This window comes from Helicobacter cetorum MIT 99-5656, from assembly GCF_000259275.1.
GTDB classification, from domain to species: Bacteria; Campylobacterota; Campylobacteria; order Campylobacterales; family Helicobacteraceae; genus Helicobacter; species Helicobacter cetorum.
Map to the genome: position 1 here is coordinate 461,370 of NC_017735.1, position 57,671 is coordinate 519,040.

Genomic DNA, 57,671 nt, shown 5'->3' on the forward strand with positions numbered 1-57,671 from the left:
GTTTGAAGAACAAGAAGAACAACAAGCCCAAGATACCCCCTTAGAGCAAGAGCCTAGCATAAAGGAAGTAAAAACCCCTAAAAAAAGGGGGCGTAAAAAGAGCTTGTTAGATGAAGATAAGAAAAAGAGCTTTAACATTGCTTTTAGTCCATCTGTTATAAAAGAACTTGATGAATTTTTGCTAGAATTTGGCTCATTTAAAGAGACACGAAGCACTTTTATTGAAGAAGCGCTTATTAGGCATTTAAAACACAGAAAAAACACCCAAGAGCAGAAACTCTTAAAACAAATTGAAAAACTAAAAAACAAAGGAATAGATAACAATAAACTTGAATGAATTTTTTACGCATAAGGTAGTCTATAAAGACACCCCTTTAAAGTTTAAGGATACACTAGAACAAGAAATCAGCCAAGCTAGTTTGGTAGAGAAGTTAATCTTAGCTAATGTCTTAGCTAATATGGTATTTGCTAAAACAAGCAATGAAAACGCCCCTAAAATTCTTATTTCACGCTTGATGTGTAAATTCAATCCTATTGATTATGAAAGCACTATTAGATGAAGAAGAATATGAATATAACTTAGAATGGCCAAATGAAGAAAAAGAAGACAGGCTCTTTAATTACTTTTTATTTCTAAATGGTGTTAAAGAAAGTAATGCAGAAGAAGTGTTTGATGAAAGTGTAGAAATCTATGATGAATGCTTAATAGAAATCGCTCAAAATGTCCTTAAAGATAAATTTTCTTATGACATTGACTTGTTGCAAGTTTTAGTAAAAGGTTATGCTAAAGAGATTAGAGAATTTTTAGAAAGTAAAGGTAGCGATAAACTGCCTTTGAGAAAAAATAAATGAGATAACAAGGATAGAAAAAATAATGATGGATACACTAGAAAACAATAGGCACATTTTGGAAGAAAAATTAGGCATAAGTTGTGAATTAAAAACAAATGGAACTAGCAAAAATTATTTTTATAAATACAAGGGTTTTACCATTACGCTTTATTCTACTGGAAAAATTCAAGTTCAAGGTAAAGAGTGTGCAGAAAAGGACACTTTAAAACAAGAGATTGATGGGTGACTCTTTAAGAAAGAAGTGTAAGATGTTGCAAATGTTTTGCACAAAATATTCATTATTTATGAGATTCTAGAAAAACAACTAGAGAACTTTTTAAAAATGCTTGATGTAGAAGCTGAAAAAGTAACAAATGATTCGGGAATGACTATCATAGAATCATTGGAAAGTAAGTTGCATAATATTTCAGTTGGTATTGTTCTTTTGACTCTAGATGATAGGGCAATTTCCAAAGCGGATTTTGACAAGGGGAATGAAAATTACCATTTACAAGCGAGACAAAATGTTGTTCTTGAAATGGGAATGCTTATGGCTAAATTAGGTAGAAAAAATGTTATTATCTTAGAAAAAGGCGATATTAAAGGACCATCGGATATTAGAGGTATTTTTCACTTAGATTTAAGGAATATCTTGTAAAAGAGTGGGTGTTAAATTGGCTCAAAAATTAAGAAATTGCTTATGAAAATTAAATCCGATAACTATATAAAATAAGAACCTGTAAGAATAAAAGAAAATACCTGCGATTCTATAAGTCTCACTTCTTATCAAAGCTTAGCAGAACTAGAATTGGTTGAAAGTTAAAAAATGCTCATGACAAACCGATATAAACAAAGCATCAAAAAACTAAGAAAGAAATAAATCAAGAAAAGCTTTAAAAACATTTCCCTATCCCTGCACCGACTTACATTCCCACTCTTGAAAAGAGCAGTATTATCAGCGATGAAGAGCTTGACTTCCAGGTTCGGAATGGTTAACTGGGTAGTTCCTCTTCTCTAAAGACACAAGGAAAAGGGAGTTAAAAACAAAATCGTTGTTTGTTCTTAACTCCCCTTTCTACTAGGGAAAATATTTTTAACAAAGAAGATTGTTAATCGCCTATAAGTTCTCGTAAAACCCAATCTCTCTTACACTCAGTAAGGCAGTGGTAACTTATCCATGCTTAATTGTCGTTATTTTATAAAAAAGCAAAAAACAAGCCAAACGCTCTATTAGTAGTAGTCAGCTAAACATATTACTATGCTTACACATCTACCCTATCAAGCACATAGTCTTTGTGCGAGCTTCAGGGAAAGTTAATCTTGGAGTTGGCTTCCTGCTTAGATGCTTTCAGCAGTTATCACATCCGTGTGTAGCTACCCAGCGATGCTCTTGGCAGAACAACTGGTGCACCAGTGACACGTCCATCCCGGTCCTCTCGTACTAGGGACAGCTCTCCTCAACTTTCCTACGCCCACGGCAGATAGGGACCGAACTGTCTCACGACGTTCTGAACCCAGCTCGCGTACCGCTTTAAATGGCGAACAGCCATACCCTTGGGACCTGCTCCAGCCCCAGGATGCGATGAGCCGACATCGAGGTGCCAAACCTCCCCGTCGATGTGAGCTCTTGGGGGAGATCAGCCTGTTATCCCCGGGGTACCTTTTATCCTTTGAGCGATGGCCCTTCCACACAGAACCACCGGATCACTATGACCGACTTTCGTCTCTGCTTGACTTGTATGTCTCACAGTCAGGCTGGCTTGTGCCATTACACTCAACTTGCGATTTCCAACCGCAATGAGCCAACCTTTGCAAGCCTCCGTTACTTTTTAGGAGGCGACCGCCCCAGTCAAACTACCCACCAAGCATTGTCCTGCCTGTGGATAACACAGGCCAGTTAGCTAACAGAAACATCAAGGGTGGTATCTCAAGGATGGCTCCATAAGAGCCAAAGCCCTTACTTCAAAGCCTCCCACCTATCCTGCGCATGATATTCCCATTAGCAGTGCTAAGCTGTAGTAAAGGTCCACGGGGTCTTTCCGTCTTGCCGCGGGTAGGAGGAATTTTCACCTCCACTACAATTTCACTGAATCTCTGGTTGAGACAGCTCCCATCTCGTTACGCCATTCATGCAGGTCGGTATTTAACCGACAAGGAATTTCGCTACCTTAGGACCGTTATAGTTACGGCCGCCGTTTACTCGGGCTTCAATTCAACGCTTCATCTTGCGACTGACGCATCCTCTTAACCTTCGAGCACCGGGCAGGCGTCACACCTTATACTTCCTCTTACGAGTTGGCAAAGTGCTGTGTTTTTGGTAAACAGTCGGGAGGGACTCTTTGCTGAGACCACATTGCTGTGGCACACCTTATCGCGAACTTACGGTGCTAGTTTGCAGAGTTCCTTAACCAGAGTTCTTTCACGCGCCTTAGAATACTCATCTCATCTACCTGTGTCGGTTTGCGGTACGGACGACCATGGATATGCTTAGAGGCTTTTCTTGGCACGACGGTATCAGCGATTCTCTCTTTGTTCTAAAAGAACTCAAAGAGCCTGTCAAGTTTCGAATACAGAGGTGGATTTGCCTTCCCTCCAATCTACGCCTTTCGACTAGCACTTCCATCAGCTAGCTCGCTTAACCCTATGCGTCCCCCCATCACGCTCCATAGTCGGTATGGGAATATTAACCCATTTGCCATCGCCTACCCCTTTCGGACTCGGCTTAGGACCCGACTAACCCTACGATGACGACCATCGCGTAGGAAACCTTAGATTTACGGCGGATACAATTCTCATATATCTTATCGTTACTCATTCCTGCATGCTCACTTCTATACGCTCCAGCACTCCTTACCGGTATACCTTCAACACTGTATAGAACGCTCTTCTACCACTGTGCATCAGCACAATCTACAAATTCGGTGTCTATCTTAGCCCCGTTATATTTTCAGCGCATGACCACTAGACCAGTGAGCTGTTACGCTTTCTTTAAAGGATGGCTGCTTCTAAGCCAACCTCCTGGTTGTTTGAGTAGCCACACATCTTTTTCCACTCAGAATAGAACTTAGGGACCTTATTTGGTAGTCTGGGTTGTTCCCCTTTTGACGATTGATTTTATCACCCACCGCCTGACTCCCAAGATACGATAAAAGGTATTCGAAGTTTGATAGGGTTTGGTACCGCGGCGAGCAGCCCTAGCCCAATCAGTGCTCTACCCCCTTTTATTATCACTTGAGGCTATACCTAAATATATTTCGAAGAGAACCAGCTATCACTAAGTTTGTTTGGCCTTTCACCCCTATCCACAGCTCATCCCAACCCGTTTCAATGGGTACGAGTTCAGTCCTCCACGCGCTATTACACGCGTTTCAACTTGGCCATGGATAGATCACTTAGCTTCGGGTCTGCAGCATCTGACTAAATCGCCCTATTCAGACTCGCTTTCGCTACGGCTTCGCATACGCTTAACCTTGCCAGATACCACAACTCGCAGGATCATTATGCAAAAGGCAGTCCATCACCCTGATAAATCATAGGGCTCTGAATGATTGTAAGCAGATGGTTTCAGGTTCTATTTCACTCCGCTCACTGCGGTTCTTTTCACCTTTCCCTCACGGTACTTGTTCGCTATCGCTCAAAGAGTAGTATTTAGGGTTGGAGAGTGGTCTCCCCGGCTTCAACCAAGATTTCACGTGTCTCGGCCTACTCTGGATACTGCTACCTAAGAACACCTTGTCGCATACAAGGCTATCACTTTCTATGGCTTACCTTTCCAGGTAACTCTGCTAAAGTGTTCTAGTGGATATTGCAGTCCTCAACCCCGAATGCAAGCACTCGGTTTGCCCTCTTCCCCTTTCGCTCGCCACTACTTAGGGAATCTCGTTGATTTCTTTTCCTCTAGTTACTGAGATGTTTCACTTCACTAGGTTCGCTCTCTATATTAGAGTAACTAATATCTCTATTAGTTGGGTTGCCCCATTCGGACATCTACGCATCAATGCTCCTTGACAGCTCCGCATAGCTTATCGCAGTCTAGTACGTCCTTCATCGCCTCTCTTTGGCAAGGCATCCGCCATCTGCTCTTAAAAGCTTGTTTTAAATTCTAAAATATCCTTTAAAACCCGCCTTTTTATATAATGAATAACGACAATTGCATGAATATTCTTCAACACTACCACTGCCTTACTGAATATAAGACAGAGTAATTGTAGTTTTACTTTACTTTTACATAGGCTATTAACAATATTAAATCAAATAACTTCGTTTTAGTGATAACTTGCTAAAATGTTTTGATTAAAAATACCCATAAACTCTCAAACCTTAAACCCAAATCTAAAAAGTTTGACTTTAATCAAATCTCTTTATATTTTTGCTTTTTAAAGTCTGTTAGCTCTTGGTTAAATTTAATAACTTTTAAGCTTGTCGTTAAAAACGAAATGTAATTATAGACACGCAATGCTTAAAGTTTGCTTAAACTAATAGAATTATTTAGAATAGAGTTTGATTGAGCAGCAAATAAAAAGTTTAAAAGTTTTTTGGAAATTGTTGGGGAATGGGGTCAGAGAAGATTAGAAAGCTGTAAAAAACTATAATCTGAATAAGGTAGTATCCGAAATATGAGACATATCAAATTATTAAAGAAAGTCCTAACCAAACACAAAACAACAAAGAATAAAGAGCGAGTTTTAATAACAATAGGATCTAAACCCTAAAAAGCTCTAGTAAGCAAAGACATAATTAAGATAGAAGCTATACATCTTTCTGTATTCAAGTTTTGCACCCATAAAGCTATAGTAGTTAGCGTTAATGGTGGGGATTTTCATTCCAAATTCTAAGCCATGTTGTGGGGCTTTAGAATTTTTACTTTCAGCCAGATTCACTCTAGTGCCAAAATTGAATAAAAATTGGAAATTAGACGAACTGATATTAGCTTTATAAACGCTGTTAACGTTTTCTAAAACCACTCTATTATTATTAATCCATGAAGTGCCAGCCAATGCGATTCCTGCAAAGAAACCAAAGATAGTTTGCCAGCCTTACCAAAAACAGTCATGTCTTTATCATTGATTAAGTTATATAGCCCATCTGCACCCACACCATAAGTGAGCACATTAGAGCTAGAATCAAAGAAGCTAGACTTAATATTAGTGTGGTTATAGTCAAAGAAGCCATAATACCTTGCACCATAGCGTTTCTCAGTGCCAAAGAATTGTTTATAGCCTGCCATAATGCCAATACCATTCATCACTCCGCTGTTATCTTGAGACTTAATCACCCCTACATGCCTAAAAGGGTTATTCCCCATAGTGTCTAAAGCCTTAGTAAGGTTGGAAGCTTGAGTTTGGTTGATGTGATACAAAACATTGTTATTCACAGGTGCATCGGAGCTAATCGTTGAGTAAGCAGTGGACTAAATAGATTCACCTAGGCTCTGTGTGTTGGCAAAAGAGTCTCTTAGAGCCACTTTATTGGAAGCTAGATGCACCACATTATTAGCAAGATGGACATTTTGAACGCTCTCATTCCCATAATATTTGAACTGCTTGAGTGGAATTTTCTTGCTCGCCTGAAACCTTGGATTGCGAGTTTTGTTGAACCTTATTAAGATTTGTAGAATCTGTAACGAGCTGCTGTGCTGCTTGAAACATTTTTTGCACTTGTTAGAAAAAGGAGAAAGCTTTGATACCACCAGCGTTGGGTTGACCAAATTTACTTGGAGCACTCTCAAAAATCCATGGATTATGCCATACTAAATCATTCATCAAATCCTGCACAACCCTTAAAAGTGATTGTGGGAATTGTAGATTGCTAGGCGTAGAACTTGCTACGCTAGAAACAGCTACTTGAGGAGTGTCTGTGTCAGCAGGAACAGAAACTTTTTGACCATTAGCACATTTTCCATTTAGACCACAGAGTTGGGCTGACTATCTTTAAGCTCATCGGCTAATTTTCTCATTTTTTCAAATGTATTTTTAGTTACACTCCCCAGAACTTCATCTATTTGAACATTATTGTTAATGTAGCGTAAAAACAAATCCCACACCACTAATACAGCTTTAATACTTGCATTGACCACTTGGAATGCGGATAAGTTTGCTTTGTTGGCATAATTATAATTATTGTTAGAAAAAGATTAGATATTGCTTATAGCACTACTGATAAGATAAGATTAGTATCTGAACCCTTTTTTACGGCACAATTAAGTTCAGTAAGTTAGGCCAAAGAATTTTGCAACTCTTGGTAGTAATTGGCTAATTGTTTGATTTCGCCGGTGTTTTTAGCAATTTGAGTGGCTTGACCAAGTTGATACCCCACGCTTATAAAATAGCCATTGTATTCAGTAAATACAAAATGTGGGGTTAAAAATAAGCTTAGAATTAATGCTATGGTTGTTTTTTGTATAAATTTCCTTTTAAGAAAGTAGCATTCAAATATCATCGTGGTTGTAGCCTTATTAAGTATGATTTAGTCATTTTAGTGTGTGATTTATTGGTAGGTATTATTTATTAGTGGCGTTCTTTTTGCGGAGTGTAGTTTTTAAAAATCTCATTATCTAGTCATCTATTCTTTGAACAGATTTAAGAAAGATTGTTGTAGAATAAACACCCCCCTAAGTAGGTTTATGGGGATAAATTTTAAATAAAGGAGTTTGTTATGGCTAGAAAACATGGCAAAAACTCCTAGAAGACATTATGCCTTGAAATTAAGTTTTTAGGGCTTAAAGTTGTTGTTTCTTTAGAGAGATAGCTTGTAAAGTTTTTCAAAAGTTTCCTTTAAAGCCTTTTTAGGTTTTAAAGGTTTTCTCTAAAAGATTTATCCTTAGCTTGTGAGGTTAAAAACAATCAAGCTTTTTAAAATTAAAACTCCTTTAAATTTTATCCTAATTTAATCGCTCTTTTTAGTGGCATTTGTTTTCTTGGCAATTTTAAAGTGTGTTTTAAAAAATAAAATTTAAGTTATAATTGAAGTCTAAGGAAGTTAAATACCTAAAGAAGTAGGACTTCTCTAGGCGTTGGCTCTCTAAATTTAATTTAGAAAGGAGCCGACATGAACATTGTTACTATAGCAAAAAAGCTAAAATACCACTCTCATGCCTACATTTCCGGTTACATTAATATCTTGGTATTGCAAGCCAAATCTAAGCCCAACCCCAGCATTCACATACGCCAAACGCCATAAACGCATTTCGCCCCCTGTTACTAAGCTTGCAAAAGTGTTGAACGCTCCGCCTTTGCGATACAACAAAGTGTTTTCACCCATAAAACGCACCACTTTATCGCCTTTAGAATGCACCAAAATATCCCTACCTAACTTAGCTGTTACAAAATAATAGGAATTTTTACCAAAATATTGACGGCTTTCTAAACCCACATTGAGCGTTAAAATGGATTTGTTAGTAGGGTTAGCATCAGTAGCGAATTGTTGATAGGCTAAATTATTCATTTTACCTTTTATGCCACTTAATCCCATGAAATAATAGCTCAAGCCCACTTGGGGTTTTAAGATGACGCTCTTATGTTTAAAAATAAAATCATAGCCATAATTCCCATTAAGACTGGTTGTCCAAGTGTTATAGTTGTAGTGCTGGTTTAATACAGAGAGCAAGGCATTATGAGAATCAATGGTTGTAGTATTGCTTCCATAAGTCTCATTCGCACTCAAAGTGATTTCGCTTCTTTTTACAAAGGCTCTTGCATACATTCCCACATTCACATTATTAGAAAGAGAACTCATAATACGCCCATTAAACCCACTATATCCATAAGCTACATAACCCCCAAGAATCACATTTTTAATAAACCTATCATAGCCCACATTCAAACCATAAAGCGTGCCATTACCCCCAGCTACAAAACTTGCTCCCCCCACCCCTTGAACCCAAACATTGTTTTTATGCTTGTCTCGCTCTGTGTATTTAAGAATGAAATCTAAGGCGTTAGGATTAGCATCACTAAACCGCTTGTTTTTAAGCTCTAACAAACGCTCAAACAAGTTTGGCTCCACTTCAGCCCTAAAATTAGAAAGCTTAGTCAAACGACTGGTTTGCTGGGTGTAGCTTGCAATTTCTAAGAGCCTTGTAGCGTTATTTCTAAAACTAGGGTTAGAAATTAAACTCATGGTGTTTTCAAGGTCTCTAGCTACATTCAACACTTCATTCAAAGAATGGTTTTGCAAATAAATCGGTGCAAAAAGCGGATTTTCTTTAGACTCTATCATCAATTTTGAAAGCCACCTAATAACGCCACTCCCCCCTATGGTTTCAATTTGAGTTAAAGCGTTTTTACCTTGAATCCCCACAATATAATCTTGTAGAGTAGGGGGTATAAAATCCATGATTTTATGCCCATAGGACATCTTAATTTGGTTATACAAAATAGAAAGACTTAGAATATTGTTCTTTATGGTGTTTTTTGTGGGGGTTTCTTGAGTTACGCTATCTTTGTTTAGAGCCGGCTCTAACGCTACACTTAATAATAACCCCTTATCTTGCAATTGAACTTGTTGCCCCAAATAAGTCAACACACCATTTTTTTCTTCTATATGGTGTCCGTTAATATTGATTAAAGTATAGAGTTTTAAATAAGATTGCAAGCTATTTGGGTTGATGTTGTAGTTAATGTAACGATTGCTTTTTAATAAAGTATAAGTTGTATCATTAGCCACACTATTAGTAATGTTGATAAAAGGCGCGTGAGTGGTATTGAGATTGACTACACCCCCCACTTGAATGAGTGGCATTGTAGGGTTTTGAGAATTTGCTAAATTAAAATGTATTGCCCCCAAATTGTTTAAACTCCCCCCTACTTCTATGCCATAAATACCGGTGCTTAAAGAAGCGTTTTGTGCGATAGTTAAATGGTTACGCACCCCTATTTTATGAGTGGTGTTATTATTAAATTCGCCTTGAATATTCAAATCATTCGTTGTAAAGCTTGCATTTTCGCTTAAACTTGCTTTTTGAGAAATAATTAAGTGATTGCCTTGAAAGGAAGCGTTATTATAGAGATATAAATTTTTGATACTTGAAGAACCTTTAATCTTTGAAAAATCAACCATCCCATTAGCATAAATATTGCCTGAAAAATTAAAATTATTTGCTGTAACGCTCAAACTCTCATCATTATTATTCAAGACAATTTGCGTGTTATGATTTGAAGAAGTGTCATTTTGGCTAGAATGCGTTGGACTGATAAGCTCACAAGAATTTGTAGGACTAGATGCATTTGAAGTAATAGAGTTTTTTGGAGTTTCACTCACACAGCTTGCATTCACGAAAATATTTCCTTGAGACACGGACACATTGTTATTTGTAGCGTTAATATTAAGCCCATTGCTTGCATTAAGCGTGGTAATATCAATGTTAGAAACTTGATGAGACAATAAATTAAGCGTGCCTAGGTGTTTACTAAACTCCATGCGATTGTTTCCAGCAAAGACTAGCGAACTCCCCGCATTAAAGCTTAGTGTTCCCCCATTTGCATTAGAGAAGCTAGAATTTTGCACAAAAATCACACCTTGAGCGTTAAAATTAAAATCTCCTTTTTGCCACACTTGACTTAAACCATAAGGAGCAAAAAGCCCTTTATTGCCTAAACTAGGCATTAAATCTCCCAAACCTTTTTCATAAATCAAACCCAAGCCCTTAGCACTAAGGACTTTATCTAACACACCTTTAACTTGCTGGTTTTGTAACAGGCTTTTTATAGAATTAAGAGTGTCTTGCCCTAAAAACTCGCCTATCATTTTTTCGCCCAAAGTTATTGCATCGTTTTTCAAAGCGTTGCTAGGATTGACAACATCTTGTAATACCACACTAATTACTTGCCCTATATCATTTGCTGAAATATAACCTGTAATTTGATTAAACAAATTCTTTTTGCTGAGCAACTCATTAATGGACATGCCACCTATCATTTTCTCAGGGTTTTGTAAATCTATACCCCCTATTCCAGCTAACCCCCCTACTAAGCCTGTCCAAAAACCCAATTTTTGTTTGATTAAATCCTTAATCACCTGATTTAATCCACTATGATTCATCAGATTTTCAAAGTTTTGTTTGCCTAAAAGCTGGTTAAGGCTCTCACCTTTTTCCTTTTCACTTAGAGTTTTACCGATAACACTACTACTCCCTAACATCTCAGCGATTAAATTCCCTAAGCCCCCAGCGTTTGTCATAGATTGCTTGGCCACTTCGCCTAAGATATTAGCAAGCCCAGCTTGATTAAAAACCTTATTGATTCCATCTTGACCTAGCATGCTAAAAATCCCATCGGTTTGAGAGCTTATGATATTAGCCTTATTGAGACTTAATGAAGTCGCACTATTAAAAGTTACGCTCGCACTCCCCCCAGTCCCCCACGCATTCCCACTCCCTAAAGTGCCGGTAAGATAAATCTCTTTTGCGTTGAAAGTCGTGTTGATATAACCCAAAGTGGCTGAGCTAGACTCTAAAAGCTGTCCTAAATAGGTATTTCTAAATTTTTGACAAACTATATCGGTGTGGTTACAAGGCTTTTCATAGCCTAATCCCCCAAACCAAATAGCACTATTCGTATTAGTTTGTCCTATTTTGGTTGCCCCCACAATCAAAGAGCCATTATTGAAATTTTGCACGACAGAATTATTAGCATTACTGATAAATTCGTTAATATTTTTCCAATCACTAGGAGTTATAAGATTTTCAAGCTCATTGAGCTTTTCACCTTGCGAATCACTAAGGCTTGAAAGCGAAAGCTTACCCCCTAAAATCCCTTTTATTTTAGGGTATAAGCCAAGTGCCATTTTCCCTAAGGCTTTAAGATTATTCAAATCATAGCCCTTATTAAAAATGTGTAGGGCTTCAATAGGATTGCCTTGTGCGTTGTAGGTTTGTGGAATAGTGGGTGCTGAAGCGTGGTTAGAACTAGGGTAATAATAGCCTTTAATATTGCTGGTTAGATAGAATGTGCCTTGTGCGTTATCGCTATAGGAATACACACCATTTTTATTAGTGTAAGTCTTTTGATAGTTAAAGATTTCAGGGGCGATGTTATAGAGTGTGTTGTTAATCCCTGGAATTTGAGAGAGCGTAACGCTCAATTGATTGTTTTTAAAACTCTCAGTAATTTTTAACGCATTATTGAGCGGGTTAGTAAAACTATAAGTTTGATTTGTAGCGTCATAAACCCCATCACTAATTTGCATGCCAAAGAAATTGATGTGGTTATACCAAGTGTTATTGCTTATATTTGCTTTAACGATACTATATACACGCTCTTTATTATCACTGAGATTGCTCAATAAATCAATGTTTGCAATATTCAAGTTCCCTTGATTATTGAAAGTAAGATTGCTATTTCCTAAATTTAACACGCTCTGATTATTGTTAGCGTTTAAGAGATTACCCCCTAAGCTCAGTCGTGCATGAACATTAAGGGCTTGATTAAAGGTAATGGGGCTTTGAGAGTTTGAAAACGCATTATCATAGAAATTAAACGCCGTGTTAGTGGCTATCGTGCCAGAATTTTTAAAATCTAAAGAAGAATGATTGCTAAAATTAAACTGACCCCCTAAAGAAACCGCTTTGTTAAACACGATAGAAGAGTTGTTGTTTAGATTAACGCTCAGTTCAGGCGAATTAAAAGTGGTTTCTCCATTAAAATTGATATGAGAGCTATTATTGACAATCAAGCTCGCCTTATCATTGAGCGTTGCGTTGCTGGATACATTAATGGTGCTTTGATTAAGATCTAATGAGCTGGTATCGTTCATGTTTAAACTACCCTTAATTTCAAGGGTTGAATGATTACTCGCACTAATAGAAGCGTTTTGATTGAAATTGATTTGATTAGCCGCAATGGTGCTTGTCCCTACCGAAACGCTTAAATTAGAATTATCAAATACCACTTGATTTGTAGCGTTAATTTGATATAAGCCTGAACTTAAATTCGTGCTGTCAGTAAAATTAATCGTGTTAGTGGCGTTGAATTTAAAGATAGATTGCGTAGCCCCCACATAGCCCCTAAAGGAGCTGTTAGAAAAATCCATGTTTGAAGAAGTGAAGCTAAAATTAGGCTTACCACCATTTTGTGCGGTATTATCTATAAAATGCGAATTTTGAGCTTGAATATTAGCGTTGCTAGAAAAATTCATTTGCGAAACACCTAAAAGACCTGTTCCAGCGGAGCGGTTATATAAAGTCGCATTCGTTAAGATAATACCTTGAAGCCCCTTAAAATTGAGATTTGCACCCCCGCCACTAGAGACACGATTCCCACTTTCAATACTACCGGTAATGTAAATCTTTTGTGCTTCATAATGCCCTGTGATAAAGCCTACACATTGTAAATTCCAACAATGCCCACTTGCATCATTACTCCCTGCTCCCTTATTATCCCCAAAGCGAATCACCACATCAGATTGTGGCGCATCGCTTGCATTCGTCCATAGTTGCTTAGCCCCAAAAACAATAGCACTATTTTGCCCTGTAAAGATTTGAGAAAAGGACTTCGCACTAGAAGTATAAAAATTAATGCTCTTGTCATAATAATAAATTACATCATTTTGATGATTCCCTAAGTTATTGTTATAACTCTTAGGAATATAGGTCATAAAACCTAAGATATTTTGAAAATCTACATGCTTAGGGTCTTCCATATTTTCATGGTAAAACACCATGTCCACACCCAAACGCCTGATAGAAATACTATTTTGTGAAAAAGTTTCTTGAAAATTATAGGTTTGATTATCAATTGTGTAAGTAACATCATAAACCCCTAAGCCATTACCCAAACTAGAACTAGAAACTACCTTTTCACTACTCGCTCCATGCCCTTGATAATTGATGATTTTCCATAGATTCTTAGCAAACGCATTGTTATAATCAATATTTTTAGAAGAGCTAATAATGGTAATAGGGTTGCCATTAGAAATTGCTTGATTAATGTTGATTGTAGAATTTGTGCCAAAAGTAATCGTGCCATTACCAAAAGACAAGGGGTTGTTTAAATTCTTTAGAGTGATGTTATTTAGGGTAACCTTCCCTTTCACGCCCATGTTTGTAGGGCTATCAAAGGTAACATTATTAAACGAAGCATCTCCTTGAATATTGATAGAACCGGTATTGTTAAAAATGGCTTGAGTGCCATTTTGGGTTTTAGCACTAGACTTATTACTATCTGTAGTGTTTCCAAAAACCCCACTCCCAGCCATTTGTATGTGTTGATTAGCGTTAGTAAAATTCCCTTTGAACGAGGTTGTCCCACTAGGATTACTAAAATTAAAAGAAGCATTACTGCTGAAATTAGCGTTATTAAACGAAGTGTTTTGCGTGCTAATATTAAACGAACCGCTATTAAACTGGTTGTTACTTTCAAAATTTAGACTATTACCCTTAAAGTTATAAGTCCCCCCATTGAAATTAGTGTTTTCAAATGTAGCTTGCCCTACATTGAAAGTGAATGTCCCGTTTTTAGCATGGTTAGTAAAGGTTGTGCCATAAACCGAAAGCTTGCCGTTATCATTTAAGCTCTGTTGGATATTGCCATCGCTATCCATATTATCAGTAGAAAAAGTCATAGAGCTTGAATAAGCTCCAGCATTATTTTGTGTAATCTTAGCGTTAGCAATATTGATACTATTAACCCCATTAAAGATTAGATTCGCTGCCCCACCAGTGCCTACACGATTTCCAGAGCGTAAATTCGCTGTAATATAAACATTATATGCACTATAAGTGCCAGTGGTTGTGCCAGCGCATTGATAATAAGGCCAAGGCCCACAATGCCCATTAAGGGCATCCCCTGAAGTATCCCCAAAAGACACCGTATCACTAGAATTGACATTATGCCCAGTCCATGTTGAGCTATTTCCGATAACTAAATTACTATTGCTTGCACTAAAGGTTTGCTTAAATGTATTGTTATAGCTCCCCCATACTTGAATGCTAGGCAAGTAGTAAGTGCCATTTTCTGTAAAATTTTGAGATTTAGGCATGTAAAATTTATGGTCATACCAAGGCATATTAGAGTTAATATAGGTTGAGCTTGACAAATTAAATTTTGAGCCATTAACCACAGGGGGTGGGGTGTAAGTGCCACTCTCTAGGGCTTGAATAGTAATAGAGTTATGGCTAAAAGTTTCTTGTAGCTTATAGATTTTATCCCCTATTTTGTAACTCACATTATAGACTTGTGGTGAACTTTCTGTGGGTGTTGTTGTAGAAGCGGCTGATTTTTGTTGCGGAGTATTTTCAGTCAAAAGATGCCCTGTAACCCCATTATAAGTGATTATATCCCACAAACCTTTAGTAAAACTCTGGGTGGAAATCTTTGTAGCCTGCTCGCTCACTTTTAAGGCGTTTGTCAAGCCACTGACTGCATTATTTAAAAGGTTATTGTAAGTAATGCCCCCACTAGAATTTAAAATCGTTACACTACTCCCACTCCCTAAGCTTGTAATGTTAAAGCTTGTCCCTTGATTGAGAGTAACTTGTGCGTTTCCAAAATTAAGGGTCGCACCATTTTTTAACTCATTCTTACCACTAAAAGTTACATTTCCATTAATAGTTGTGTTTTGAGAATTGATAGAAGTGTTAAACGAAGTATTGTTAAAACTCACACCATGACTTATGGTAATTTTACCGGTATTATCAAAGGTGGCATTTTCAAAGGTGGCGTTTTGAATGGCTAAATTATGGTTTTGGTTGTTAAAGGCTTGCTGAAAAATAACATGACCATTGAGAGCGATAGAATTATTGTTGCTAAATGAGCTGTTTTCAAAAGTCGCCTGTGGGTGTTGAGTATTTGTGTTATTGAAAGTAAAAGTCCCCCCATTGAATGTGCTGTTTTGAAATGTGGCTTGATGACTAAAAGTATATGTGAGATTGCTAAAAGTGGCATTATCAAAAGAACTTGTGCCTTGAAAAGTGAAACTACCGCTATTAAAAGCGGTATTATTTGCAGCGTTAAAATCTTGCTTGAAAGTGTAAGTGCCTCCATTAAATTTCGCCCCACTAAAATGAGCGTTATTCTCAAAGTTAAAACTACCGCCCCCATTATTAAAAGTCGTGTTTGTAGCGTTTGTAGCTCCTTTGAATATATAAGTGGGTCCTATGCTAGAACAATTTGCTCCCACACCAACCCTAGCTAATGAGCTGCAAGTATCTCCATCTAAAGTGGCTGAGCTTATTGCAATGTTGGAGCTTGCATCTTTGCCGAAAGTTACACCAGAAGTTTTAAAGGCTTTAATAGTGCCATTAAGAGTGATATGGCTTGCGTTCATGTTTAAGTTAGCTATACCTGTATGCGTGCCAGCTCCAGTGCCTACACGATTACCCACTTCTAGCGTGCCGCTTAAATCTAGCGTGCCAACATTAAAACTGACATCATCTTTTCCGTTACCATGTTGAGAGCCTTGATACGAAGTGAAACTATTTGAGCCACTTAATTTTAAAGTTGCACCATTGCCTAGATTGATAGTGAGATTGCCCCCAACATAATTAGTGAAACCGCTTAAATTATAAATTCCAGCTTCATTCCCATTGCCCACAGAAATAGCTTTGTAATTCTCAGAAGACAAGTAATTTGAAGCGTTTCCAGCATCATAACCCCTATGATTTGCTCCCCACACCGTGCGTAAACACCCTGCAAATTCAATCCATGAACAATACTGCCTGCCCTTAACCCAGTGGGTATACACACCCCCAACTTGTGGGTTTAACAAATCCCATAGATTATTATCCGCATACAGCCCCTTCACAAACCCACTCAACAATAAGGGTAGAGCGTATAAGGAATGCTTTAAAACCACCTTTTTATGCTGGCGTGTTAGACGAACCTTAAGGCGTTTCTTTTTAAAAATTCTCTTTTTCATTTAAGATGCTAACCCCACAAATCAATTTCTTTGGTGATATAACAAAGATAACCCCTTCAAATCAAATAGAGTTTTTGCCAAACAAACGCCAAAAGAATAGAACGCATACCAAAATAAACAATTCTTTAAAAAGCCATTCGCTTTGAGAGTGTAAGCGGGCAAATTCATCGCTTTTCACAGCCACTTCGCCTAGTTGCTGGGCGTTTAAAATATAAGGCGTGTAATAAAACACAAACAATAAAGATAGTCCCCCTATTGTCAAGCCAAGAGCCACCTGAGCTAAGGACTTTCGCCCCCATACAAAAGAGACAATTTCATACATTAGCACGATAAAACCTATGGTTTCTAAAAAGAAATTGAAACGCACAAAAATTTGTGTCATAAGCTTCCCGCTTTCAAAGATAGTCATGTTAAGCTCAGGTAAAATGCTTGGAGCTTTGAAAACTATCGGTGCGACTACCGCCCCTAAAACCACCAAAGACCCACCTAAAATGCCTAATACTAATAAATACGCCCCCAAACAGATTTTTTTCATTTCCACCCTTTTGATTCTTTTTGTAACAAATGGTTACACTCTTTAAACTGCCACACTTTGACTAAAGGCATAAAAAATTCTAAAAGAGCTTGAATATCCGTAATGCTATCTTTCAAACCCACAAACACTTCAATCTTTACGCCTTTTTCTAATAAAAACTTGATTTTATAACTATCATACTTATAGTTTAATAAGAAATCTAATTCTTCTAAAGAACTTTCTCTTTTAATATTCCCATAAACTTGTTCTAATGGCTTACAAAACCCTGCTTCTTTGTAAAAACGCTCCATATAGCCTAGTTTATCTTTTTTAAACGCCAAAAGTTGCACACGCTTAAAAGACTCTTGTTTATGGCTCAACATACAGGGCGAAAACAATAGTAAGGAATTGATACGCCGCTCTTGTAACACTTCATTAAAAGCATACTCTATAGCATTAATAGCCCCCATAGAAAAGCCTGATACATCATAAGCCCCCTTTAAAAGCCACTCTTCAAATAAAACGCTCTCACAAAAAAACCCAAAACCACTAAAAAAACGCATTTTCACCCATTAAGCAAAGCATAAAGATTCGCATGTTCTAAATATTCTTGCTCTAACAATAAAACACTCAATTGCTTACAAGTAGCCACTTGTGGCTTTAAAAACTCTACTTGCTCTTCATAAAGAGCGCTTAAAAACTCTTTTGTAGGGGCTAAAACCAGCTCGCTTACCATAAATTCGTTTAAGAATCTCGCTTTTTGCAAATCTTGCTTAGACAGGCTGTAGCGTTGCTGATAAAGCAATTCTAAGATAATTGTCCCACTCAAATAGACTTTAATGTAGTTTTTAATCTCGTTTTCGCTATGGATTTTATTTTCATTAAAAGAGATAAATTCCCCTAACAAGGGGGCTTTATCAAACTCAATTTCTAGCCAATACGCACTCAAAGCTTTCGCACTCTGATACAAAGCCACTAATTCTTTTTCATTTTCATTCAAGGTTTGTGCCTTTTTCTTACCATAAGCGATTTTATCTCTAACTTCTAAGACATCGCTAGGAGTGATTTCTGCTCGTTTGTGTTTTAGAGCGTTTAAGGCACTTTCATTAATCAAGGTCGCTAGCATAGCCCCGCTAAAACCCACGCAAATTTTAGCGATTTTGGCATAATCTAGCGTGTGTTTTTTGTTTTCTAAAAGCTTTTCTAAAATGCTTTGTCTCTCATTCAAATCGGGTAAAGAAATCAAAATGCGTCTGTCAAATCGCCCGCTTCTTAATAACGCTTCATCCATCACTTCCATTTGATTAGTCGCTCCTATAACAACCACTTCAGCGTTTTGTAAAAAACCATCCATTTCTGTTAAGAGCTGATTAAGCGTAGCTTCTCTCTCATCGTTTCTATGCCCACCCCTAGCCTTGCCTAGAGCGTCAATTTCATCAATAAAAATCATAGAAGGGGCATGCTTTTTAGCATGCATAAAAAGTTCATGCACCTTTTTAGCCCCAGCACCCACATAAATTTGTGAAAAAGCACTCCCGCTTTCATAGAAAAACGGCACTTTAGCTTCGCTCGCTAAAGCTTTTGCAATCATAGTTTTTCCCACCCCAGGCGGACCTACTAAAAGCACTCCTTTAGGCAGAAAAATCCCTAAATCTTGGTATTTTTTAGGTTCTTTTAAATAGTCTATGATTTCTAATAATTCTTCTTTAACTTCATTCACACCAGCAATATCCTTAAAGCTCACTCCTAAAGAATCATAACGCTGGAAAACATTTTCTAATTCATTTTTGGAAGCGTTTTGTAAACTCTCTTTCAAGCTAACCTGTCGCTTGGGCAAACGCCAAAAAATCCCAAAAAGCATGATAGAAATAAAAAAAAGTAGGGCAAGTTCGCTTTTAGAAGCCTTACTCAAATTTTCTTGTTTTTCTATGGGCATGTGAGTAGGAACTTTATAATCTCTTAAAAACGCCTTTTTGTTTGTCTTGTAATGGTTTGCATAAAAATAATTTTCATCTTCTAAAAGAGTTTGCTTAGGATTAGACTGGATAATGTAAAAAAAGTCCTGACTAGACAAGAGCCTAGAAGAATCACTTAGCACTAACCATAGAAGCAAGCAAAAAGTGATGGTTAAGAACCCTAGGGCTAAACTCAACGAGCGGTTTTTAATGCGTTTAAAAGGAACTATGATGTTTTCTAAAAAACTAGAGACTTGCATGATTTTCTCTCTCATTGACCACATAATCTCTGATTTCTAAAAAGCTCGCTTTCAAGGGCTTATCGCTTTTAATCTTAAGGGGGTTAAAAAACTGGTCTAGGGCTTTAAATGTGCCATCTTTTTGAGACTCAACCAGCACTTTTAAGGGGGTATTACGCTGAAGCTGTAATTCTCTAAACGCTTTATTTTTATGGTAAATTAAGTCTTTAATCGCATTCAAACGCTTTTTAGAATTTTCTAAACTAACGCTATCAGTCATCAAACTAGATGGGGTGTCTTTGCGTTTGCTATAGATAAAAGGGTGGATATGCGTTAGGGGTAAGCTCTCTAGGTTTTTAAACGCCATTTGAAAAATACTCTCACTCTCTCCTGGGTGTCCTACAATAAAATCCGTGCCGATAGCAAAATTTTTTGAAGCGATTTTTTCTAATAGCTCTCTATCGCTTTTAACACGATTTCTTCTATTCATTCTCTCTAACATAATATCATGGCTATGTTGTAAAGCAATATGCAAATGCTTTTCTAAAAAATCTTCTTCTAAAAGCTCTAAAAACTCTTCACTAATTTGATTAGGCTCTAAGCTCCCCACCCTAACTCGTTTTAACCCTTGAATTTGGCTTAGTTTTTTAATGAGTCTTGCGATATTACTTTCTCTATCTTTCCCATAACTCCCTACATTAGTGCCCGTTAAGACCACTTCTTGAACGCCTTTAGCACATAAAAGGCTGACTTGCTCTAATATTTTTCTTTCTTCAAAGCTTCTAGCCCTTCCCCTTACGCTAGGAATAATGCAATAATTACAATCAAAATCACAGCCTTCTTGAATCTTAATAAACGCTCTAGTTTTTCCCACAAATTCACTTACCATAGTAGAATCTAAATGCTTGCTTTCTAAATCATCATCTATAAAGAAACGCTTCTTTGTTTGCAATAAAGCATTGATTTTTTCCTTATTGTCATGCCCAAAAACGCCCTTTAAAAACCCCTTATCAAAGAGTTCTTTGCCTTGAGTTTTAACCCCACAGCCGGTAAATAAAACTTCCTTATTCAATCGTGCCATTTTTTTTGCATAACTTCTTACAGCACTATCAGCCCCATTAGTAACCGTGCAAGAATTGATGATGATAATATCCGCTTCTTTTTCTTCTAAGGTTGTGCTAAAATCCTTTAAATTCTCTCCCATCACTTGCGTATCAAAAAGATTAGTCCTACAGCCAAAGGTTTTAAAATACACTTTTTTCATCTTTTATCCCTTTTTGTCTCCAAATCCATCTCCATTAGTGTCTACTTTAATCAGTTTAGTGGTCGTATAAGCAATATGAATGTCTTCTTCTTTTAAAAACGCTTCTATGATTTCAGATGAAATTTTACTGCGTAAATTCATGGTCGCATACGAATTAGTCTGATACCACACCGAAATTTTCATGCCATTATTCTCTGCCATAATAAAGCATCTAGGCTTTACACTCACGCTTCTTAAAGAGTATCTATCACGCATTTTATTCAAGCGTTTGTAAGTGATTTCAGTATATTCTTTCGCACACTCTGTAGCGATAGCCAGAGCGATTTTAGAAGCTTTTTTAAAATTAGAATCAAAAGTAACACAGAAATCTAAACCATCCCAAACGGTCTTCATACCAAAATGGCTGTAATTAGAAAACATGGTCGTAAAAATATAGTTATTAGGCACAAACACAATGCGACCCGCTCTTCTATTTTCTAGGTAAGTGGTTAGAGTTACATCTTCTAAAATGGTAATATGCAACATAGAAATATCCAACACATCGCCAATAAAAGTAGTTCCATCTTTTGAGATTCTCACTCTATCACCCACATGCACATTCCCGCCTATAATAATCACAAACCACCCAAAAATACTCATAAACAAATCTTTCATCGCAATGGCTAAACCAGCACTTGCAAAACCTAGCACGGTAACCAAATAAGTAACATTCTCTAAATACGAGAGCAAGAAAATCAAAATCACCACATTAGCGTTAATGAAATTGATAGCTTTATTAACGGTATATACCCGCTCGTTATTTTCAATGTATTTATTAGAAATGACTTTCAATGTCCATGCTAAAACGACACTTAAAAGGGCGATTAAAAGCACATAAGCGAGTTTGAAAAGCTGGTCTTTGATTTGAGATTTCACTTGAAGAATAGCTTCATCGCTATCTTTTTGAAAAATCCCTATGGTTGTTTTTAAAATATTTTGTGCCCCTTGTAACTCCAAGCGTTTAGCTTGAGTTTGATACATTTCACTACTCAATAATGCATGGGGTTCTAAAGCATGCCATTGATTTAGGAGTTGGTGTTTTTGGTTTAAGAGCTTCAACACTTCTTCTAAAGAAAGTTGGTTATTTTTAAGATTTTCATTTTTTAAACGCATGCTTTTAATGAATGAAATCCCATCAATAATCGCAATAGGATTAGCGATATTAGGAATATTAGGAATACTAGGGCGTTCTATCAAGTCCTTAAAAGGATTAACCCTATAGCTCTCAAGCATTTTTTGTTGAGACTCTAAAGCTTTTAGGGTATGCTCTAAGGTGCTAATTTTTAATAAATCCTTGTTTTTTTGAGATTTCAAACGCCTTAATTCTTGCTTCACACTCTCTTTTTCGGTATAAATTTGATTGTAAATTTTGTAGTTTTCAAACTTTTTCAACCACACATTATCCTTAGAAGCGAGTTTCTTATCTATTACTGCCACTTGTTTTTGGACTTTTGATAATTCGCTCTTATTACTAGCTTGTAAGAACATGCATAAAAAGAGTAGTAAAAAGATTCTTAATGCCATTTTTCTAGCACCTTATCAATTGTTTCTTTAGGAATATCAGAGATTATTTCAAACGCCCCAAGCCCTTTAAGCAAAACAAATCTAAGCGTTTCATTCACACTTTTTTTATCCATAAAAAAACGCTCATAAAATTTTTCTGTATCAAGAATTTTATAACTCAAATCTAAATGAAACTTTTTTAGCAATCTCTCTATGCGTTCATGCTCTTTGAGAGTGAGCATACCTAAATGAAGAGCTAAATCATTTGCCATACGCATACCAATGGCTACAGCTTCACCATGCAAAAAACGCTCATAGTGAGTTTCATTCTCTATAGCATGCCCAAAAGTATGCCCATAATTAAGCCCCGCTCTTAAACCCTGCTCTTTTTCATCTTCTTTAACCACTTGAGCTTTAATCTGAACGCTTCTTAAAATAACTTCTTTTAAACACTTCTCTAAATCCTGTGTCTCTAAAACTTCCATTAAGCTTTCATCAAAACACAGAGCCATTTTAATGATTTCAGCCACGCCAGCTTGCAATTCTCTAGCAGGAAGCGTGCTTAAAAAATGCGAGTCAATATAAACAGCCTTAGGCTGGTAAAACGAACCGATTAAATTCTTACCATAAGGCGTATTAATCCCTGTTTTTCCCCCTACGCTCGCATCTACTTGAGCGAGCAAGGTTGTAGGCACGCTAATAAAATCAATCCCCCTAAAATAAATGCTACTAGCAAATCCTACCATATCACTCACCACACCCCCACCAAGAGCTATCATTAGAGAATGGCGTTCTAGTTGCATCTCAAAGGCGTTTGTTAAAATCCGCTCTAATGAAGCTAGATTCTTATTTTTTTCTCCAGCTTCCAAAACGCACACCCGCACATTTGGGGCTTTCAAACGCTCTAGTAAATAGGGCAAGTGCAATCCTGCCACAATGCTATCGCTTACTACTAACACCTTTTGTGTGGTTTTTATCGTCTCTAACGCTCCCAATAAGACTTTATAGCTTTTCTCTTTCAAATCTATCAAAACTTCTTGCATTCTTTACTCCGCTATAGGAATAAAAATCTGGGGGTTATAATCATTTAAAAACGCTATTTTTTCTACTTTAGTGGATAAAAACCAATTACAGCGTGTTTGAGTGATACACTCTTCAAAAGGTAAAAAATGCAACAAAGGCTGTTTGAGAGAATTAAGGTATAAAATGGGGTTGTTTGTGTGGGTTTGAAGGATTTCAATCTTGCGGTTAAATGCATGGGCTAGGTTTTCATAATGTTTAATCACTTCGTTTTTATAGCGGTGGTTTGGGTCAAAATCATAAAGTAATAGCTTCAAATCCATTTGCATAGAAATATCAAAAATGGCTGAGGACATGTCTTCATTAATGTCTAAGTTTTCATTCAACACTACAATACTTTGAGAGATTTGAGACAAGCCTAGTGCGTTAGTTTTATACACAGGAGTAGCGATTTTTTGTAAAGCCTTTCGGTGCTTTCTGAAACTAAAAAGCTCTTTACCCACCACTACCAAACCGATTTTTTTTTGGTGGTCTTCATTGAGTTTTTGAATGAAACTTTTGCCATAAAAATCCAAATTCACTTCTATATTTTCTTTTTCTAAAGCATAAATCTTATGGTAAAACTTAGGGTTAGTGGGGTGTAATATTTGAATGTAAAGCTTATAACTCTTTAAAGTTTTATGTAAAAACAAGGCTTGATACACATCACGCATCATCGCTCTTTTGCTTTGTAATCGCATATCAATATACACATAAATGCTTTTACCAAAGGGAGCTGGAAATTGCCCCACATTGCTTTTAACTTGAAAATACACTTGATTTAAGACTTCTGGATTACCCGCTATTAAGAGAGTGTCTCGTGGCTGAATGACTAAGGATTTGCTAGAGAGCAACAATTCATCATTGCGATAAAGCCCTACAATCCTAAATTCTTTTTGTCTTATTGAGCCAATATGCCTGTAAGCAAAAATGCTTCCAAAAGGCACGCCAATCTCCATAATCTCGCCCCTTCCTAGCCCAAACTCTCTAGGGGTGCTAGGAATATTAGGCAAGTGGGAGATAAATTTATTCACCAAAACTTCATTAACATCAATAGAAATAAGCCTTTCATCATCATGTGTTTCATCAAATTCATAGCATTCTTTATGGGCATTTTCTAGGCTTAGCACTACACGCATGCGTTTGAAATGCGTTTTAATCGTGGTCGTTATAATGCGTTGCTCTTCAATATCTTGCACAATTAAAAACAAATCACTCACTTCATTGTCTAAAACCTGTAAAAGCCTAAAACTTGAAGTTGCATCAAAACAATGAAAGACAAAAGTGCTAGGGTAGTTTTTAGGAATTAGATTTTCATCTTTCACAATGACAATGTAAAAATTATGGTTGAAATAATGCGTTAGCACCAAGTCTAAAAAATTTTTCGCTACAATGCCATCTAAAATAAGGGCGATTTTTTTCAATTCTAAACTTCCTAAAAATGTGTTACGCCATTATACCTAAGATTAAGGACTATTCATTGAACTACCAACTTCAAGCTACAGATAACCACGCACGAGCCGGAGTGTTAGAACTCGCTCATTCTAGCGTAGAAACCCCTATTTTTATGCCTGTAGGCACACAAGGATGCATTAAGTCTTTGGATGCAAACGATATGCAAGAACACTTGAACGCTAAGCTCATTCTAGCTAACACTTACCACATGTATCTACGCCCGGGTGAAAAAATCGTTGAAAATTTAGGGGGTTTGCACCATTTCAGTCAATTTCAGGGGAGTTTTCTAACCGATAGCGGGGGGTTTCAAGCCTTTAGTTTAAATTCTAATGTCAAATTACAAGAAGATGGAATCATTTTTAAATCGCATATTGATGGGAGCAAACATTACTTCACACCCACAAAAGTCCTAGATATTCAATACGCCTTAAATAGTGATATTATGATGGTTTTAGATGATTTAGTGGGCTTACCAGCACCCCTAAAACGCATTGAAGAATCTATTATTAGAAGTGCCAAATGGGCGAATTTAAGCTTAGAATACCACAAAGAAAAAAATCGCCCTAACAACCATCTTTTTGCCATTATCCAAGGGGGAACCAATCTAAAAATGCGAAGTCTTAGTGTGGAATTAACTCATAAAGATTTTGATGGCTACGCCATAGGCGGACTAGCCGTGGGCGAAAGCGCAAATGAAATGTATGAGACTATCGCTCACACCGCCCCCCTACTACCTAAAGACAAACCACGCTACTTAATGGGCGTAGGCACCCCTGAAAATATTTTAGAAGCCATTAGTTTAGGAGTAGATATGTTTGATTGTGTGATGCCCACAAGAAATGCAAGAAATGCCACACTCTTTACACACTTTGGCAAAATTTCTATCAAAAATGCTCAATACAAAACAGACAATACCCCCATTGAAGAAAATTGCTCATGTTACACTTGCAAGCGTTATTCCAAGGCTTATTTACACCATTTATTTAAGGCTAAAGAGCTTACTTATGCTCGTTTAGCAAGCCTTCACAATTTGCATTTTTATTTAGAGCTTACCAAAAACGCTAGAAAGGCAATTTTAGAAAAGCGGTTTTTGAGTTTTAAAAAAGAGTTTTTAGAAAATTATCGCTCTTCTTAAGCTTTCTTTTTATAAATCTCAGGATGGGTGTTTTTAAAACGCCTATGAAACCAAAAATAGCTTTCAGGGTGCTTTCTAATCACAACTTCACACAAACTCGCCTGTGCTTGAGTGCATTCTAAAATATCCGCTTCAGCATTCTTGGTAATATTAGAGCGAATACTTGGATAATAGGTTGCTGTATAATGCGAATAATCATCGTTAAAATCAATAAATACGGGCTGAATATCCACACGATAACGGCGTGATAGAATAGAAGCAATAGTGGTGTGTGTGGCATCTTCACCAAAAAACTTAACCACAACCCCTTCTTTGAGCGAAATATTTTGGTCTATCAAAATACCCACCAAGCCATCGCCCTTGTTATACATCTTAATGAGTTCTTTCATCGCCCCTATTTTATTGATAAATCGCACTCCAAAGGCTTCTCGCCTACTGATAATAATGTGGTTGATAAAAGCAAACTTAGTCAATTTACCCAAAGCCCCCCTACTATAAGACGCATAATATTGTGCCAAACTCGTTCCCATAGCTTCCCAGTAGCCAAAATGCATACACATAAAAACCGCTTGCCCCTCACTCTTTAAGGATTTCCATATGTTTTCTTCATTCGCAAGGCTAAAGCGTGCATCGTATTTTTCCTTAGGTATGAAAATTGCACGGATACTCTCTAAAATGATAAAAGCAAAATTTTCATAACCCTTTTGAATAATCGCTTCTTTTTCACACTCACTCTTGGTATCTTTAAAAACAAAGTCTAAATTCGCCTTAGCATCATAATAACGGCGTTTATCAAATACTGCCATAAGCTTTGCTAAGGTTTTAATGCATTTTAAAAACCAAGAGTGGGGCATTCTAGCCAAAACAAACCCCAAAGAATTGATTAAAAATTCCACTATAAGAATACTAAAAATGCGCAACTCTGTTTTTAAACCCCTATCATTGTCATTTAAAATTTTTTCATGCACTAGGCGTTCTTTAAAAGTCATTTAGTATCCTTTAGAATTTTTAAAACGCATTCTTTAATACGCTGTGGCTCTATCTCCTGAATGGAAAAATCATCTTTATTATAATTTGCCTTTTCGTTGCTAGTGAGTGAAATATTAAAACTACTCTCTAACCTAAAACGCTCCATAGGTGTGTTACCATAAAGCGTGATACTAGGTTTTTGCATAGCCCATGCTAAATGCGTGATACCGGTATCACCCCCTATAATTAAATCCATTCTAACAAGCAATGCCTTGACTTCGTTTAAAGTGAGTTTAGGAAGCAATAGAATATCGCATTGATTTTTTAGAGTGTTATAAAGCGTAGTAGCTTTATTTTCATCAGCATGCCATAACAAACAAATTTGAAAGCCTTCTAACATCAAAGCAAGCTCTTTAAAACGCTCTAAGGGATAAGTTTTATTGACTTTAGAAGTTTCTAAAACAAAAAGGATTTTTGGCTTACTCTCATTCAAATTCAATTCCTTGATTTGAAGGGAATTTTGATAAGAAAACACCTTAGCCCTATTAAGCAAACTCTCTCTTATTTCTATTTTAGGCAAATCTAAGGCTTGACAAATGAGAGTGAAATTGCGTTTTAAAATATGCTCGCTATAAGCTATGGAAACTTTTTGTGAATAAAATAACGCACTCAAACCTTCTTTTGCTGAAGTATAATCAAAGCCGACTTTTTTAGGGGCTTTTAAAAACCTAGCAATAAGAGCGGATTTTATTAAGCCTTGCATATCAATCACTAAGTCGTATTCATAGGCTCTCAAGGATTTAAAAAGTTTGAAAATCTCAAAAGGGTTAAGGGATTTTAAAGTTCTTTTTAAAGCTATGGGGTGTAATTTATCAATATAAGGGGAATGCTCTAAAATCGCACTGAATTTTTCATCTACAAACCATTCAATTTGAGCGTTAGGAAAATGCTCTTTAATAGTAGCCAAAAACACAGCACTAACAATAATATCGCCCAGTGCTGAAAGTCTAACAATGGCTATTTTCAAGCAAACTCTATAGGAAAAAAGATAGGTTTAATGAGTTTAGGAAGCATTTCTTTAGCTAAATAAAGCTCATCATTAGAGTGAATGATAAGCTTGTTTTTTTCTAGCGTATAGCTTAAATGGTGGCTGTTTGTAACACACAAATTCTCCGCTAAGGACAGGATAAAACTCAGCCATTGTAAAGTAGAAAGGCTTGGCATGATTTCACTCATATGAGCGATAGTGTTATCCTTAGGGATTTTTTTATGGCTAAATTGAGCGAGCAAACAAATAATCGCTCTATCTTGGTGGCTAAACCCATAATTCAAAGCGTTTAAAATAAAGTATGCACTATGCTTGTGGGCTACATAGAAATTTAAAATCTTACCCATGCTAGCTAATTCGCCAGCAATCTTTAAATGGAAAAGATACTTGCTATCTAAATTGTGTAAGGGCAATAAGGCTTCAAACAACTTGACACATTCTTTTTTCACCCCTTGGCTGTGTTTTTCATGGGGTAAAAACCTATCTTTTAAAGAAATTAAAGATGGGTTAATATTAGGGGGGAATTTATAATAGTGGTGGCGGAGTAAATCGCTTAAAAACACGCCTTCTCTCACTCCTACCCCACTACTAATCATTAAAGAAGTTTTTAAATGCTCTAACACGACCAATAAAATCAATGCCCCACTTCTAATATTATCCAAACGCTCTTCATTCACCCCTAAAGCTCGCAATTTATCTTCTTTGAGAGTGATGATTTTTTCAACGAAGGCTAAGTTTTTATTCACATCTATTTCATAGCCATGCAAAGAATCTATAGGATAATTAAAGCGTTTCATCAACACCTTACTCAACGCCCTAATCGTGCCGCCCACACCAAAGGCATTTTTATGTTTAAAGGGTAATTTTGAAACTTCCTTTTGAATGAACGCCCTAGCAAGTTTAACATTTAAGGCTTTATCCAAAAACAATTCTTTAATACGAATAGTGCCAATATCTAATGAAACTAATTCTACAATCTTACCCTTTTCTATTAGAGCGCATTCTGTGCTACCCCCTCCAATATCTATAGTAATGCCTGAATTTTTATGCAATAAGTTCGCACACGCAATCCCACCATAAAACGCCTCTTTTTGCCCATCAATGACCTTAATTTGCAAACCACAAGCTTTTTTCACTCTCGCTAAAAATTCTAACCTATTAGGGGCATCACGCACAGCACTTGTAGCCACACATAAAATCTTCTTGCTTTTATACTTGAGAGCGATTTGTTTGAACTCACACAGAGCCTTAATAGTGCGTTGCATAGGAATTTCTTGTAAAACCCCCTCAAACGCATAACAGCCCTCTGAAATTCGCACCCTAGATTTGGCTTCAAAAAGCAAGTAAAACCCAAATTGACTTGTCTTTTTAAAAATTGCTAAACGCACCGAGTTAGAGCCTATATCAATCACAGTCGTGATTTTAGCCATTATTACTAGCCCTTAATCTTGTTCTTGCAAAGATTCGTATTTGTATTTTAATTCTTCTACGCTTTCTGTATTATTGGGGTCAGGTAAAATTGCATCTACAGGACACACGCTCACGCAACTTGGCTCATCATAATACCCATAGCACTCTGTACATCTGTCTGGGTCAATATTATAAAGGGGGTCGCCCTCTTCAATCGCCTCGCTAGGACACTCTTCTCTACAAGCATCGCATGCAATACATTCATCGCTCACTAATAACGACATGATCAACTCCTTCTGTCATAATATTTGAATACGATTTTTACTCAAAATTAGCTTAAAATTCAATCTAAAAAGACTATTTTTTTCTTATTTTGAGAATTTGGAGCTTTTTCTAACACAGCTAAAACCCCTAACGCTTTTAAGCTTTCACTAGCCTTTTTAGTCTCTACAAAAACGCTTAGCCCCAAACGCAAAGCAAATTCTATCATATCTTTCAAATCTTCTTTTAAAAGCATTTCATCTAAAATAACCCCATCAGAACCTTGAATAACGGATTCTAAAAGCTGGTAATGGCTCATTAGAAAATCATCATGGATAATAAAAGAGCTTGCATGACGGCGTAATAACCCTAAGATTTCTAAATCAAATACGCTTGGCACACCCACTTCATACAATTTTTTAAAATTGACAATGACACATTCTGTGTCTATAGATTCATTTAAAAGCTTTTCTCTAATCTCACCAGGGGTCAAAAAAACATAGTCCTTAGTTTTAGAGATGGCTCTAGGTAAGTAAGGATTATACGACAAGCTTTTGCCTAACATCTCATAAGAGAGCATGCTCTCTTTTAAGGTCAAGCTTTTTTGTAAATTTTCTAAAATCTTTATTTCTTGCATTCTTGAATGACTCTATAATGCTCTTTCAATTCTGGTTCGGCTTGAATAAGCTCTTTTGAAATGGTAGAAAAGATTTTTTTAGCTTCTAAGCAATTGCCAAGCTTGTAATAACCCCATGCTAAAGAGTCCAAATAAAGAGCTGAGCTAGAATCTAACGCTAAGGCTTTTTTAACCAAACCGATGCCTTTTTTAACATCCATTCCATAATCTATCAATGAATAGCCTAAGAAATTATAAAAGAAAGCATCTTGAGCATCTTCTTTGTCCTTATTTTTAAGAAGCACAAGCTGGCGTTCTTTAATGGCTTGCTCTAATTTTTGAATTACAGGTATCATTTCTTGTTTGGATACCTTTTTATTCTTCATGCTCAAACTTTCATAATGATAGATAGCTTCTAATCCTAAGAATTTGGGGTCTTTTTTTTCTTGATAGATTAAAGAAGCCTGTTTAGACGCTTGAGCAAATTTCTTTTGTGCAGTGTATAAATCTAGCAACAAACGCCTATCAAACGGAAATAATTCTGCGATTTGTTGGGCCTTATCAAACTCTTTTAATAGGATTAATACCCCTATGTAAAGCTGGGCGTTTTGGACAATAGGGTTTTTTTCATACAAACGAGCAAAAGTGGTTTTTGCTAAATCAAGCTCATTAAATTGTGTGAAAGTGTTGAGTGCCTTTTGACATAATTGCTCTGAACAACCATATTTGTCTATATGAGATTGCAATAAATCTAGGGCTTCTTTTTTACGATTTTGTAAAAAATAAATCGTAATAAGTTTTTCTAAACTATCTTCATCATGCACTTGGTTATAAAACTTATTCAACAAAGGAAAAGCCTTATCCAAACGCTTTTGGCTTAAATACAAAGTCCCTAACACATTATCTGTACCTATTGTCTTTTCTTCTTTGCGGATTTTTTGCAGTAATTCAATGGCCTTATCAATTTGCCCCATTTGAGCGTAACCATCCACTAAAATCTTATTGATAGAAATATCATTATGGTTATTAGTGATTTTTTGATAGAGCATGGCTAGATGCATAGCGGTTTTAATATCTCCTAAGCTTGCCGCTGAAATAGCCGCTTCTTTAGCATAAATCACTTTATTAGTCTGTTTATAGAGACTCATATACCCTTTTTGAGCTGTGGCAAAATCTCCCCTGTGGAAAGCATCCGAACTCAATAAAATCTGATGGTCTTCTGAAAGGGTGTCGGCCTTGAGACACAAACACAGACTAACCCACAACAAACTTGCTAAAAATTTTCTCTTCATTTGAATACTCATTATTTTTTTCCTTTTTATATTCCTTTCAACTAAAGCGAATTTTAGCACACTTTAATCTCTTTGGCTTTCTGCATGATGCCCGGACAACTTTTGCAAAACGCTTCTTTTTGCTCTTTGGAAAAGCTTTTCACACTCTCCCAAAAAGGAAAAGCTTGGCATTGTTTGGGGCGTTTTGGATAAATTTGGCATTTCTTAGTCTCTAAATCCAAAAACACGCATGCTAACCCCAAATCTTTAGCATCTTTTTCTATCAAAGAATACTTATAACCCACTTTTTTAACATATTTTTTACTAAATTCCTCAAATTCTAATCCCAAAAAGGCACTAATTTCTTGCATTTCTTGGATACTCAAAAAAATATATCCGCTCTCTCCTACACAGCATTTTGCCCCACAATTCTCGCATGCCTTACTATCAAAGCTAAAATCAAACTTTTCCATAAATGCCCCTATTGCTTGAAACCAATACTCACATTAAATTGCACTAAAAGTCCTTCAGAATCCTTAGAAATTTTAAAAGGCAATTGGCTTCTAGCACTAGGTAAATACTTATTTAATAAAGTAAAAAAGTGATAAGTCTTATCTAAGTCATCTACTCTAGCCGCAATAAAAAATTGTGCTTTTTGTGAAGGTTTTTGCGAAGGTAAGGGCTTGATTTGATAGTTCTCAAAAGAACTCTTTAAAATCTTGTCTAAAATCCTTCTAGACTCTTCATAGCTAAATATCTTTAATAACGATTCGCTTGTGTTTCTTTGGTTGCGATAATTTGTAAGGGCTGTCTCAAAGCGTCTTTGAGCGTATTCCAAAACGCTTTTTTTACGATTTTCTTCTAAAAGATTTTTTTTAAATTCTAACATGTTAGGCCATAGAAAATACTCCGTATTCAACCAACCAAACAATGAAAAAATCCCCAAAAAAACGAGATTTTTAATAATAAAACCCACATCACCTGATTGCTCTCTATCAATATGTGAAAAATGTAGTTGTTTCATGTTTAACAGACTCCAATCAAGGGTTTTTTATTAAGTCCGAATTTGAAGTGTTAGTAGAAACAAAATTAAACCACCCATCACTTAAAGGAAAAAATTCTGCCCTAGAATAATCAAACATGGGACTTAACTTGTTTTGAAATAAAAAATAAAAGGCTTCTTTAGAAGGGGTCTTACCGCTAATAACAACGCTTTGTTGGTCAATTTCTATCGCATTAATAGTGATAAGGTCAGGCACAATATTTAAAAGTCCTTGTAAGACATCTCGTATATCATCATTATGGTTCAAGCGTTTCTTGGCTTCTTTGATGAGTTTTAAGGTTTCATCTGTCTTAAGTTGTAAGCGACTGATTTCATGGCGGTAGAGCATTTCCTGGATAGTTAAATCCGATACACTATTTTGAGTACGCTTAATAGCATTTTGCATAAACCACACTAGCCCCCCTATTACTGCACTAGATAAAATAATATAAAAAACCCAAATTTTAGAGAGCTTACTAATAAAATATTTCGCTCTTGGTTTAATATAACTAAAATGCATAAGTATCATTCTCCATACGAGCCAAAATATTTAATTGCTCCACTAATGAAAAACTAAGCTTGCTCACTTCCATCATCAAATACTCTTGCAAATACAATAAAGCCTTTTGATGGATTTGACAACTATCTAAAAGCACGACTTTTTCTACAAAGTCCATATCCCTAGAATTATAGACACTCCGCAAACTTTCTTGCAAAACATCTGCAACAATAGGAATATTTGTCATGCCTGCAATCAAACTATAAGCATCTTCTTGAGCCTTTTCCATGCTCTCTTTATCGCTATCTAAGTTCATCGCTTCTTCAAGGTTATCAATATCTTCTTGGATTTCGCTCAAAAACATGTTCATAGCTTCATTGCTAATTTCCATAGAATCTTCTTCCTGACTTGGCACAAATTCTTCAGGTTGCTCTTCTAAAAACACTGACTTAGCTAAAAAAATCTCTTTTTTATCCGCAATTAAAAAATAAAATCTTGAACGCTCCATAAGCAAATACAATAAAGGCTTACTCTCTAAGCTATCACGCACAAAGCAATAAATAAGACTAAAGGGCGAAAACAAAAAATCAATATCTTGTATTTTAAAACGCTTAAAATCCCTTAAAAAATCTTTAGGTTCTACATAAGCACAATACTTTTGATTGACTTCACAAACCCGGTATTCCTCCTTAGGGTTTTCTTGCTTAAGCTGTTGAAAAACTTCTTTGTTACACAAAACTTCCTTGGCTTTAGACATCGCACTGAAATAAGTATAGGGATATTTTTGACCATAAGTTCGAGCGATTTTTAAAATTTGGATAGGAACTTCGCCATTTTTGGTCTCAAAAGTTTTTAAAAAATTCTCTTTAACATTATGGTTCTTAATCCTTATCACTTGGATAGACGAAACATTATGGTCAACATTAAAAGAAATATAAACTTGAGAACAAAAATTATCCTTAAATATTCTCCCTAATCCCTGAAACATCAAACCCCTTTTTCAAATACATTTTCTTGTAGGCTAGGCTCAATAACGCTCCCACAAGAATCCATACGCTTTTTTAAATACTCTTTAGCTTTTGAAAGCTCCCACTCCTTAGGAATCACAACAGGTTCTAACATGTAGTAGCGCACTTCACTAAAAGGTTTGGGCAATTCAAATTTATCCCAAGTGTTCAACTGCCATGCATTCTTACAAACCACCCTACACACGCTCACTCCGACCCCTGATTTTTGGGCTAAAGCGATGACGCCATCAGCTATGCTATGTCTAGGTCCTTTAGGACCATCTGGAGTAATGCCTACATCATAGCCTTCCTTTAAATGTTTAAGCCCTTCTATCAACACTCTAACCCCCCCTTTTTTGCTAGAACCCCTAATATTTTTAAAGCCAAAGCTTTCAAACAAACTTGCCGCAATAGAGCCGTCAAAATGCTGGCTTGCAACCACATATAAATTGGGGGTTTTGAGTTTTAAATAAGCAAAAGCCAGCATACCAATCTCACCATGCCAAAAACTTGCAATAAATTGTTGGTCTCTTAATTTTTGAGATAAAAAATAGCGGTTCTTACAAGTTTTATGCAATAACCAAAGGATTCCCCAAGCCAAGCGTGGGACAACCTTTAACACTAAATTTTTTCTAAAAAATTTTAAGCTCAACTCTTCCCTTTAATCACTCTTTGACTGCCCCAACTAAGCGTCCTTTATCATTAGAGACAATTTTTACTTCTATAAGTTCGCCCAAATTCCTTTTTTCTTTACAAATTACTTCAATAAATTTTCCCGTATCACTACGCCCTTCAAAACCTATGACTTGATTTTTGTCTTCACGCACATTCTCCACTAACACCACATGCGTTTTACCCACTTCAAGCTTTGCTTTTTCTTCTAAAATTTCTTTATGCCTACTTTGCAATCTTTCCAATCGTAAAGATGAAACTTCTAAAGGCACTCTCTCTTTCCAAGCTCCCGCTTCAGTAAAAGGGCGTGGTGAGTAAATGAAGCTATAGAGCGTGTCAAAGCGCACTTTTTCTAGCACATCTATAGTATCTTTGAAATCTTCATCACTTTCATTAGGAAAGCCTACGATAATATCAGTGCTAATGCCCACATGTGGCACTAAGGATTTTAATTTCTCTACCCTATTTAAAAACCACTCTTTGGTATAGCCCCTTTTCATGGCTTTTAATATTGCACTAGAGCCACTTTGTAAGGGCATGTGGATACTCTTACACACCTTAGGATTATTTGCAAATCTCTCTAAAAATTCATCATTCATGTGCAAGGGATGAGGTGAAGTGAATCTTATCCTTTCAATGCCTTTAATTTCGCTTAATTTATCCAACAAATCGCTAAAATTCACTTTTGCATGCTCGCCACTAAAACGCACGCCATAATTATTCACATTCTGTCCTAAAAGCATCAGTTCTTTAGTGCCATTACTAGCAAGTTTTTCAGCTTCTTTTAAGATTAAATCCATAGGAATAGAAATCTCTTTACCCCTAGTGTGCGGAACAATACAATAAGCGCATTTTTTATCACAACCTATAGAGATGTTTAATAACGACCTAACTTCAGCCTTTTTCTCAAAAAACTCAAATGCATACGCACTTTCATCATAATCAATAGCAACCTCAACCGCCTTTTCTTGATGAATGACTTGAGAGATTTTAGACACATTCCTAGCCCCTAACACAAAGCTCACGCTTGGGGCTTTTTTGAGTATATCTGCTCCCATGTGGCTTGCTGTGCATCCACAAACGCCAATTTTTGCACTAGGTTTTTTAATCTTAGCAAATTGACCGATTTCTGAAAATAATTTCCGTTCTGGTTTTTCACGCACGCTACAAGTATTGATTAAAATCAAATCTGCTACTTTGGGGTCATTAGTCTCTTTATAATCTAGTTTGGATAGCTCGCTTAACAAATGCTCGCTATCCCTAGAATTCATAGCACAACCCATCGTTTCAATATAAACTTTCAATACAAGCCTTTAAATAATGTGTAGTTCATAAAGAAAGTCTTTTTCATCAGTGCTTACTCTCACTTCATCTAAATAGGCCGTATGCCCTTTTTCTTTGAAAAAATCCACCGCCTTAAGCATGTCTTTATGAGCGTTTGTAGGGGCAAAATAAAAAATAGAGCGTCTTTCTTCACTAAATTTTTTATACAAATCTTCTAATTCAACGCTTTTTTGCTCGGATTTTCTCGTATTTTTTGCTAAAACTAATTTCATAACTTTCCCTTTTTGTTTCATCTATTCAAATCTCTAATTTTAACGCATTTATCTTTAAAACGAATTATTTTCTCCTAAATTACTTTTTTGCCCCCTAAAAACAAACACTCCACTTCTTTAGCATGCAATAAAAATTGTAAAATCGCTTGTTCTTTAGTAAAACTTTCATCAAAACTAAACACGCTCAAATCCGCTCTTTTATTTTCTTGTATCTCACCATTATTTAATCCTAGTGCTTTAGCTCCATAATGTGTAGCCCCTAGAAGAGCGATTTTGGCTAATTCTAATAGGGGCATGGGTTTTTGAGTGAATAAAAACGCCCTTAATTCATCTAAAAAATTGAGCGAAATATTAGAACTCAAACCATCTGTAGCGATACTCACATTCAAATGTGCTTTTCTAACTTTTTCTAAATCTAAAACTTTCCCACTCAATAGGCGATTAGAAACAGGGCATGTGATTAAAAAAGCGTTTTTGACTTGAGACTTAATTCTTTTTAAGACTTCTAGAGACGCAAATTGATTATGCACAAATAAAGTATGCGTGTCTTTAAACATTTCAATATAATCATTCACGCTCTTATAAAGCGTTTTAGCATTAGTTTGGTTTAAAAAATTTTGATAGAAACTCTTAAACCACCCTTGAGAGTTTTTTAACCATTCTAATTCTTCAAAAGACTCTAAAAAATGCGTAGAAAGTAGGCTTTGTGAGTTTTTGGCTAACTTAATGATACTTAATGCCATATCTTTTTGGACTGAATAAGGGGCATGCAAGGCTAGAGCGATTTTAAAACGCTCATTTTCTAACGCTTTTAAATCCCTAAATTGTGTCTCAAATATTTCTAGTCTTTCCAAGGAATAGCTACTTCCTAAAAACTCCATAAATACCACAGCGTTTAAAGGGCTACTTTTGAGCAAATTGACTTCTTTAAGATAGCTAGAAATCGCCCCCACACTCCCCACTCCGCTTTTTAGCTGTGTGTTTATAGCGTTTTGTATAGCTATCTCGCCATTTTGTAAAATCGCCCCCCTATTTTGCATCACGCTTTCTAACCAGTTAGCAAAACTTCCGTAATTAAAACTCGCCTTATTGTTAGAAAACTCAAAATGAATGTGTGGGTTAACAAAGGCTGGCAAAAGAATAGAATGTTTAAAAAATTGTGCTTTTAAATTAGGGTATTTAAGCACTAAGCTTTTATAATCGCCTACTTCAATAATCTTTTCATCAAAGACTACGCCATAATCTTGTAAAACTTCACATTTTTCATCACAAAGAAAAACTAAAGACGCCCCTATGATTTCTCGCATACGCCCCCTTTAAGAAACGCTGTTTGACCTTCTAAAATCATTCTTTGAACTACACCTTGTAATTCTAAATCATAAAAAGGCGAATTTTTATTACTAACTTTCTTTTTAGCATCTAAATCCACGATAATAAGATTAGCTAATTTATTTTCTTTAATTGCACCTGAGTTTAGCCCTAAAAACTTTGCTTGATTGAATGCCATAACCTTAATAAGCTGTTGCAAACTCATGATATTTTTTTGAACCAAAAAGGTATAAGCCACGCTAAAGGCGTATTCTATACTCTCACACCCAAAAGCACTTTCTTCAAAAAGCTGTGCGTTTGAGTTTTTATGAACATGTTGGCTAGTTAGCATGGAGATTTCATTATTTCCTAAAGCAACTTGCAAGGCATTTTGACTTTTCTTATCCCTTAGGGGGGGGGCAATTTTGAACCTAGGCTCATAATTTTTAACTACGCTTTCATCTAACACTAAATGACTTAATGGCACTTGAGCTTGTAAATTTGCCCCTAAATGATTAAAGGTTTTTGTAAGTTCTAATGTGGCTATACTATTGATTTTATCTAAAAGCATAGGAATACCTAAAGCCCTAGAAACTTCCATAAAACGCACCAAGTAAGTGTTTTCAAACGCATTGTCTATGAAACTTTGCCCTAATTCATAGGCTAATTCCCCACTATTTAAGCTTTGAAAAGCATTTTCTAAAGACACCAAAAGGGGCAAGTTATAGGATTTCGCATAATGGCTGATGAGTTCTAAAAAAACATCACTTTGGGCGATTAAAATTTCCCCCCCTTGATTTTTAAGCGTAGCAATATCTTCTAGTTGATTATCCTTAATTGCCATAATATTTTTAATATTACTTTGAGCGTGATTAAAAATATTAAGTAGCCCTACCCCGCCTTTAAAAGCCTTTTGCCTTAAGTTTTCATAACTCTCTAAACAAGTAACGCTTAAATCAATTAAGCTTGGTAATACAAATAAATTTGCACATTCAATCACTTCTTCGTTATCTGTAGGGCTTAAGTTTTCTTGTATCTCTGTAATGAGAGAATCTTTTAAGCGAATATCCGCTACTCTTAATTTATCATCATAATAAAATGAAGCATTCTTTAGTAACATAAAAATCCTAATTCAAAAAATTTGTCAAACTTTTCATAGAGTCTGTCATAATCAACACCCCCATTAACACCAGCACTAACCCTGAAACAATCTCAATCATGCGGTTGTATTTTTTTAAGGATTTTAAAAACAATAACGCTCTTTCTACCATTAAAGCCACTAATAAGAATGGAATGGCTAACCCCATAACATACACTATCATAAGCAATAAGCCATAACTATCCTTGCTCGCACTCATCATCACAATAGAAGTAAATATAGGTCCAATACATGGAGTCCAGCCTAGGGCAAAACTCACCCCTAAAAGAAAGGGGTAAAAGCGTTGCATGCTATTAGATTTACTACTAAAACGCACGCTTTGAGTCTTATACAAAAATGTAAAACGAAATAGCCCTAAAAAATGCAAACCAAAGAGCAAGACAATGCCCCCAGAAATATAATTCACCCATCCGCCTACAAAGCTATGAATAAGCTTTGCCATAGACATGCCCACACCCAAAAATACGAACGAAAATCCTATCACAAACATCAAGGATTTTAAAAAGACCGAAACTCTTTTAGCCTTACCATCTTTAATATCTTCTAAAGAAATTTGAGAGATATAAGACATATATGCTGGAATTAAAGGCAATACACAAGGGCTTAAAAAAGTCAAAACCCCAGCTAAGAGTGAAGTCAAGAAAGGCGTTGTCTCAAATAAATTAATTAAAGTATTATCAAACATTTCTTAATCCTTTTTATTTTTCAAAATACCACTCATTAATTTAAAAACCCTGATTAAAAAGTGCGAATTTTTGATATTTCTTCATTTTAAAATAACAAAATCTTACTTAATCTTAGGCACAATTTCGTTATTTTCTACTACAAATTCAACGCAACTATTTTCTTTAATTTTATCTTCCAAAATAAGTTCAGCGAGCCTATCTTCTATCATTTCATATAACGCTCTTTTTAAAGGTCTTGCCCCATAGAATCTATCAAAACCCACTTGAGCTATCAATTCTTTTGCTTCTTGGTCTAATTCTACGCTAATGCCCCTTTCAAACGCCTTTTTTTGAATGCCTTCAAAGAGTATCCCTACAATATTAGTAATGGCGTTATTATCTAATGCATTAAAGGAGATAATTTCATCTAAGCGGTTCAAAAATTCTGGCTTAAAGACTTGTTTTAAGCTCTCTTTGATAGCCTTTTGTTTATCCATTTCGCTTAAATGCTCATCTAAAAGCACACCACTAGCCACATTACTTGTAAGAATTACAATCGTGTTTTTGAAATCCACTTTCACACCCTTACTATCGGTTAAATGCCCTTCATCTAAAACTTGCAACAAGAGATTAAACACATCAGGATGGGCTTTTTCCACTTCATCTAATAATACCACGCTATAGGGCTTTCTTCTTACTGCTTCTGTTAATTGACCGCCTTCTTCATAGCCTACATACCCAGGAGCTGCCCCTATAAGGCGACTTATAGCATGCTTTTCCATATACTCGCTCATATCAATTCTAATGAGATTTTTAGAACTATCAAACAAGAATTGTGCCAAAGCTTTTGCACTCTCTGTTTTACCCACCCCAGTAGGTCCTAAAAAGAGAAAACTCCCTATAGGCTTATTGCTATCACTAAGACCCGCCTTATTTCTTTTAATCGCTTTAGCAATCGCTTTTAAAGCCTTGTCTTGTCCTACAACCTTTTTTTGTAGTTCGCTTTCAATGTTTAAAATCCTTTCTTTTTCGCTTTGGAGCATTTTTTGAATGGGAATTTGAGTCCATTGACTCACAATCTCGGCGATATTGTTCTCTGTTAAAGCGTTTTGCAATAACGCCCCATTTTGTTGCATAACTTCCCATTTATGTTGCAATTCTTTTTCTTTCTTTTCATTTTCAGGAATTTTACCATGTTCAATTTCAGCCGCTTTTTGATAATTCCCATCACGCACAGCAATTTGTGCTTCACGCTTTAAACTCTCTGTTTCTGCTTTTAAGCGTGAAATTTCTTTAAACACTTCTTTTTCATTCTCAAATTGCGCTTCTAATTCTCTTTTTTCTTCTTTCAAATCGCTCAATTCTTTAAGGATTTCTTGGGTGCGTTTGAGATTACTCTCTTTATTTTCCATTTCAAGGGCTTGTTTTTCTACTTCTAATCTTTGGATTTGTCGCTTAATAAGAGAGAGTTTTGCCGGCTCAGATTCCATTTGCATTTTTAATTGCGCCGCCCCTTCATCAATCAAATCAATCGCTTTATCGGGTAAAAATCTATCCGTAATATAACGGCTAGATAGTTTAGCACTTGCTATAAGAGCAGAGTCATTGATTGTGATATTATGGTGTGTTTCTAAAGTCTCTTTAAGCCCCCTTAAAATCTGTAAGGCATCATTAATACTAGGCTCATTAAGCATGATAGGTTGGAAACGCCTTTGTAATGCCATGTCTTTTTCAAAATATTTGCGGTATTCCTTTAAAGTGGTTGCTCCAATAGTGTGTAATTCCCCTCTAGCTAACGCTGGTTTTAAAATATTAGCCGCATCCATACCCCCCTCACTTGCCCCAGCTCCCACAATAGTGTGGATTTCATCAATAAATAAAATCACATTAGCGCTTTTTTTAACTTCTTCAATAACCTTTTTCAAACGCTCTTCAAACTCACCCCTATATTTTGCCCCAGCCACTAACAAACTCAAATCTAAAGCAATGACACGCTTATTTAAAAGTGTTGTAGGCACTTCTTTATTGACAATGCGTTGGGCTAAACCTTCTACAACAGCCGTTTTTCCCACTCCCGGCTCACCTAGTAAAATAGGATTATTCTTAGTTTTTCTAATCAATATTTGCATCATGCGAATGATTTCTTCATCTCTTCCAATAACAGGGTCAAGTTTATTTTCTAAGGCTTTTTGCGTTAAATCAATGCCAAATTTTTCTAAACTCTCTAAATTAGAATCATCATTCTTATCTTGAATAGTCGCACCTTTTCTTAAAAACTCTAAAGTTTTTTGCAATTCTTTGGTGTCTAAATAAGGTTTTAAAACGCTCTCAAAAAGACTCATATTAGCCAAAAGATAAACATCTACAGCCACAAATAAATCGCCCATTTTAGCACTCAAGCCTTGAGCGTTTTCAAAACTTTGTATTAAGGCTTGACTTAATTGAATATCTTGCTTATTGATTTGTGAGACTTTAGCAAGCTTGTCTAGCTCACTTTGAGTGCTAAGCCTTAAGGCTTGCAAATCTACAGACATCTTTTGTAAGGCTTGAATGAGTATGCCTTGTGAGTTATTAAGCATAGCAAAAAGCATATGCAAGGGCGTGATTTCAGCGTTTTTATTATGTAGGGCTAGAGCTAACGCACTATCTAAATTCTCTTGTAATTGATTAGTCATCTTTTCAAACAAATTCATCATAAACCCCTTAGAGTTTTAATCTAAAATCTTTACTATTTTACACTATTTTATTATAACGCTCAAAGGTTTTTAAAGAAAGCTTACAATAATGATAGACTATCTAAAATACGCTTTTTAGACAACTCGCAATATTCTTTTTCAATTTCTAAGCCCACACTAAAACGCCCCAAAGCATTTGCCTCTAAAATAGTTGTGCCAGAGCCACTAAAAGGGTCAAAAATCGTGTCTTCCAAAAAAGAAAACAATTTAATACAACGCCTCGGCAATTCTCTTGGAAAAGGGGCTGGGTGTTTTAGGCGTTTTTTTGATTCGCCACCAAAACTCCATAGCCCATTTGTATAGAGTAAAAACTCCTCTTTATTAATCGTAGAAGTTTGTTTTTGGCGTTTGTATTCATTCTTATAAAGAATAATAATCAGTTCCACAGGAGCAATGGCATAAGGTGCTGATGCTTGTAGCCAACTCCCCCAAGCGGTGCGTCTTGAAATATTACTTTCATTCCAAATAATGGTGTTTTGATATTTCCAACCACATTCTTTTGCCACTGCCGTAATATCTGCCCCTAAACTCTGTTTGCCGTGTTTATTAGTGTCTAGTGGAACATTCAAACAAAGTCTTGCTTGTTCCTTACCCCAAACATAACAATTTTTAAGCCAGTTTTTGCACCACTCTAAATAATCATTATAAGCCCTAAAATCATTACTCCCTTGATATTCAATACTCAAATTATAAGGCGGTGAAGTTACACACAAATCATAAAAGCCTTTTTCAAAGGTCTCTAAAACGCTCACATCACCATGATATAAATTCAATTTATCTAAACTAAAATAAGCTTTCATAAAAGTTTTTCTAAATCCTCTAATAAATTCTCTATGCCCTTAATTTTAGAGCTTTTATCAAATTCACTCTTAGCCAAATAGATGCCATCTAGTTCATACTCCATAACAATCCGTGCTTTTTTAGGTTTGCCCTTAAAACTAATTTCATCATCATTATCCGGCGTTATCATAAAGACTTTAATATGAGAAGTTATAGGCGATTGTAAGAGCTTTAATTTCCAATAAGGCGTTTCTGTAAACCGCTCTCTAAAAGAATTTTTAACCGATAAAATCGCTAAAATTTTTACATTATCCTTGTTTGTTTGATAAAGAATAATATCTCCATCCGGTAACACACTATACTCGCCAAAATGCACAAGCAAGGCTCGTTTAACTTTATCAAGCTCATCATCAATATTCTTAGCCCTTAAAATTTTGTCATTTGTGATTTTTACATTGTTTTTAAGACAAAAATCTTGTAATAAAAGTTCTATGATTTTTTCTAACGCTCTTCCTATAGCACTTACAAAGCCTTGTCTAGCCAAAATACTAGCCTCTTCTTTGCTTTTGCCCTGATTAACATAATCGCTAACTTTACTATTAAAAAAGCGTTCTTTTTCTTGTGTATAAAAAGCTTGTAAGGACTTGTAGGGTTCAGAATGTGAGTTAATAAAATCTTTAAAATGTTCTAAAATTGTGTCTGCTAAACTCAATTCAAATACCTTATTGATAGAAATAGATAAAATTATAGTATAAAGCCCTTTGATAGTTGCTGATACTTTTAAATTCTTTTTAACTATCCTTTGTAAAGCTCTCAAAGGTTTTTAAAATGCTTTTTAGTTTTTGTGAAACACCCCTCGCTAAAGCGAGGAGCTTCCTAACTAAAGCACCCTACTGAATGCTAATACGAAAGGCTTTGCTCTTTAAAGTCTGCAAGGCTATTTCCTAACCCAAGAAGACTTAACCCTTTGCTTAAAATATTACTTGCGGCGTTTATATCTCTATGCTCTATATATCCGCAATTTTGACACAGATATTCTCTATGATTTAATTTAAGCTCGTGGTTGATTTGCCCACAACTATGACAAGTTTTACTCGTATATTGTGGGGGAGCTTTCACTAACAATTTGCCATTATGCTGTTGTTTGTAGTCTAAAAAAGAGATGATTTGATAGAATGAAGTATTTAGTATAGACTTATTAAGCCCACTCTTTTGTTTAACATTTTTGAGTTTGGCTCTTTTGGTCATGTTCTTAATTTGTAAGTCTTCAACTACTATCAATTCAAATTGCTTTGAAAGTTCGCTTGTGATTTTATGGTATCTGTCTAGTTTTTGATAGCTTGATTTATCAAAGGCTTTGTTTAATTTTTTTTGAGTTTTGTAAAAATTACCTCCTAGTTTGATTTTATTTTGTTTAGATTTTAAAACCCTACGGCTTTGTTTTCTTTGTAGTCTTTTAAATTCTTTAGAGTATTTTTTAAAAGAATGTAGTTTAGAATAAGTAGGAATAAGTCGTTTTAGATTGATATTTTCATCTACTTTTAAACCTAGTTCTTTCATGTCTTTTTGGTATTGTTCTAGGTCGGTTAGTTTTTCATATTCTTTTAAATCAACGCTTAAAGCTATATCATAGATATTTAAGTCCACACCGACACAATTTCTAGGCTCTTTAATAGTGTTAAGCTCTTTTTCGTATTCTATGCTAAAACTAACAAAATATTTTTGATGAGAGCAAGAGACTACGATTTGTTTAATCTTAGCATTAAGGGGTAAGTCTCTATGCATACGCATTTTTAAGGGCATTTTCATTAAGTTAAACATCTTAAAGCGTTCGTTAAAGTCTTTGATAGAAAAGCCTTGATTATTCCAAGTAAAACTTTGTTTAGCAAATTTAGAGTTTTTAAATTTAGGAAAGCCCCTATTTTTGACTTTAAAGGCATCTCTTAAGGCTCTTTCTGCATTCATGCGTGATTGTTGAGCGACTACACTACTAAAACTTAAATTCCTAGCTTTTAAATGGTGCTTAATCGCACTATCTAATTCGCTTGATTTTTGCCATTTTCTTTGTTTAGTGGGTAAATCTTTGTTTTTTTCGTATTGCTCTTGTTGTAGATTTAAGCAAATGTTATAGGCTTGGTTATAGACAAAAAAAGAGTGTTGTAATTTGGTCTGTTGCTCTTTGGTAGGATACAAACGAAATTTAAAGCCCTTATTTACTTTCATAGAAAGATTTTAGCATAATTTAGTTAAACTTGGTCTATGAAACAAATTGATAATATTAGACATGGCAGACATTGTGTTTTTTTAATGCATGTGCATTTAGTATTTGTAACTAAATATAGGCGTAAAGCATTCAACAAAGAAGTTATAGACTTTTTAGGTTCTGTATTTGCTAAGGTATGCAAAGACTTTGAAAGCGAGTTAGTAGAATTTGATGGGGAAAGCGACCATGTGCATTTACTTATCAATTATCCACCAAAAGTTAGTGTTAGTAGGTTAGTTAATTCTTTAAAGGGTGTTAGTAGTCGTTTGGTTAGACAACAAAATTTTAAAAATGTTAAAGCTACTTTGTGGGGCAATCATTTATGGTCGCCTAGTTATTTTGCTGGAAGCTGTGGGGGTGCTCCTTTAGAAATCATTAAGCAATATATCCAAGAGCAAGAAACACCACATTAGATTTGCTAACCTTTTGTTTTTAGGTTAAATGACACTAAAAAATAGCCTAACGGCTATTGACGCTTACATCTCCGCCCTAAAGGACGGAGTTTTTCGCTTTGTTGGGATAAATAAAGTAGTAAAAATTTAGAACTATTTAGACCATTCTAAATCTAATACAAATCGTATTTATCCTTAAGGCAATCTTTTTTATCTCTAGTAGTTTTAAAAAAAGGATTTATTTTGTTCAAAATATGCTTCCATTTGATTGCGACATTCAATGAGAAAATTCTCTTCCAATGGTTTATAGCTTTGATTTTTTAAGAGATTATTTGCAAAAGTCTTATAACATTGCTGTAATTGAGTAGAGTTGACTTTGAATTGTCTAGAGTCTCCCATTGAAGTTATATATTTTGCGAAATTCTCTGGATGTGGAATTATAGGAAGTCCTGTGCCAAAAAATTGTAAAGCCCCACTACCAGCACTTCCATAGAGATATTTTTTGCACTTCTTGTCTCTTTTCAAATAATCTTCGCCTTTTTCTAGGCTACTTGCCATTTCCGTGTAGCAATGAGCTAAGTCTTTAATAATATTTTTTCTCTGTTCTAAAACTTGTTTTTCCATTTGCTTTTCCAAGCGTTTTTTGTATTAGGTATTCTCCTAATGCTACTTGTTCGCAATGAGCTTGTTGCTCTTGTGTAGGCTCTTTGTGGCTAGTAAATAGTTTCATATCTATTTGTTCGCATTTTTTAGTCATAAGTTCTCGCTCTTTATCGTGGGTTGCGTAATATTCTGCACTTTTCACACGCCCATTGTATTTAGCAATCTTTTGCTGGTTTTCTAAATCATCGATACAATCTTTAACTTTTTCTATATAGGCTTTAAAGGATTGTTTTTTATCTAAACTCTTATCAATACTATTCCTATCAATTTTGCGGTTACAAGTTCTAGCAAAGTTATGATACTGAGATGGGAGAGTTGGCCATCGCTCTAGTAGTTTCTCAAATGCCTTATTGTCATAAACAGGTTCGCTAAATACGGGGGGGGGGGGCTATACCCAACAGCACTCTAGCTAATAATCCTGTTTTTAAAACTTTGTTTAACCCCCTCAACTTAACCATAACTTACCCTTTTAATCTCATTTTAAATTTAAATCATTATAACATAAAACTTTAAAAAATATCAAAAATAATCAACTATTTAGTTATTTAATCCATATTGTATTATTTTTAGTTATTTGAATTGTTAATTAGATATATTCTTAATGAGTAATAACAATCTTTTATAGTTATTTTTGTTTGTGTTATAATTGGTTTAACAATCCATTCACTAATAAATAAAAGGATAACCATGCCAACCATTGATTTTACCCTTTGTGAGATTAACCCTAAAAAAGGCTTTGGGGGGGCAAATGGAAATAAGATTAGCCTAATTTATAACAATGAACTCTACATGGTCAAATTCCCCCCTAAGCCTTCTACACACAAGGAAATGTCCTATACCAATGGTTGCTTTAGTGAATATGTGGCTTGTCATATAGTCAATAGTTTAGACTTATTGGTTCAAGAAACATTGCTAGGCACTTATAAAAATAAAATCGTAGTTGCTTGTAAAGATTTTACCACTCATCAATACGAGCTTGTAGATTTTCTAAATCTAAAAAATACTATGATTGAATTAGAAAAATCAGGTAAAGACACTAATTTAAACGATGTGCTTTATACTATAGATAACCAGCATTTTATTGAGCCACAAGTTTTAAAGCGTTTCTTTTGGGATATGTTTATAGCAGATACCTTGCTAGGTAATTTTGATAGGCATAATGGTAATTGGGGTTTTTTAAGAGCCTCAAATTCAAAAGAATATAAAATAGCTCCCATTTTTGATTGTGGCTCTTGTTTATATCCTCAAGCTGATGATGAAGTATGTCAAAAAGTTTTAAACAATATTGATGAGCTAAATACAAGGATTTATGATTTCCCCCAATCTATCTTAAAAGATGATAATGATAAAAAAATCAACTACTATGATTTCTTAACTCAAACAAATGACAAAGATTGCCTTGATGCACTGCTTAGGATATACCCACGCATAGATATGGATAAAATCCATTCAATTATTAACAACACGCCCTTTATGAGCGAGATACACAAAGAATTTTTATACACAATGCTTAATGTTAGAAAATCAAAGATTATAGATGTGGCACACACTAGAGCTATTGAGCTATCCTTACAACACAAACAAGCTCATTCAAACTCTTATGATGACAACACCGATGATTTAGACAATTCTAATGAATACGCCCCCACACCTAAGCGTAGGCGATAAGTAATCTTATTGAGTGGGTATTTGATAATATTTAGTTATTTTATCAGTATTGAATAGAATTTAGTTATTTGAATTGTTTATTGAGTATTTTATTAATAAATAACAACAAGTAGTAATTACATTATTTTTAAGGTGTTTTATAGCTTAAGCTAATTCTATAAAATATCAATGATTTTAACAATCCTTATAAAAATCTAATTATTTTTAATTATTAATAAAACATTAGATAATCAATAAAAACTATCTAATGTTATGCTATTTGTCTTAATGAGATTATTTGTATTAATTACATTAAACTATTTAATCAATTTTTAACCCCCTTACTTTTTATTCTCTATCAAACTATCAAATACAAGAGCCACTTTCTTGTTATGCTCTTGGGTAGTATGGATATAAATCTTAGTAGAGAGTAAAGAGCTATGCCCTAACGCCCTTGAAGTTAAAACTAAGTCTTGGGTTTCTTGATAAATAAGAGTTGCAAAACTATGCCTAAATAGATGTAAGCCTGTGCCATATTGCTTATAGTGTTTGATTTGAGCTAGTTTGAATATTAAGGGGATAAAGTTATAAAGCGTTAAAGAATTTTGTGCTTTTTGTTTGTCTTTTTTAAAAAGATATGCCCCATTAAAATATTTTAGTCTATAATCATCACTAAGCCAAGCATTCAAGCTTGGTTCTAACAAACTCTTTTTTATATAAGCTTTTCTTTCTTTCCTACCCTTACCTTGAATTAAAATAGAGTAATTTTGCTCTTCTACTTGAATGTGTTTTAATTCTATGTTTAACACTTCGCATTTTCTAAGTCCCCCAAGTATTACAATGAGTAAAATACATTTATTGCGTTTTTCATAGCTAGTGGTTGGCTTATAGTCTAAAAGTGTTTTTAAAAAGCTCTTTAAGTCTTTATCATTTAAATGTCTAGGCAGACTTTCTTTAATCTTAGCAAAGGCTAAATTTTTAAGCGTAAAATCAAAGCTATAACGCTTTTTCCTATCCAAGTAATCAAAGAATTGTCTTAAATACATCACATACTTAGCCATAGAGCTGGGCTTTCTATTTTGGGCGAGTTCAAAGAGAAAGTTAATGACTTGCTCTTCGCTAAGCGTTCTAAAACTTCTTAGTTTGAGATTATCTCTAAAGTATTCAAAGAATAAAAACAAGCCTTGCATCATAATCGTGTGCTTAATACCTTGATTGTAAAGAATATGACAGAGTTGTTTTAATTGCTCTATATTGTGGCATTTTAGGATTTTATCTTGTGTGTCTAATATGAAAGCCATATCATTCACATCTTGAATGGGTGTGAAATTTTTAACCTTAGTGTATAAAAAGGCTTTAAGATTATCAAAGAGTTCTCTTTGAGATTTGGTGAGTTTGTTATTTAACATATTGCTCCCTTATTAAAATATAAAAAGAAATCTTAAAGAATGAGAGTTTTAAGCTCTTTTAGTTTGTTAGGTTCTAAAAGCGGTATTTTTAAAAATTTTGCATGGCTCCTTAAAAGATTTGAAGTTCCGCTTTTAAATCTTAGTTTTTTAAAAAGTTCCGCATTCACTAAGGCATAAAAACAAAATTCCGCCCCCTTAAAAAGCAAATAATCAAATACAGAGTTATTTACATTACTCACTAAAAACAAAAATTTAATTTAGCAACAATTAAATAGTTTTTGAAAGTTAACTTTAAGCACTTTATAAGATTAAGAAGTGCGTATCTATGGGCATTAGAGATAAAAGCGGAACTTAAGTGCCACATAGTTATAAAGATATTAAGGGAAAGAAAGATTTATCTTTCTTTCTAATCCTATTGATTAAAAAATATTATTAGTAAATACCATGTCATGATTAGGATTTATTTTTTAAATACTATAAATCATGTAATAAGAATTTGCTAAAAAGAAAAGTTAAAAAAGAAAAAACTCTCATTGAAAGAGGCAAACTGATTGTAGGAGCTGTTGATGGTAAGTAGTAGGTTTAGTTTAGGAGTAGGACTTAGTTGATTAGGATTTAGAAAGAATAGAAATCAAAAAGAAAAGAAAATTAAGAATTATCTGTCATAGTATGTAGTTGTAGAGAGAGGGTTAGGATTAGGTTGTGCTGTTAAGTTGTAAGTGGTTTGTTGTTTAGTGTTCTAGGATTAGAAAGATTTTTGTTTAGAGTATGTAGGGTTAGGTTTGTTTCTAGTTCTTAGTATTAAAAGGGTTAAGTTTGATTTGATAGTAGGTTCAATGGTTAGGTTTAAACTTGCTTTATGATTATGTTTAAGGAAACTTTAAGTTTTAAAATTTTTGCGTGCCGTTTAAGAAAAATTTAAGCTCTAAAAGGCATTTTAAAGCGTTTTTTATTTTAAGTTGATAGTTTGTTCTTTCCCTATAGCCTTATTTTGATTGTAGGGCATTTTAGAGTGTTTTATTTGGGTTTTAGTGGATTGATTTAATTTAAAGGTTGATAGAGAGAAATAAACTGCCTATTAAAGCGGTTCATTATCTCTGCTCGTATTTGTGTTTCAATCGTTTTAAGAGTGTGTGGCATGCTGAATTTTGCCTAGTCAATTAGATTGTTAGGGAGCATTGAGCTAGTTTGAGTTTTTACCTACCACGCCCTTTGCTTTTTTGTATTAGATACTCGTATGAATTAGGCTCTATTTCGCTTGTATTTTGACTGACAGCACTTTTTAGGCTGTTAGATATATCGTTAGTCGGTTTTTGGTTTTGTGTTGAATTTAGGGCATTCTCGTGAGCTTTTTGATTTTCTTTAGCTCGCTCTCTTTCTAAACAAGCTTGTTGATGAGCTTTGGCTTTTCTTTCAAGCTCTTTAGCATGTTCTATCCACGGCTCATCAGAATGCAATGTTTTGGTCGGCTTATCATTAGATTGTGGCTCTTGTAATGGTTGGATAGTATTGTTTGTTATGGCGGCTTGAGTGTTTAATGCAATACTAGGCTCTTGCTGAATGGTGCTAACATGGTTTTGTGGTGCGATTAACTCTTGCTGTGTAGTAGTTTTTGTGTTAGCTTGAGTTTCTTTAGCCACACTCTTATTAGCTTGTGAGCCAGTAGCGGTTTGTGTCAGCTCGCTTTGGGTTGGTGTGGTTTGCTCTTTAACCTTGACTTGAATTTCTTTTTGCTCTAGCTTAGTATCCTTAGCGTGTTCTAGGACTTTTTGAAGTTGTGAAATGTCATAGTGGGTTAAAAACCTATTAGCCCCTATGATTTCATTACAAGTATAAAGAATTTCTTTTGAAAGTTTAGAAAATTGTTTGTTTTGTTTGAGAAAGTCTTGGTTTTCTTTCAATGAAAAAGTCTCTTTATAGCTCTCTAGGGCTTTAAAATAGCTCTCTTTGGCTCTTTTAAACTCTTCTTCTTTTGTTTTTAAGTCTTGTTCTAAAAAGAGCAATCTCTCTTTGGCTAATAAAAGCATAGTCTTTTGATAATCTTGTAGTTGCTTACTCACTAGCTCATAAGTGTTATCATTAAGCTTATAAGTGGGGTCATCTTGTTTAGTTTTAAAGCTCTCTAGCATGAATTGATATTTTCTAGCACTAAAATAAGCGTTTTTAAAAGTTTTAAGTGTGGGGCGTTTATCTTTAGGAAGTTCTAAGGCTTTGGCTAAAAGAATAGGATTAGTTAGAGTGTTGTATTGTGTGTTTTGCTTGGTTTTAACTTCATTTCTTAGTTGAGCCAGTAATAAGTGTGAGTTTTTATCTAAAAGGCGTTTGTCTAGGTGTTCAAGCTTACTTAGTAGCATTTCTTTTTTCTTTAAAAGAGAAAAGCCCTTAGTCTCTCTTTCAAAATTTCTGTCTAAATCATTGAGAATAGCAAAATTTTTAAAGGCTGAATGGCTCTCTGTTTTATCAAGCTCTTTTTGATAAAAACTTAAGAGTTCGTATAGCTCTTGCTTGCTGGTGTTTTTTAAATGTTCGCTTACTAGCTCTCTCTTATCTACCCTGTCAATGTTTAGCTGTTCTTTTTCATCATCACTCATATCTTTGTGGTTAAAGAGAGCGATTTTAAATTCAGAAATCTTTTTTCTCAAAGGCAGGCTTTGGTTGTTTTGAATGTTTAGGGCTTGGGCTTTGTTTTTATCTTTGAGTTCTTGTAAATACTCGCTTTGTAAAGCCTTGTTTAAGTCCCACTCATCTTGTGGGGTTTTAATTTGTTCTAATGCTTTCTCTTCTTTTTCTAAAACTTGTAATTGAAGTTTGATATTGTCTAATTCCTTGAGCTTAGGCTCATTGACATACAAGTATTCTTCGCTCAATAAATGGTTATTCAACCTATAAGCAAACTCACTTCTTAGTTCATTAAAAAATTCTTTGCAATCCTCACGCCCCTTAAAACGCAGTCTCTTTCTTGTGAGCTGGTTAGTTTTATTGATGAAACAATGGATATGGGCATGGTCTTGATGAGAATGAGGCACAAGAGCGAATTTATATTCAGGCAATCTTACTTTTAAGCTCTCCCAAGTAGAGTATAAAAGCCCTTGCATAGTCTCTTCATCTGGCTTATTTTTGATAGAAAAGACTAAATGCATAGCCTCGTTATAATCCTTAGTTAAATCAAAGTCATTGAGCCAAGTCTCTAAAATAAATTGCTTATCACACTCTAAAAACATTTCATTGTAGGCTGTCTCGCTATTTTCTAAGGTATAACTTAGGGCATTTTCTAAATGGGAGCGTTTCATTTGCCCTATGTTTTTAATAAGCACAGGATTAGCATTCTTTGTGCCAACTAGATTAGATTTAATAGACTCTGAGTTAGAGCCAAATTGATTGAATTTAATCAACAATCTCTTATCAATTTTATCGCTATCACTAGGTCTAGGCTTTAACATATGCTCTAAAATATCATCTAAAAAAGACAAATCCATAGGGCGATTATCTAATTTAGCATCTCGTATAGCTCTATCTAGCATACAAGCCCTTTAAGACTTAACAACATCGCTAAATTTTTATCTAATTCGCACACTTTCAAGCTGACTTTATTCCCTTACTAAAAAGGCGTTTTAAAACGCCAAAATTTTATTCAAGCTAACGCTAATTTAAACCCTAGATTTTTGATTTTAAATCTAGCGATTTTTTAATTCTTTGTAGCATAGCACAAAGAATTAAAAAAGAGAACCAATCAAAAAAGGTGCAGGATAACACCAAGTGTCTACACACATATGGTTAAAACTTCGCATTCAAGGGACTTGGAGCTAGATTTTTAAAAAATAAGGGTTTTTGCTAACTTTTTGCCTAAAAAGTTTTTAAAAAGTGCTTTGACAGATAAGCTAAACTTTTAATCTAGCAAGAGAGAAAAAATTCATTCAAAAGCTTTAACCCCCTTACTATAAAAATTAAGAGCCAAGAACTTATTAGAAACACTATAAAAACTTAGAGATTTTTTTGCAAAAGAACTTGCAGTCAAAATTATTAAGAACTAATAGCCATATGGTGAGAACTTAGTAACCTATAGAATGAAACTTTATAGCACAAGCAAAGAACTTACAGCCCACTAATAAGAATTAGCAAGCTAAATACTATGAACTAACAAGCAAATAGTAAGAACTTGTAAGCAACAATTAGGGAACTAAGGGCTACACGATAAAAACTAAAAGCCACAAGTTAGAACCTAATAGCTCACACCAAGAAAGAACTAAGGGGAAAATAGATTAAGAGCTTATCTGCTCTAATAATATGAACTAGGTTGCTTGTATGATTAAGAACTAGGAGCAAAAATACCCTTAGAACTTACTAATAACTCATATAAGATAACTCATATAAGAACTACTAGCTAGAAGTAAAGAACTACCAGCCTATTTTAATAAGAACTCACAATCAATATTAAAGGAATGAAATTATTCTTTAAGCTTTTGTTTAAAAAATTTGTGTTATATTTCAAATGATTTTTGATTGAATTTAACTTGAAACTTAGAGAACACTTAAAACTTCCATTCTTAGAATACATGCAGTTAAGATAATTTTTTAAATTGTTTTTAGATTGTTGTAAGAGCTGTTTGTAATTAGCGATTTTATTCATATTTAAATCATTGGTTGGTATCTCTAGTAATGAAATAAGCATGCTATAGACTAGAATATTAAGCGAAATTTCGGGCAAATCAATACTATCCATAAGGCTATGCTTAGGTTCATAACTAATGATTACCACTTCTAAAACACCTTCTTTAAAAGGCGTAACGCTCAAAGTATCCCCTAAAATCAGTAAAGAAGTTTCTCCACTCTCTTTCTCAATGCTTACCCTATGATTAAGTTCATTATGGTTAAATTTAACGCTTAGTATCCCTAAAAGGTTACTCACTTCTATACTAGGATTTTCTTTCGTTAATGTTTGAGTTTTTAGCTTCCTATTAAGCCTAAATTCTAAAATCAAATCTAGCAAGGCTACATTCAAGCAGTCTAGCATTTCATCATCGCTAAACAAGTAATCATTAGCATTAGTATCATTAAGACGCTTACGGACTTTATAAATAATTTCGCTCACTTCTAGCATAAACAAAGCTCCTTCTCTAGTTCTTTAAAATAAGGGGGGTCTAAATAGTAAACGCCCTTAGAAATGTTTAAATCATAAATGCGTAAAAACTCGTTTAAAAGGGTTTTTTCGCTTTCTTTTGTAGGCTCTATGCTCTCTATTAAAAAATCGCTTAAAACCCTTAGTTTTAATAGTGAAAAGTCCACATTATTAGGATAGTCTCTAAAATCTAGCTCCCCTAACCCATCGCATACACAAAACTTCACGCCGTTATAAGTGTAGTAATTAGTTTTAGTAAGGTTTAATTCTATGCTATCACCAGATAAGACTTGTTTAAAAATCTCGGTGTGGTATTTGTCAAACCCCTTTAATTCCCCCTTAGGGGCGTTAAATCTAACTAATCGCATGATAATAGGTTAGGCTCTTTAATCTCATTTAATTGCTTTTGTCTTTCTTCCATGTTAATTCCTTTCAAAAAAAGTTAATTTAAGTATTTCTTGCTGGATTTTCATTTAAAAGGCTTTTGTTTTTTACCATTTTAATCCTTTGGGTTAAGTTTTATGTTGTTATTTTTTGTGCTATAATCCGTTTGCGGTTCACTCCATGATTTTTAATCATGTTTTTACCAGCCACTGCCGATAAAAGAGTGAATTATATCGGCGTTCTTAATCTCACTTTTAACATAATCTTTTGAAACCCTTAATTTTGTCCTTAGTGTTTTGTCTTTTTCTTGCCTTATTAATTCTTTTTGGCTAGGATTGAATGGCAAGCTAAAAGCAAAAGGAATTAGCGTTTGGCTCATAACCAAAAGCACAAAAAAATTTTTATTTTTATGGTGGTGGCTAGTTTGAGTTTTTAGCTTCAAACATTTCATTTGCTACTCTCTAACGATTGCGCGTTGGGCTTATAACCCAAAGGTAGCGGGTCTTTTTGCGTAGCTTCAAACATAACGGATTTGTAAGTTTTTCCATTCTTATAATTACCTTTCTCTTTAAACATCGTTACTAAACTCAAGCCATTTTGCTTCTTGCTTAATTGTTCTATCACTACAAAATGTCCGTTAATTTGTTTGAAACTTAAAAGGCGTTTTGAGTTGTTTCTAAGGATTTCTATAGTTTCATCAGCACTATTAACGATTTTTAAGTAATTAGCTAATTCATCGTAACTTATAGGCTCTTGCTTACTGAATTTAGCGTTATTAGATAATTCTCCATGATTATTCATAATATGCTTAATCGCATCACTATCAATTAAAGCTTTGGCATCGTTTGGATAATCTAAGCCTAAATCTTTGGCTATCTTAGGTTCTATCTTCTCTATAGCGATTTTCTTGTTTGTCTTTTCAAGGTATCTAACCACTTCAGGCGTAAAATTCTCTAACCCTAAAATAGGCATGTCTTTCCCTTTAGTGGGGGCGTTATCAATCAATTGCTTAATCTCATCAAAAGAGAGTTTCTTCATTATGTTGTCTTTGTTTTGAATTTCTGAGCTTGAATTATACGATTTTAATGCCTTGCTCTCTTTCTCTAAGCTCTTATAATAATCTTTCTGTAAGCCCTTAATGTTTCTTGTTAGCTGGTTTAGGGCTTGGTTGTTTTCGTGGGGTTTTCTGTCGTGCTTTAATAGATAATGCGTGAAGTCGTATATATCAATATCATTAAAAACCTTTCTATCGCTTCCTAATAAGTCTTTTGTATCATCTGCTATGTTATGCTCTCTTAAACCTTTCTTAATGTTATCACTTCTTAGGGCTTCAAATAAGGCGTTGCTTGGGTCATCAAGTCTAGCAAATCGTGCTAAGGCCGCTCCTAAAATTTCGCTTATATCGCTCTTGTGCTGGCTTTTTTCATATTCTGTAAAACCTAGTGAACTTGCGCTGTGTTTATCAGCAAGGGCTTTTAAGCTGTCTGTTGTGCTTTCATAGTCTTTAATAGATTTAAAGGCTCTGTCTAGTGTATCGCTTAAATAAGCGTTTAAACTTAGTTTAGGAAAATTTAAATCGTGGATTAAATTATAATTCCACACAAAAAATCAAGCGGTTAATCAAAAGAGTTTTAAAGGGTTTTTAAAAGCCTTTAAATTTCACCGCTCACCTAATATGCCTATACTTCTCTCTGGGCTGACTCTCTTTCTCTAAGAAGTGCCAATAGTCTTGCATAATTCTTTATAAAAGTTCTTATCAATTAACATCAGAAAAGATTATTCAAAAAAGCTCAAAAACACTCACACCAGCTCAAAAACTAGTGCGAGCAAGCATGTTCTAAAGTAGGCTGAATATCCTTATTATCGGCTAATTTTTCATGCTCTACTTTGTCTAAAAAAGTGTTTAAATTTTGTGCCATTTTCTCAAAGATTTTAGCACTCACGCTATTAGGATGAGAGATAATAATCGGTTCGCCCTTATCCCCACCAATACGCACTTTAGGTTCTAGTGGGAGCTTAGCTAAGATTTGTGTGTTATAAGTTTCTAGTAATTCGTTCATAGAATTTGAGCCAAAAATCTCGCTCTCTTTGTCGCAATGCTCACACACAAATGTTCCCATATTTTCTACAATACCGGCAATAGGAATGTGTAATTTCTTAAACATATCTAGACTTCTTTTAGCGTCATCTAAACTCACCACTTGGGGTGTTGTAACGGTTATTCCTGCACTTAGTGGCACTGCTTGAGCTAAAGTAAGCTGTGCATCGCCTGTGCCTGGGGGCATATCCACTACTAACACATCTAAATCCCCCCAAATAATATCGCTTAGCATTTGTTCAATCGCTCGCATAAGCATGGGTCCTCGCCAGATGAGACTCTGCCCTTCATCATACAAAAGCCCCATACTCATCACAGAAACCCCAAAAGCTTTTAAAGGAATGAGTTTTTTACCGCTTGGGTCAGTGATAACATCAGCGTTTTGTAAGCCCATCATTCTAGGAATATTAGGCCCATAAACATCAGCGTCTAATAACCCCACTTTTTTACCCAAATTCACCAAAGCAATGCTTAAATTCACACTTGTCGTGCTTTTACCCACACCGCCCTTACCAGAGCTTACCATTATTACATGCTTAATATTTTTAGCTAGATTTTTGGTAGTGGGCTTTGGGGCTTGTGGTTTAGGTGGGGTTTTAATATCTAAATTCACTTCCTTAATACCGATTTCTTGCATCGCTTTTGAGATATGTTCTCTTAAAATCTCACTCGTTTCTTCAGAACTTGATGGGATTTCTACTAAAAGCCCTAATTTATTTTCATGTAGAGTGATGTTTTTAACAAATCCAAAGCTGACAATATCCTTTTCAAAATTAGGATAGATAATCTTTTTTAATGCGCTTAAAATGTCTTCTTGCGTAAGCATAAATTTTCCTAGAATAATAAAATATACAA

At 35.1% G+C, this 57,671-nt stretch carries 47 protein-coding genes, 2 rRNA genes and 2 pseudogenes (1 of these 51 only partly in view); 7 read left to right on the top strand and 44 right to left on the bottom strand.

Going from position 1 to position 57,671, the window contains the following annotated elements; translation table 11 throughout:
• From HCD_RS02245 to HCD_RS02260, 4 genes and pseudogenes are all read left to right on the top strand, one after another.
• Positions 1 to 337, top strand: partial view of a hypothetical protein gene (locus HCD_RS02245; RefSeq protein WP_014658991.1) — the 3' portion only. Its footprint begins 35 nt before the window's first position; only the last 337 of its 372 coding nucleotides appear in the window; the start codon falls outside the window, past its left edge; the stop codon is at positions 335 to 337.
• Positions 324 to 849 (top strand): annotated as a pseudogene (locus tag HCD_RS09530) (hypothetical protein); the annotation flags it as partial. The gene HCD_RS02245 and the pseudogene HCD_RS09530, both read left to right, overlap by 14 nt.
• 25 nt (positions 850 to 874) lie before the next feature.
• Positions 875 to 1,078 (top strand): hypothetical protein, encoded by a 204-nt coding sequence (locus tag HCD_RS02255; protein WP_144005837.1) that lies wholly within the window; start codon positions 875 to 877, stop codon positions 1,076 to 1,078.
• A 36-nt stretch (positions 1,079 to 1,114) separates the two neighbouring features.
• On the top strand, positions 1,115 to 1,489 hold the full coding sequence (locus HCD_RS02260) for a nucleotide-binding protein (RefSeq protein ID WP_014658993.1): 375 nt from the start codon (positions 1,115 to 1,117) through the stop codon (positions 1,487 to 1,489).
• Positions 1,490 to 1,741: 252 nt separating this feature from the next.
• Here HCD_RS02260 and rrf read toward each other — a convergent pair.
• The 14 genes and pseudogenes from rrf to HCD_RS02320 all read right to left on the bottom strand — a co-directional run bounded on the left by rrf (position 1,742) and on the right by HCD_RS02320 (position 24,680).
• Positions 1,742 to 1,859: ribosomal RNA gene (gene rrf, locus HCD_RS02265) — 5S ribosomal RNA — on the bottom strand.
• A gap of 181 nt (positions 1,860 to 2,040) precedes the next feature.
• A 23S ribosomal RNA gene (locus HCD_RS02270) occupies positions 2,041 to 4,927 on the bottom strand.
• A gap of 622 nt (positions 4,928 to 5,549) precedes the next feature.
• Positions 5,550 to 6,187: pseudogene (locus HCD_RS08895) on the bottom strand (outer membrane protein); the annotation flags it as partial.
• 163 nt (positions 6,188 to 6,350) lie between these two features.
• Positions 6,351 to 6,488, bottom strand: coding sequence for a hypothetical protein (locus tag HCD_RS09300; RefSeq protein ID WP_158308547.1), 138 nt, complete (start codon positions 6,486 to 6,488; stop codon positions 6,351 to 6,353).
• 245 nt (positions 6,489 to 6,733) lie between these two features.
• Complete coding sequence (locus tag HCD_RS09305) at positions 6,734 to 6,907, bottom strand: hypothetical protein (protein ID WP_158308548.1); 174 nt, start codon at positions 6,905 to 6,907, stop codon at positions 6,734 to 6,736.
• A 137-nt stretch (positions 6,908 to 7,044) separates the two neighbouring features.
• Positions 7,045 to 7,269, bottom strand: coding sequence for a hypothetical protein (locus HCD_RS02280; RefSeq protein ID WP_014658994.1), 225 nt, complete (start codon positions 7,267 to 7,269; stop codon positions 7,045 to 7,047).
• A 636-nt stretch (positions 7,270 to 7,905) separates the two neighbouring features.
• Complete coding sequence (locus HCD_RS02285; RefSeq protein ID WP_014658995.1) at positions 7,906 to 16,683, bottom strand: vacuolating cytotoxin domain-containing protein; 8,778 nt, start codon at positions 16,681 to 16,683, stop codon at positions 7,906 to 7,908.
• 61 nt (positions 16,684 to 16,744) lie between these two features.
• Entirely contained in the window at positions 16,745 to 17,218 is a 474-nt protein-coding gene (locus HCD_RS02290) for a DUF4149 domain-containing protein (protein WP_014658996.1), read from the bottom strand.
• Entirely contained in the window at positions 17,215 to 17,760 is a 546-nt protein-coding gene (gene bioV, locus HCD_RS02295; protein ID WP_014658997.1) for a pimelyl-ACP methyl ester esterase BioV, read from the bottom strand. The genes HCD_RS02290 and bioV overlap by 4 nt, the downstream gene beginning before the upstream one ends.
• Before the next feature lie 2 nt (positions 17,761 to 17,762).
• Positions 17,763 to 19,412 (bottom strand): AAA family ATPase, encoded by a 1,650-nt coding sequence (locus tag HCD_RS02300; RefSeq protein WP_014658998.1) that lies wholly within the window; start codon positions 19,410 to 19,412, stop codon positions 17,763 to 17,765.
• Complete coding sequence (gene mtaB, locus HCD_RS02305) at positions 19,399 to 20,655, bottom strand: tRNA (N(6)-L-threonylcarbamoyladenosine(37)-C(2))-methylthiotransferase MtaB (RefSeq protein WP_014658999.1); 1,257 nt, start codon at positions 20,653 to 20,655, stop codon at positions 19,399 to 19,401. Before mtaB ends, HCD_RS02300 begins: the two co-directional genes overlap by 14 nt.
• 3 nt (positions 20,656 to 20,658) lie before the next feature.
• Positions 20,659 to 22,218 (bottom strand): mechanosensitive ion channel family protein, encoded by a 1,560-nt coding sequence (locus HCD_RS02310; RefSeq protein WP_014659000.1) that lies wholly within the window; start codon positions 22,216 to 22,218, stop codon positions 20,659 to 20,661.
• Positions 22,209 to 23,240 (bottom strand): 3-dehydroquinate synthase, encoded by a 1,032-nt coding sequence (gene aroB, locus HCD_RS02315; protein WP_014659001.1) that lies wholly within the window; start codon positions 23,238 to 23,240, stop codon positions 22,209 to 22,211. Before aroB ends, HCD_RS02310 begins: the two co-directional genes overlap by 10 nt.
• A 3-nt stretch (positions 23,241 to 23,243) precedes the next feature.
• A complete protein-coding gene (locus HCD_RS02320; RefSeq protein ID WP_014659002.1) occupies positions 23,244 to 24,680 on the bottom strand; it encodes a COG3400 family protein in 1,437 nt (478 codons plus the stop codon).
• Positions 24,681 to 24,736: 56 nt separating this feature from the next.
• On the opposite strand from HCD_RS02320, the gene tgt reads away from it, so the two are divergent.
• Positions 24,737 to 25,846 carry a tRNA guanosine(34) transglycosylase Tgt gene (gene tgt / locus HCD_RS02325; protein WP_014659003.1) on the top strand — a complete coding sequence of 370 codons (1,110 nt, stop codon included), beginning with the start codon at positions 24,737 to 24,739 and terminating at the stop codon, positions 25,844 to 25,846.
• On the opposite strand, the gene HCD_RS02330 is transcribed toward tgt, so the two are convergent.
• The 20 genes from HCD_RS02330 to HCD_RS02425 form a co-directional block, all read right to left on the bottom strand.
• A complete protein-coding gene (locus HCD_RS02330; RefSeq protein WP_014659004.1) occupies positions 25,843 to 26,835 on the bottom strand; it encodes a lipid A biosynthesis lauroyl acyltransferase in 993 nt (330 codons plus the stop codon). The genes tgt and HCD_RS02330 overlap by 4 nt on opposite strands.
• Positions 26,832 to 27,842: a lipopolysaccharide heptosyltransferase I gene (waaC, locus tag HCD_RS02335; RefSeq protein WP_014659005.1), complete on the bottom strand. Its 1,011-nt coding sequence runs from the start codon at positions 27,840 to 27,842 to the stop codon at positions 26,832 to 26,834. The genes HCD_RS02330 and waaC overlap by 4 nt, the downstream gene beginning before the upstream one ends.
• Positions 27,839 to 29,293: a Ppx/GppA phosphatase family protein gene (locus HCD_RS02340; RefSeq protein WP_014659006.1), complete on the bottom strand. Its 1,455-nt coding sequence runs from the start codon at positions 29,291 to 29,293 to the stop codon at positions 27,839 to 27,841. The genes waaC and HCD_RS02340 overlap by 4 nt, the downstream gene beginning before the upstream one ends.
• Before the next feature lie 12 nt (positions 29,294 to 29,305).
• Positions 29,306 to 29,557 (bottom strand): YfhL family 4Fe-4S dicluster ferredoxin, encoded by a 252-nt coding sequence (locus HCD_RS02345; RefSeq protein WP_014659007.1) that lies wholly within the window; start codon positions 29,555 to 29,557, stop codon positions 29,306 to 29,308.
• Between the two features lie 59 nt (positions 29,558 to 29,616).
• Positions 29,617 to 30,171: a beta/alpha barrel domain-containing protein gene (locus HCD_RS02350; RefSeq protein WP_014659008.1), complete on the bottom strand. Its 555-nt coding sequence runs from the start codon at positions 30,169 to 30,171 to the stop codon at positions 29,617 to 29,619.
• On the bottom strand, positions 30,159 to 31,454 hold the full coding sequence (locus tag HCD_RS02355) for a tetratricopeptide repeat protein (RefSeq protein WP_014659009.1): 1,296 nt from the start codon (positions 31,452 to 31,454) through the stop codon (positions 30,159 to 30,161). Before HCD_RS02355 ends, HCD_RS02350 begins: the two co-directional genes overlap by 13 nt.
• Positions 31,455 to 31,495: 41 nt before the next feature.
• Entirely contained in the window at positions 31,496 to 31,894 is a 399-nt protein-coding gene (locus HCD_RS02360; RefSeq protein WP_014659010.1) for a YkgJ family cysteine cluster protein, read from the bottom strand.
• Positions 31,895 to 31,902: 8 nt separating this feature from the next.
• Positions 31,903 to 32,445, bottom strand: a complete 543-nt coding sequence (locus HCD_RS02365) for a hypothetical protein (RefSeq protein ID WP_014659011.1) — start codon at positions 32,443 to 32,445, stop codon at positions 31,903 to 31,905.
• A 16-nt stretch (positions 32,446 to 32,461) separates the two neighbouring features.
• Positions 32,462 to 32,983, bottom strand: a complete 522-nt coding sequence (locus tag HCD_RS02370) for a hypothetical protein (protein WP_014659012.1) — start codon at positions 32,981 to 32,983, stop codon at positions 32,462 to 32,464.
• Complete coding sequence (locus tag HCD_RS02375) at positions 32,973 to 33,950, bottom strand: hypothetical protein (protein ID WP_014659013.1); 978 nt, start codon at positions 33,948 to 33,950, stop codon at positions 32,973 to 32,975. Before HCD_RS02375 ends, HCD_RS02370 begins: the two co-directional genes overlap by 11 nt.
• A complete protein-coding gene (locus HCD_RS02380) occupies positions 33,950 to 34,621 on the bottom strand; it encodes a lysophospholipid acyltransferase family protein (protein ID WP_014659014.1) in 672 nt (223 codons plus the stop codon). The genes HCD_RS02375 and HCD_RS02380 overlap by 1 nt, the downstream gene beginning before the upstream one ends.
• A 13-nt stretch (positions 34,622 to 34,634) precedes the next feature.
• Positions 34,635 to 35,945 carry a tRNA (N6-isopentenyl adenosine(37)-C2)-methylthiotransferase MiaB gene (miaB, locus tag HCD_RS02385; RefSeq protein WP_014659015.1) on the bottom strand — a complete coding sequence of 437 codons (1,311 nt, stop codon included), beginning with the start codon at positions 35,943 to 35,945 and terminating at the stop codon, positions 34,635 to 34,637.
• A 9-nt stretch (positions 35,946 to 35,954) separates the two neighbouring features.
• Complete coding sequence (locus HCD_RS02390) at positions 35,955 to 36,197, bottom strand: nuclease (protein WP_014659016.1); 243 nt, start codon at positions 36,195 to 36,197, stop codon at positions 35,955 to 35,957.
• 74 nt (positions 36,198 to 36,271) lie between these two features.
• Positions 36,272 to 37,504 (bottom strand): aminofutalosine deaminase family hydrolase, encoded by a 1,233-nt coding sequence (gene mqnF, locus HCD_RS02395; RefSeq protein WP_014659017.1) that lies wholly within the window; start codon positions 37,502 to 37,504, stop codon positions 36,272 to 36,274.
• Positions 37,489 to 38,625: an amidohydrolase family protein gene (locus HCD_RS02400; RefSeq protein ID WP_014659018.1), complete on the bottom strand. Its 1,137-nt coding sequence runs from the start codon at positions 38,623 to 38,625 to the stop codon at positions 37,489 to 37,491. The genes mqnF and HCD_RS02400 overlap by 16 nt, the downstream gene beginning before the upstream one ends.
• 7 nt (positions 38,626 to 38,632) lie before the next feature.
• On the bottom strand, positions 38,633 to 39,349 hold the full coding sequence (locus HCD_RS02405; RefSeq protein WP_014659019.1) for a cytochrome c biogenesis protein CcdA: 717 nt from the start codon (positions 39,347 to 39,349) through the stop codon (positions 38,633 to 38,635).
• A gap of 102 nt (positions 39,350 to 39,451) precedes the next feature.
• Complete coding sequence (locus HCD_RS02410) at positions 39,452 to 42,022, bottom strand: ATP-dependent Clp protease ATP-binding subunit (protein ID WP_014659020.1); 2,571 nt, start codon at positions 42,020 to 42,022, stop codon at positions 39,452 to 39,454.
• Between the two features lie 83 nt (positions 42,023 to 42,105).
• A complete protein-coding gene (locus HCD_RS02415; protein WP_014659021.1) occupies positions 42,106 to 42,864 on the bottom strand; it encodes a DNA-methyltransferase in 759 nt (252 codons plus the stop codon).
• Positions 42,861 to 43,556, bottom strand: a complete 696-nt coding sequence (locus tag HCD_RS02420; protein WP_041594878.1) for a BsaWI family type II restriction enzyme — start codon at positions 43,554 to 43,556, stop codon at positions 42,861 to 42,863. Before HCD_RS02420 ends, HCD_RS02415 begins: the two co-directional genes overlap by 4 nt.
• 188 nt (positions 43,557 to 43,744) lie before the next feature.
• Positions 43,745 to 45,067, bottom strand: a complete 1,323-nt coding sequence (locus HCD_RS02425; RefSeq protein WP_014658798.1) for an RNA-guided endonuclease InsQ/TnpB family protein — start codon at positions 45,065 to 45,067, stop codon at positions 43,745 to 43,747.
• A gap of 36 nt (positions 45,068 to 45,103) precedes the next feature.
• On the opposite strand from HCD_RS02425, the gene tnpA reads away from it, so the two are divergent.
• Positions 45,104 to 45,520: an IS200/IS605 family transposase gene (gene tnpA, locus HCD_RS02430; protein WP_014658764.1), complete on the top strand. Its 417-nt coding sequence runs from the start codon at positions 45,104 to 45,106 to the stop codon at positions 45,518 to 45,520.
• 204 nt (positions 45,521 to 45,724) lie between these two features.
• On the opposite strand, the gene HCD_RS08740 is transcribed toward tnpA, so the two are convergent.
• Positions 45,725 to 46,123: a hypothetical protein gene (locus HCD_RS08740; protein ID WP_014659023.1), complete on the bottom strand. Its 399-nt coding sequence runs from the start codon at positions 46,121 to 46,123 to the stop codon at positions 45,725 to 45,727.
• Positions 46,083 to 46,304, bottom strand: a complete 222-nt coding sequence (locus HCD_RS08745) for a hypothetical protein (RefSeq protein ID WP_014659024.1) — start codon at positions 46,302 to 46,304, stop codon at positions 46,083 to 46,085. The genes HCD_RS08740 and HCD_RS08745 overlap by 41 nt, the downstream gene beginning before the upstream one ends.
• A gap of 545 nt (positions 46,305 to 46,849) precedes the next feature.
• On the opposite strand from HCD_RS08745, the gene HCD_RS02440 reads away from it, so the two are divergent.
• Complete coding sequence (locus HCD_RS02440; RefSeq protein WP_014659025.1) at positions 46,850 to 47,830, top strand: HipA domain-containing protein; 981 nt, start codon at positions 46,850 to 46,852, stop codon at positions 47,828 to 47,830.
• A 320-nt stretch (positions 47,831 to 48,150) separates the two neighbouring features.
• Here HCD_RS02440 and HCD_RS02445 read toward each other — a convergent pair whose 3' ends face one another.
• The 8 genes from HCD_RS02445 to HCD_RS02475 all read right to left on the bottom strand — a co-directional run bounded on the left by HCD_RS02445 (position 48,151) and on the right by HCD_RS02475 (position 57,642).
• Positions 48,151 to 49,218 carry a tyrosine-type recombinase/integrase gene (locus HCD_RS02445; protein ID WP_014659026.1) on the bottom strand — a complete coding sequence of 356 codons (1,068 nt, stop codon included), beginning with the start codon at positions 49,216 to 49,218 and terminating at the stop codon, positions 48,151 to 48,153.
• 32 nt (positions 49,219 to 49,250) lie between these two features.
• Positions 49,251 to 49,457, bottom strand: a complete 207-nt coding sequence (locus tag HCD_RS08900; protein ID WP_158308549.1) for a hypothetical protein — start codon at positions 49,455 to 49,457, stop codon at positions 49,251 to 49,253.
• A gap of 957 nt (positions 49,458 to 50,414) precedes the next feature.
• Positions 50,415 to 52,739 (bottom strand): relaxase/mobilization nuclease domain-containing protein, encoded by a 2,325-nt coding sequence (locus HCD_RS02450; RefSeq protein ID WP_014659028.1) that lies wholly within the window; start codon positions 52,737 to 52,739, stop codon positions 50,415 to 50,417.
• Positions 52,740 to 53,626: 887 nt separating this feature from the next.
• Positions 53,627 to 54,316 (bottom strand): hypothetical protein, encoded by a 690-nt coding sequence (locus tag HCD_RS02455; RefSeq protein ID WP_014659029.1) that lies wholly within the window; start codon positions 54,314 to 54,316, stop codon positions 53,627 to 53,629.
• Complete coding sequence (locus HCD_RS02460) at positions 54,310 to 54,702, bottom strand: hypothetical protein (RefSeq protein WP_014659030.1); 393 nt, start codon at positions 54,700 to 54,702, stop codon at positions 54,310 to 54,312. Before HCD_RS02460 ends, HCD_RS02455 begins: the two co-directional genes overlap by 7 nt.
• Before the next feature lie 215 nt (positions 54,703 to 54,917).
• The gene (locus tag HCD_RS02465; protein WP_014659031.1) at positions 54,918 to 55,169 is read right to left on the bottom strand and encodes a hypothetical protein; all 252 of its coding nucleotides are present in this window, start codon (positions 55,167 to 55,169) and stop codon (positions 54,918 to 54,920) included.
• Complete coding sequence (locus HCD_RS02470; protein ID WP_014659032.1) at positions 55,166 to 56,320, bottom strand: PBECR3 domain-containing polyvalent protein; 1,155 nt, start codon at positions 56,318 to 56,320, stop codon at positions 55,166 to 55,168. The genes HCD_RS02465 and HCD_RS02470 overlap by 4 nt, the downstream gene beginning before the upstream one ends.
• 215 nt (positions 56,321 to 56,535) lie before the next feature.
• Complete coding sequence (locus HCD_RS02475) at positions 56,536 to 57,642, bottom strand: Mrp/NBP35 family ATP-binding protein (protein ID WP_014659033.1); 1,107 nt, start codon at positions 57,640 to 57,642, stop codon at positions 56,536 to 56,538.
• Positions 57,643 to 57,671: the final 29 nt, after the last annotated feature.

Excerpts from the sequence above, each read along its gene's own strand:
- HCD_RS02255 (WP_144005837.1), top strand. The coding sequence starts at position 875 with ATGATGGATACACTAGAAAACAATAGGCACATTTTGGAAGAAAAATTA.
- HCD_RS02280 (WP_014658994.1), bottom strand. The coding sequence starts at position 7,269 with ATGATATTTGAATGCTACTTTCTTAAAAGGAAATTTATACAAAAAACA.
- HCD_RS02285 (WP_014658995.1), bottom strand. The coding sequence starts at position 16,683 with ATGAAAAAGAGAATTTTTAAAAAGAAACGCCTTAAGGTTCGTCTAACA.
- HCD_RS02290 (WP_014658996.1), bottom strand. The coding sequence starts at position 17,218 with ATGAAAAAAATCTGTTTGGGGGCGTATTTATTAGTATTAGGCATTTTA.
- bioV (WP_014658997.1), bottom strand. The coding sequence starts at position 17,760 with ATGCGTTTTTTTAGTGGTTTTGGGTTTTTTTGTGAGAGCGTTTTATTT.
- HCD_RS02300 (WP_014658998.1), bottom strand. The coding sequence starts at position 19,412 with ATGCAAGTCTCTAGTTTTTTAGAAAACATCATAGTTCCTTTTAAACGC.
- mtaB (WP_014658999.1), bottom strand. The coding sequence starts at position 20,655 with ATGAAAAAAGTGTATTTTAAAACCTTTGGCTGTAGGACTAATCTTTTT.
- HCD_RS02310 (WP_014659000.1), bottom strand. The coding sequence starts at position 22,218 with ATGGCATTAAGAATCTTTTTACTACTCTTTTTATGCATGTTCTTACAA.
- aroB (WP_014659001.1), bottom strand. The coding sequence starts at position 23,240 with ATGCAAGAAGTTTTGATAGATTTGAAAGAGAAAAGCTATAAAGTCTTA.
- HCD_RS02330 (WP_014659004.1), bottom strand. The coding sequence starts at position 26,835 with ATGACTTTTAAAGAACGCCTAGTGCATGAAAAAATTTTAAATGACAAT.
- HCD_RS02340 (WP_014659006.1), bottom strand. The coding sequence starts at position 29,293 with ATGGCTAAAATCACGACTGTGATTGATATAGGCTCTAACTCGGTGCGT.
- HCD_RS02345 (WP_014659007.1), bottom strand. The coding sequence starts at position 29,557 with ATGTCGTTATTAGTGAGCGATGAATGTATTGCATGCGATGCTTGTAGA.
- HCD_RS02350 (WP_014659008.1), bottom strand. The coding sequence starts at position 30,171 with ATGCAAGAAATAAAGATTTTAGAAAATTTACAAAAAAGCTTGACCTTA.
- HCD_RS02355 (WP_014659009.1), bottom strand. The coding sequence starts at position 31,454 with ATGAGTATTCAAATGAAGAGAAAATTTTTAGCAAGTTTGTTGTGGGTT.
- HCD_RS02360 (WP_014659010.1), bottom strand. The coding sequence starts at position 31,894 with ATGGAAAAGTTTGATTTTAGCTTTGATAGTAAGGCATGCGAGAATTGT.
- HCD_RS02365 (WP_014659011.1), bottom strand. The coding sequence starts at position 32,445 with ATGAAACAACTACATTTTTCACATATTGATAGAGAGCAATCAGGTGAT.
- HCD_RS02370 (WP_014659012.1), bottom strand. The coding sequence starts at position 32,983 with ATGCATTTTAGTTATATTAAACCAAGAGCGAAATATTTTATTAGTAAG.
- HCD_RS02375 (WP_014659013.1), bottom strand. The coding sequence starts at position 33,950 with ATGTTTCAGGGATTAGGGAGAATATTTAAGGATAATTTTTGTTCTCAA.
- HCD_RS02390 (WP_014659016.1), bottom strand. The coding sequence starts at position 36,197 with ATGAAATTAGTTTTAGCAAAAAATACGAGAAAATCCGAGCAAAAAAGC.
- mqnF (WP_014659017.1), bottom strand. The coding sequence starts at position 37,504 with ATGCGAGAAATCATAGGGGCGTCTTTAGTTTTTCTTTGTGATGAAAAA.
- HCD_RS02400 (WP_014659018.1), bottom strand. The coding sequence starts at position 38,625 with ATGTTACTAAAGAATGCTTCATTTTATTATGATGATAAATTAAGAGTA.
- HCD_RS02405 (WP_014659019.1), bottom strand. The coding sequence starts at position 39,349 with ATGTTTGATAATACTTTAATTAATTTATTTGAGACAACGCCTTTCTTG.
- HCD_RS02410 (WP_014659020.1), bottom strand. The coding sequence starts at position 42,022 with ATGAATTTGTTTGAAAAGATGACTAATCAATTACAAGAGAATTTAGAT.
- HCD_RS02415 (WP_014659021.1), bottom strand. The coding sequence starts at position 42,864 with ATGAAAGCTTATTTTAGTTTAGATAAATTGAATTTATATCATGGTGAT.
- HCD_RS02425 (WP_014658798.1), bottom strand. The coding sequence starts at position 45,067 with ATGAAAGTAAATAAGGGCTTTAAATTTCGTTTGTATCCTACCAAAGAG.
- tnpA (WP_014658764.1), top strand. The coding sequence starts at position 45,104 with ATGAAACAAATTGATAATATTAGACATGGCAGACATTGTGTTTTTTTA.
- HCD_RS08740 (WP_014659023.1), bottom strand. The coding sequence starts at position 46,123 with ATGGAAAAACAAGTTTTAGAACAGAGAAAAAATATTATTAAAGACTTA.
- HCD_RS02440 (WP_014659025.1), top strand. The coding sequence starts at position 46,850 with ATGCCAACCATTGATTTTACCCTTTGTGAGATTAACCCTAAAAAAGGC.
- HCD_RS02445 (WP_014659026.1), bottom strand. The coding sequence starts at position 49,218 with ATGTTAAATAACAAACTCACCAAATCTCAAAGAGAACTCTTTGATAAT.
- HCD_RS02450 (WP_014659028.1), bottom strand. The coding sequence starts at position 52,739 with ATGCTAGATAGAGCTATACGAGATGCTAAATTAGATAATCGCCCTATG.
- HCD_RS02455 (WP_014659029.1), bottom strand. The coding sequence starts at position 54,316 with ATGCTAGAAGTGAGCGAAATTATTTATAAAGTCCGTAAGCGTCTTAAT.
- HCD_RS02460 (WP_014659030.1), bottom strand. The coding sequence starts at position 54,702 with ATGCGATTAGTTAGATTTAACGCCCCTAAGGGGGAATTAAAGGGGTTT.
- HCD_RS02465 (WP_014659031.1), bottom strand. The coding sequence starts at position 55,169 with ATGAAATGTTTGAAGCTAAAAACTCAAACTAGCCACCACCATAAAAAT.
- HCD_RS02475 (WP_014659033.1), bottom strand. The coding sequence starts at position 57,642 with ATGCTTACGCAAGAAGACATTTTAAGCGCATTAAAAAAGATTATCTAT.